The organism is Hyphomicrobiales bacterium (assembly GCA_016125495.1).
GTDB lineage: Bacteria > Pseudomonadota > Alphaproteobacteria > Rhizobiales > RI-29 > RI-29.
This window is the reverse complement of the sequence record WGLQ01000005.1, coordinates 1-57,671: the sequence shown is the minus strand read 5'-3', so window position 1 is coordinate 57,671 and position 57,671 is coordinate 1. Positions and strand designations below refer to the sequence as shown.

Annotated in this window: 49 protein-coding genes, 1 tRNA gene and 2 pseudogenes (1 of these 52 running past the window's edge); 26 read left to right on the top strand and 26 right to left on the bottom strand. The window is 66.3% G+C overall.

All coding sequences use genetic code 11. The features are described 5' to 3' along the window. Positions 1 to 1,729, top strand: a pseudogene (locus tag GC150_04935) (HAD-IC family P-type ATPase) (it extends 983 nt beyond the left edge of the window). 33 nt (positions 1,730 to 1,762) lie between these two features. On the opposite strand, the gene GC150_04930 reads toward GC150_04935, so the two are convergent. Further along, positions 1,763 to 3,997 (bottom strand): CHASE2 domain-containing protein, encoded by a 2,235-nt coding sequence (locus GC150_04930; protein MBI1384234.1) that lies wholly within the window; start codon positions 3,995 to 3,997, stop codon positions 1,763 to 1,765. Positions 3,998 to 4,144: 147 nt separating this feature from the next. Between GC150_04930 and GC150_04925 the strand changes: the two genes are divergently transcribed. Then, entirely contained in the window at positions 4,145 to 4,999 is an 855-nt protein-coding gene (locus GC150_04925) for a hypothetical protein (protein MBI1384233.1), read from the top strand. 266 nt (positions 5,000 to 5,265) lie between these two features. Here the strand turns inward: GC150_04925 and GC150_04920 are convergent, their stop codons facing one another. From GC150_04920 to GC150_04890, 7 genes are all read right to left on the bottom strand, one after another. Further along, complete coding sequence (locus GC150_04920) at positions 5,266 to 6,606, bottom strand: amidase (protein ID MBI1384232.1); 1,341 nt, start codon at positions 6,604 to 6,606, stop codon at positions 5,266 to 5,268. Continuing rightward, entirely contained in the window at positions 6,596 to 8,014 is a 1,419-nt protein-coding gene (locus tag GC150_04915; GenBank protein ID MBI1384231.1) for a TRAP transporter large permease subunit, read from the bottom strand. Before GC150_04915 ends, GC150_04920 begins: the two co-directional genes overlap by 11 nt. After that, a complete protein-coding gene (locus GC150_04910) occupies positions 8,011 to 8,595 on the bottom strand; it encodes a TRAP transporter small permease subunit (GenBank protein ID MBI1384230.1) in 585 nt (194 codons plus the stop codon). The genes GC150_04915 and GC150_04910 overlap by 4 nt, the downstream gene beginning before the upstream one ends. A gap of 82 nt (positions 8,596 to 8,677) precedes the next feature. Then, a complete protein-coding gene (locus tag GC150_04905) occupies positions 8,678 to 9,814 on the bottom strand; it encodes a C4-dicarboxylate ABC transporter (protein ID MBI1384229.1) in 1,137 nt (378 codons plus the stop codon). Between the two features lie 530 nt (positions 9,815 to 10,344). Beyond that, entirely contained in the window at positions 10,345 to 10,914 is a 570-nt protein-coding gene (locus tag GC150_04900) for a TRAP transporter small permease subunit (protein ID MBI1384228.1), read from the bottom strand. A gap of 47 nt (positions 10,915 to 10,961) precedes the next feature. Further along, positions 10,962 to 12,248 carry a TRAP transporter large permease subunit gene (locus GC150_04895; GenBank protein ID MBI1384227.1) on the bottom strand — a complete coding sequence of 429 codons (1,287 nt, stop codon included), beginning with the start codon at positions 12,246 to 12,248 and terminating at the stop codon, positions 10,962 to 10,964. 267 nt (positions 12,249 to 12,515) lie between these two features. Beyond that, positions 12,516 to 13,556: a C4-dicarboxylate ABC transporter substrate-binding protein gene (locus GC150_04890; protein MBI1384226.1), complete on the bottom strand. Its 1,041-nt coding sequence runs from the start codon at positions 13,554 to 13,556 to the stop codon at positions 12,516 to 12,518. A 210-nt stretch (positions 13,557 to 13,766) separates the two neighbouring features. On the opposite strand from GC150_04890, the gene GC150_04885 reads away from it, so the two are divergent. The 3 genes and pseudogenes from GC150_04885 (at position 13,767) to GC150_04875 (ending at position 16,836) form a co-directional block, all read left to right on the top strand. Next, positions 13,767 to 15,248, top strand: coding sequence for an aminotransferase class I/II-fold pyridoxal phosphate-dependent enzyme (locus GC150_04885; GenBank protein MBI1384225.1), 1,482 nt, complete (start codon positions 13,767 to 13,769; stop codon positions 15,246 to 15,248). Positions 15,249 to 15,442: 194 nt separating this feature from the next. Next, a complete protein-coding gene (locus tag GC150_04880) occupies positions 15,443 to 16,597 on the top strand; it encodes an alpha/beta fold hydrolase (GenBank protein MBI1384224.1) in 1,155 nt (384 codons plus the stop codon). Positions 16,598 to 16,709: 112 nt separating this feature from the next. Continuing rightward, positions 16,710 to 16,836: pseudogene (locus GC150_04875) on the top strand (transposase). Between the two features lie 392 nt (positions 16,837 to 17,228). Here the strand turns inward: GC150_04875 and GC150_04870 are convergent. Both GC150_04870 and GC150_04865 read right to left on the bottom strand, forming a co-directional pair. After that, a tRNA-His gene (locus GC150_04870) sits at positions 17,229 to 17,305 on the bottom strand. A gap of 290 nt (positions 17,306 to 17,595) precedes the next feature. Beyond that, on the bottom strand, positions 17,596 to 18,129 hold the full coding sequence (locus GC150_04865) for a hypothetical protein (protein MBI1384223.1): 534 nt from the start codon (positions 18,127 to 18,129) through the stop codon (positions 17,596 to 17,598). A 51-nt stretch (positions 18,130 to 18,180) separates the two neighbouring features. On the opposite strand from GC150_04865, the gene GC150_04860 reads away from it, so the two are divergent. Both GC150_04860 and GC150_04855 read left to right on the top strand, forming a co-directional pair. Continuing rightward, complete coding sequence (locus GC150_04860) at positions 18,181 to 20,436, top strand: hypothetical protein (GenBank protein ID MBI1384222.1); 2,256 nt, start codon at positions 18,181 to 18,183, stop codon at positions 20,434 to 20,436. A 42-nt stretch (positions 20,437 to 20,478) separates the two neighbouring features. Beyond that, positions 20,479 to 21,264, top strand: coding sequence for a TIM barrel protein (locus GC150_04855; GenBank protein ID MBI1384221.1), 786 nt, complete (start codon positions 20,479 to 20,481; stop codon positions 21,262 to 21,264). Between the two features lie 389 nt (positions 21,265 to 21,653). On the opposite strand, the gene GC150_04850 is transcribed toward GC150_04855, so the two are convergent. Then, positions 21,654 to 23,624, bottom strand: a complete 1,971-nt coding sequence (locus tag GC150_04850) for an acetoacetate--CoA ligase (GenBank protein MBI1384220.1) — start codon at positions 23,622 to 23,624, stop codon at positions 21,654 to 21,656. 275 nt (positions 23,625 to 23,899) lie between these two features. On the opposite strand from GC150_04850, the gene GC150_04845 reads away from it, so the two are divergent. Beyond that, positions 23,900 to 25,618: an AsmA family protein gene (locus GC150_04845; protein ID MBI1384219.1), complete on the top strand. Its 1,719-nt coding sequence runs from the start codon at positions 23,900 to 23,902 to the stop codon at positions 25,616 to 25,618. Positions 25,619 to 26,387: 769 nt separating this feature from the next. Continuing rightward, the gene (locus GC150_04840; protein ID MBI1384218.1) at positions 26,388 to 28,346 is read left to right on the top strand and encodes a sodium:solute symporter family protein; all 1,959 of its coding nucleotides are present in this window, start codon (positions 26,388 to 26,390) and stop codon (positions 28,344 to 28,346) included. Between the two features lie 60 nt (positions 28,347 to 28,406). On the opposite strand, the gene GC150_04835 is transcribed toward GC150_04840, so the two are convergent. Both GC150_04835 and GC150_04830 read right to left on the bottom strand, forming a co-directional pair. Further along, positions 28,407 to 29,696 (bottom strand): hypothetical protein, encoded by a 1,290-nt coding sequence (locus GC150_04835; protein MBI1384217.1) that lies wholly within the window; start codon positions 29,694 to 29,696, stop codon positions 28,407 to 28,409. Between the two features lie 100 nt (positions 29,697 to 29,796). Continuing rightward, positions 29,797 to 30,045, bottom strand: a complete 249-nt coding sequence (locus tag GC150_04830) for a zinc-finger domain-containing protein (GenBank protein MBI1384216.1) — start codon at positions 30,043 to 30,045, stop codon at positions 29,797 to 29,799. 129 nt (positions 30,046 to 30,174) lie between these two features. Here GC150_04830 and GC150_04825 point away from each other — a divergent pair, with 129 nt between their 5' ends. Then, complete coding sequence (locus tag GC150_04825; GenBank protein ID MBI1384215.1) at positions 30,175 to 30,978, top strand: alpha/beta fold hydrolase; 804 nt, start codon at positions 30,175 to 30,177, stop codon at positions 30,976 to 30,978. Positions 30,979 to 31,256: 278 nt separating this feature from the next. On the opposite strand, the gene GC150_04820 is transcribed toward GC150_04825, so the two are convergent. After that, positions 31,257 to 31,487 (bottom strand): hypothetical protein, encoded by a 231-nt coding sequence (locus GC150_04820; GenBank protein ID MBI1384214.1) that lies wholly within the window; start codon positions 31,485 to 31,487, stop codon positions 31,257 to 31,259. Positions 31,488 to 31,530: 43 nt separating this feature from the next. Between GC150_04820 and GC150_04815 the strand changes: the two genes are divergently transcribed. Next, entirely contained in the window at positions 31,531 to 32,313 is a 783-nt protein-coding gene (locus tag GC150_04815) for an SUMF1/EgtB/PvdO family nonheme iron enzyme (protein MBI1384213.1), read from the top strand. Between the two features lie 145 nt (positions 32,314 to 32,458). Here the strand turns inward: GC150_04815 and GC150_04810 are convergent, their stop codons facing one another. The 5 genes from GC150_04810 to GC150_04790 all read right to left on the bottom strand — a co-directional run bounded on the left by GC150_04810 (position 32,459) and on the right by GC150_04790 (position 36,297). Then, positions 32,459 to 32,875 carry a hypothetical protein gene (locus tag GC150_04810; protein ID MBI1384212.1) on the bottom strand — a complete coding sequence of 139 codons (417 nt, stop codon included), beginning with the start codon at positions 32,873 to 32,875 and terminating at the stop codon, positions 32,459 to 32,461. Beyond that, positions 32,872 to 33,720: a transporter substrate-binding domain-containing protein gene (locus GC150_04805; GenBank protein MBI1384211.1), complete on the bottom strand. Its 849-nt coding sequence runs from the start codon at positions 33,718 to 33,720 to the stop codon at positions 32,872 to 32,874. The genes GC150_04810 and GC150_04805 overlap by 4 nt, the downstream gene beginning before the upstream one ends. Next, positions 33,721 to 34,668 carry a hypothetical protein gene (locus GC150_04800; GenBank protein ID MBI1384210.1) on the bottom strand — a complete coding sequence of 316 codons (948 nt, stop codon included), beginning with the start codon at positions 34,666 to 34,668 and terminating at the stop codon, positions 33,721 to 33,723. 10 nt (positions 34,669 to 34,678) lie between these two features. Then, entirely contained in the window at positions 34,679 to 35,881 is a 1,203-nt protein-coding gene (locus tag GC150_04795; protein ID MBI1384209.1) for an aminotransferase class I/II-fold pyridoxal phosphate-dependent enzyme, read from the bottom strand. A gap of 98 nt (positions 35,882 to 35,979) precedes the next feature. After that, positions 35,980 to 36,297 carry a hypothetical protein gene (locus tag GC150_04790; protein ID MBI1384208.1) on the bottom strand — a complete coding sequence of 106 codons (318 nt, stop codon included), beginning with the start codon at positions 36,295 to 36,297 and terminating at the stop codon, positions 35,980 to 35,982. A 685-nt stretch (positions 36,298 to 36,982) separates the two neighbouring features. On the opposite strand from GC150_04790, the gene GC150_04785 reads away from it, so the two are divergent. From GC150_04785 to GC150_04775, 3 genes are read left to right on the top strand one after another with little or no spacing between them, the layout of a single operon-like run. Continuing rightward, complete coding sequence (locus GC150_04785; GenBank protein ID MBI1384207.1) at positions 36,983 to 38,461, top strand: ribosome biogenesis GTPase Der; 1,479 nt, start codon at positions 36,983 to 36,985, stop codon at positions 38,459 to 38,461. A 10-nt stretch (positions 38,462 to 38,471) separates the two neighbouring features. Beyond that, positions 38,472 to 38,921, top strand: coding sequence for a DNA polymerase III subunit chi (locus GC150_04780; GenBank protein ID MBI1384206.1), 450 nt, complete (start codon positions 38,472 to 38,474; stop codon positions 38,919 to 38,921). Next, on the top strand, positions 38,918 to 39,622 hold the full coding sequence (locus tag GC150_04775) for a methyltransferase domain-containing protein (GenBank protein MBI1384205.1): 705 nt from the start codon (positions 38,918 to 38,920) through the stop codon (positions 39,620 to 39,622). The genes GC150_04780 and GC150_04775 overlap by 4 nt, the downstream gene beginning before the upstream one ends. Before the next feature lie 12 nt (positions 39,623 to 39,634). Here the strand turns inward: GC150_04775 and GC150_04770 are convergent, their stop codons facing one another. Next, positions 39,635 to 40,228 (bottom strand): hypothetical protein, encoded by a 594-nt coding sequence (locus GC150_04770; protein ID MBI1384204.1) that lies wholly within the window; start codon positions 40,226 to 40,228, stop codon positions 39,635 to 39,637. Between the two features lie 26 nt (positions 40,229 to 40,254). Then, positions 40,255 to 42,177 carry an ATP-binding cassette domain-containing protein gene (locus GC150_04765; protein ID MBI1384203.1) on the bottom strand — a complete coding sequence of 641 codons (1,923 nt, stop codon included), beginning with the start codon at positions 42,175 to 42,177 and terminating at the stop codon, positions 40,255 to 40,257. Between the two features lie 151 nt (positions 42,178 to 42,328). Between GC150_04765 and GC150_04760 the strand changes: the two genes are divergently transcribed. The 3 genes from GC150_04760 to betC all read left to right on the top strand — a co-directional run bounded on the left by GC150_04760 (position 42,329) and on the right by betC (position 44,775). After that, positions 42,329 to 42,751 (top strand): nucleoside-diphosphate kinase, encoded by a 423-nt coding sequence (locus GC150_04760; protein MBI1384202.1) that lies wholly within the window; start codon positions 42,329 to 42,331, stop codon positions 42,749 to 42,751. 89 nt (positions 42,752 to 42,840) lie between these two features. Next, positions 42,841 to 43,233 carry a RidA family protein gene (locus GC150_04755; protein MBI1384201.1) on the top strand — a complete coding sequence of 131 codons (393 nt, stop codon included), beginning with the start codon at positions 42,841 to 42,843 and terminating at the stop codon, positions 43,231 to 43,233. Between the two features lie 60 nt (positions 43,234 to 43,293). Further along, positions 43,294 to 44,775 (top strand): choline-sulfatase, encoded by a 1,482-nt coding sequence (betC, locus tag GC150_04750; GenBank protein MBI1384200.1) that lies wholly within the window; start codon positions 43,294 to 43,296, stop codon positions 44,773 to 44,775. Between the two features lie 24 nt (positions 44,776 to 44,799). Here the strand turns inward: betC and GC150_04745 are convergent, their stop codons facing one another. Then, positions 44,800 to 45,273, bottom strand: coding sequence for a GNAT family N-acetyltransferase (locus GC150_04745; protein MBI1384199.1), 474 nt, complete (start codon positions 45,271 to 45,273; stop codon positions 44,800 to 44,802). 111 nt (positions 45,274 to 45,384) lie between these two features. Between GC150_04745 and GC150_04740 the strand changes: the two genes are divergently transcribed. The 5 genes from GC150_04740 to GC150_04720 all read left to right on the top strand — a co-directional run bounded on the left by GC150_04740 (position 45,385) and on the right by GC150_04720 (position 50,326). Further along, entirely contained in the window at positions 45,385 to 47,535 is a 2,151-nt protein-coding gene (locus tag GC150_04740) for a molybdopterin-dependent oxidoreductase (GenBank protein ID MBI1384198.1), read from the top strand. A 110-nt stretch (positions 47,536 to 47,645) separates the two neighbouring features. Beyond that, on the top strand, positions 47,646 to 48,215 hold the full coding sequence (locus GC150_04735; protein ID MBI1384197.1) for an urease accessory protein: 570 nt from the start codon (positions 47,646 to 47,648) through the stop codon (positions 48,213 to 48,215). A gap of 65 nt (positions 48,216 to 48,280) precedes the next feature. Continuing rightward, positions 48,281 to 48,901: a hypothetical protein gene (locus GC150_04730; protein MBI1384196.1), complete on the top strand. Its 621-nt coding sequence runs from the start codon at positions 48,281 to 48,283 to the stop codon at positions 48,899 to 48,901. A 76-nt stretch (positions 48,902 to 48,977) separates the two neighbouring features. Continuing rightward, positions 48,978 to 49,436: a RidA family protein gene (locus GC150_04725; protein MBI1384195.1), complete on the top strand. Its 459-nt coding sequence runs from the start codon at positions 48,978 to 48,980 to the stop codon at positions 49,434 to 49,436. Next, the gene (locus GC150_04720; GenBank protein MBI1384194.1) at positions 49,433 to 50,326 is read left to right on the top strand and encodes a hypothetical protein; all 894 of its coding nucleotides are present in this window, start codon (positions 49,433 to 49,435) and stop codon (positions 50,324 to 50,326) included. The genes GC150_04725 and GC150_04720 overlap by 4 nt, the downstream gene beginning before the upstream one ends. A 24-nt stretch (positions 50,327 to 50,350) precedes the next feature. On the opposite strand, the gene GC150_04715 is transcribed toward GC150_04720, so the two are convergent. Further along, positions 50,351 to 51,316, bottom strand: a complete 966-nt coding sequence (locus GC150_04715; GenBank protein MBI1384193.1) for a LysR family transcriptional regulator — start codon at positions 51,314 to 51,316, stop codon at positions 50,351 to 50,353. A gap of 2 nt (positions 51,317 to 51,318) precedes the next feature. On the opposite strand from GC150_04715, the gene GC150_04710 reads away from it, so the two are divergent. Genes GC150_04710 through GC150_04695 form a run of 4 tightly spaced genes read left to right on the top strand, consistent with a single transcriptional unit; the run spans position 51,319 to position 54,932 of the window. Next, positions 51,319 to 52,374 (top strand): LLM class flavin-dependent oxidoreductase, encoded by a 1,056-nt coding sequence (locus tag GC150_04710; GenBank protein ID MBI1384192.1) that lies wholly within the window; start codon positions 51,319 to 51,321, stop codon positions 52,372 to 52,374. Beyond that, positions 52,284 to 52,610, top strand: coding sequence for a hypothetical protein (locus GC150_04705; protein ID MBI1384191.1), 327 nt, complete (start codon positions 52,284 to 52,286; stop codon positions 52,608 to 52,610). The genes GC150_04710 and GC150_04705 overlap by 91 nt, the downstream gene beginning before the upstream one ends. Positions 52,611 to 52,624: 14 nt before the next feature. After that, positions 52,625 to 53,398, top strand: coding sequence for an alpha/beta fold hydrolase (locus tag GC150_04700; protein ID MBI1384190.1), 774 nt, complete (start codon positions 52,625 to 52,627; stop codon positions 53,396 to 53,398). A gap of 46 nt (positions 53,399 to 53,444) precedes the next feature. Further along, complete coding sequence (locus GC150_04695; GenBank protein MBI1384189.1) at positions 53,445 to 54,932, top strand: sulfatase-like hydrolase/transferase; 1,488 nt, start codon at positions 53,445 to 53,447, stop codon at positions 54,930 to 54,932. Positions 54,933 to 54,941: 9 nt separating this feature from the next. On the opposite strand, the gene GC150_04690 is transcribed toward GC150_04695, so the two are convergent. The 3 genes from GC150_04690 to GC150_04680 all read right to left on the bottom strand — a co-directional run. Then, the gene (locus GC150_04690) at positions 54,942 to 55,961 is read right to left on the bottom strand and encodes a hypothetical protein (GenBank protein ID MBI1384188.1); all 1,020 of its coding nucleotides are present in this window, start codon (positions 55,959 to 55,961) and stop codon (positions 54,942 to 54,944) included. A gap of 10 nt (positions 55,962 to 55,971) precedes the next feature. After that, positions 55,972 to 57,348, bottom strand: coding sequence for an MBOAT family protein (locus tag GC150_04685; protein ID MBI1384187.1), 1,377 nt, complete (start codon positions 57,346 to 57,348; stop codon positions 55,972 to 55,974). 161 nt (positions 57,349 to 57,509) lie between these two features. After that, positions 57,510 to 57,671, bottom strand: a 162-nt coding sequence (locus GC150_04680) for an arginase (GenBank protein MBI1384186.1), incomplete at its 5' end; no start/stop codon positions are given.

The window sequence follows — 57,671 nt, the reverse complement described above, 5'->3', positions numbered from 1 at the left end:
GACGCGCAACGAAATGATGGTGACCCACGCCGTCTCGTCCGACGCCGTCCATATCATCGATGGGGAGGGCTATGCGCCCCGGGGGCGTGTGACGAGCGATGGCCGGGAAATCGACCCGCTCACCTCACCGGCGCTCGCGGAAATCGGTCGGGCAGCGGTGCTCTGCAACGATGCGGCGCTGCGCAATGCCGGCGAACTCTGGTCGGTCGACGGCGATCCCATGGAGGGCGCGCTCGTCGCGCTCGGTATCAAGCTCGGTCAGGACCGTGAAAAGCTGCTCGAACAGTGGCGGCGCCTCGATGAGATCCCCTTCGATTCCGCCCACCGCTTCATGGCCACGCTCCACAGCGACCGCGATGGCACCGTGACGACCTACGTGAAGGGCGCGCCGGAGCGCCTGCTCGAAATGTGCAGGGTCCAGGCGACCGCATCCGGCAGCGAGCCCCTCGACCGTGCGTATTGGGAGCAGGCGATCGAGGAACTGGCGCGGGGCGGCCAGCGCGTGCTGGCGATCGCCCACCGCGCGATGCCCCCTGGAACGCGCGCCATTACCATGGCCGATGTCGAAGGCACCCTCACCCTCATCGGCATCATCGGCCTCATCGATCCGCCACGCGCCGAGGCGACAAGAGCCGTTCGCGAATGCCGCGAGGCCGGCATCGCCGTGAAGATGATAACCGGTGACCACGCCGCGACAGCGTCCGCGATCGCCGGTCAGCTCGGCCTCGCTCGCGCCGATCGAACGATGACCGGCCACGAAATCGACCGCCTGGAAGCCTCGGCGCTCACCGCCACCATCGCCAGCACGAGCATCTTCGCCAGGACGAGCCCGGAGCACAAGCTGCGCCTCGTCGAGGCCCTCCAGGCGGGTGGCGCGGTCGTTGCCATGACCGGCGACGGCGTCAACGACGCTCCGGCCCTCAAGCGCGCGGACGTCGGCGTCGCCATGGGCCGCAACGGCACCGAGGCCGCCAAGGAAGCCTCCGAGATGGTTCTCGCCGACGACAACTTCGCCTCGATCGTGGCGGCCGTTCGCGAAGGGCGCACCGTCTACGACAATCTGACGAAGGTGATTGCCTGGACGCTGCCGACCAACGGCGGCGAGACGCTGGTCATCGCCGCGGCGATCCTCTTCGGGCTGACCTTGCCGATCACGCCCGTTCAGATTCTCTGGATCAACATGGTGACCGCCGTCGGGCTCGGCCTCGTTCTCGCCTTCGAGCCTGCTGAGCCCGGCATCATGCGCCGCCCACCGCGCGGCGCCGGCGAGCCGCTGCTCTCGCCATTCCTCGTCTGGCGGATCGCCCTGGTCTCGGTGCTTTTCGCCGCGAGCGCCTTTGCCCTCTTTGCATGGGCCGAGGCGCGCGGCCTTTCGCATGAAAGCGCCCGCACCATCGTCGTCAACGCCGTCGTCGTCATGGAGATCTTCTACTTGTTCTCAGTGCGCTACCTGCATGGTGCGTCGGCCACCTGGCAGGGTGTGCTGGGCACACCGGCCGTCCTCCTCGGCGTCGGCGCGATCATCTTGATGCAGCTCGCCTTTACTTATCTTCCCTTCATGCAGACCTTGTTCGACACCAGGCCCGTCGCGTTCTCCGACGGCCTCGTCGTCGTCGCGACCGGGATCGCGCTGTTCGCCATCCTCGAACTGGAAAAATATCTCCGTCGCAGCCTGTTCGCGCGCGACTGGCTCGGCCGGTCGCTGAGACGGGGACGCAAAGGCGGTTGACCGCGAACCGGAGCGAGCGCGCGTTGGCGGAGCTCATTTGCTCTCGGCGCCCCAGACCCCATCCCAGTCCGGCGGCGGCGGCGCCTCTTCGAAGCGGGCACAACGCCGGGCGAAACAGAGGGCGAGCTCATCGAGTTCGAACGCGCCGGATGCCTTGGCGAGTTCCAGGTAGCGGGCGCGGGCGCCGACCCAATCACGGTTGCGGTAAAGCCTGAGCGCCTCGTCGAACCCTTCGACAACGGAGGCAAATCGTGCATCGCGATGCAGCGCCTCGCCACCGACGAGCGTCCAGATCCGAACAGCCTCCGCACGCCCCTTGACCCGCACCACGTCCACTTCCACCACCGCGAGCCCCGCCGCGCCCCGCAAGTGCGTCTCGTCCGAGATCAGCACCCGCACTCCGTATTGCACCGAGAGCGACTCGAGGCGCGAGGCAAGGTTCACCGCATCGCCCAACGCCGAATAATCGAACCGCAATTCCGAGCCCATGTTGCCGACGATGGCCGCGCCCGTCGCCAGGCCGATGCCGAGCCGCAACGGCTCGAGCGCACCTTGCGCCACCTGGCCGGACGCCTCGGCGCGGCGCTCACCATTGAGCATGTCGAGCCGTGCGACCATCTCGAGCGCCGACCGGCAGCCATTGGCTGCGTGCTGCTCGTCGTCGAGCGGGGCATTCCAGAACGCCATGATGGCATCGCCCATGTATTTGTCGATGGTGCCGCCCCGCTCCGTGATCGCATTGGTCAGCGGGGTCAGCAGACGGTTCATGAGCACGATGAGGTCCGCCGGATTTTCCCGATAACCCTCCGCGATGCGGGTGAAGCCGCGCACATCGCTGAAGAGCACAGTCAACTCGCGCGTCTCGCCACCGAGCTTGAGGCGCCCCGGCTCGCGTGTCAGTCGCTCGACGAGGCTCGGCGCCATGTAGTGGCTGAAGGCGCGCCGCACGCGGTTGCGTTCGCGCTCGGTCGTGAAATAGAGGAGCGCGGTTGCGACGAGATAGACGACCGTGGCGCTGAGAATCGGAAAGACGGAGTCAAACAGGAGGCCAAAGGCCTGGTACGCGATCCAGGACGCCGAGAGGACGAACGTGACCGTGATCAAGCCGATCACGGCGGTGGCGAATGCGCCGGTCCGATAGGCGAAAAGCGCGAGCAGCAGGCTCATGACGACCGAGAAGGTCAACTCCATGCCCGTGGCGTAGTCCGGCCTCGAGAGCGCGTGACCGGCAAGGATCTGCTCGATCGCCTGGGCGTGCACCTCCACACCGGGCACGACGCTGTCCATTGGCGTTGCCCGCAGATCGAAGAGACCGGGCGCGCTGGTGCCAACGAGCACGATGCGACCCGCGATGTCATCTGCCGGCACCGTCCCGTCGAGCACCGCCGCCGCCGACCGATAGCGTTCCGGATCGCTTTCGGAAAACGCGATGAGAGCCTGACCATGCCGGTCCGTCGCCACACGATATGGCCCGATCCGCATCGACGTGATGCCGACTTCGAGGCCGAGGCCATCTTCGCCGCTCGCGCTTGAGGAGCGGATCGAGATCGTCGTCTCCCCGCTGGCGAGGCGCAGCGCTTCGGCCGTGAGCGATGGGAACGGCTCACCCGCGATGGCGATGACCAGCGGCACCTTGCGCACGATCTGGTCGTGCTCGGGGATCCAGTTGACCGCTCCGAGACCGGCCGCCGCCTCGGTCAATGACGCCAGGTTCGCCGTGACCGTACCGAAGTGCGGCAAATGACGAACCGGATCACGTCCGAGCAGCGCAAACCCGGACTTGCGAACCGGCGCCCCCGTCGCACGTCCCGCCCGCCCGATCGCCCCGAGCACCACTTTTCGTCCCGCCATCGCCGCGGCGAATGCCGCATCGCCGGATTCCAGTCGCGGCAGTTGTCTCAGCAGCGAGAGCGCTGCCGGATCCGACTTCAGCGATTGTCCGAGCGCCTCGATCGGATCGGCTTCGGCATCCGGGAACACGAAGTCGAATGCGATCACTTTCGCGCCGAGCGCATCGAGCTTCTCGATCAATCGGGCGAGCACGTCGCGCGGCCACGGCCAGCGTCCGATCGCCGCCAGCGACGCCTGATCCACATCGACGATGCGAACGGGATGGTTCGGGTCCGGCGTCCGCGGCGCCAGGTTCTGGAGCAGGTCGAAGGCAATGAACCGCGCCCGCTCGAGCGGCGCAGGATCGGCGAGCCGCAGCAGCGACAAGCCGAGAACGAGGAGAAGCGCAACCACGACATAGATCGCCCGGATGCTCACCGGTCACCCCCGCTGTTGCGGCCGCACGCGCCGGCCGCGTCACGGTGACCGTTCTGGGACGATCGAGCCGTGCGAGCGGCAATCCATGCTACCTTCACATTCCCTGCTCTGATATAATAACTGATCTATCGATTGGGATAAGTGTTCATGAGCGAGCTTGCCTCGAATGCCCCCGGCCACCCCCGTGGTCTTTTCCGCTCCCTGGCGGCAGGGGCACTGGCTGGCGTGCTGCTTGCGGTACCGTTCCATGCCCCGGTCGCAAGGGCTGCCGACGGGGCCGAGATCGGCACCACGGTCGTTGCGGTGCGGCAAGTGACGGGAACGCTCGGCGAGAACCGCCGTCGGTTGCGCGAAGGGGTGCGCGTCCACTTGGCCGAGGTTCTCGAGACGGCGGCCAATGGTCGGGCCGAACTGCAACTCGACGATGACACCAAACTGGCATTGGGCCCGAATGGACGGCTCAGCCTCGACGACTATGTCGTGCAACGTTCGCAAGGCATCGCGAGCGTCACGCTGCGTGTGCTGAAGGGCGCTTTTCGCTTCATCACCGGAGAGAACGACAAGAACGCCTATCGCATCGAAACGCCATCGGCGACGATCGGCGTGCTCGGCACGGTATTCGACCTCTTCGTGGACGAAAATGGCGAGACCGTCGTGCTGCTGCACGAAGGCGAGGTGGAGGTCTGCTCGCGCGCCCGCAATTGCCGGCGCCACAACCTCGTCGGCCAGCTCGTACACTCTCGCCTCGACGGCATCGTCACGGAACCGATCCGCTGGACCAAGGGGCTGCTGCCCGGCGTGGCGGTGGCAACCGCCTTTCCGTTCGTCGGTCGGAGCCTGCGGATCGACCCGATCCGGCGGCTGCGGCACGCGGCGATCCTGAACGGCACGGCTGGACGCGCGACACGCGCGGCGACCCGAGCGACCCGTCAGGGTACGCGCGCGGTACGCCGGGGCGTCAATCGCGCGGGCCGCACCCTGCGCCGGCTGTCACCCTTCTGAGGGCACGCCGGCACGCAGATTAGCCCGCTCGGCACCCCGATCGGCCCGGCCCATCATCCCCCGACCCGCAAGTGAAGCCGTAAATTTCCGCCCGGTCGCCGACCTATGAATCACGGCGGAAGAAATCGTAGGCGGCCAGAGCGAGCGTGAGCAGGGCCACCGCACCGAGGTCCGGGCGCGGCAGCTTCCAAAGCAGCACACCGATGAACGCGGCCAGGACCAGGAATGCGACGGCGGCAAGCGACCTTTCGAGCATTTTTCGATCCTCAATCCCGGGCCGACGTGACGAAGTCCGCCAGCCAGCGCGCCGCGCGCAGCAGCCGGCCGTCGTCACCGCGACGCCCAACCAGTTGCACGCCCATCGGCAGCCCGTTCTCCGCCTCGAACAGCGGTATCGTGACCGCCGGCATCCGGCAGAGCGTCCAGAGCCCATTGAAGACCGGATCGCCGGTGCTCGCGAGCCCTTCGGGAGCCGGCCCCTTTGCCGCGGGCGTCAGAATGAAATCCCAGCGCGAGAACACCTGCTCGAGCGCCGCCACGTAAACGTCGGACCAGTCGAGGGCGGAGATATAATCGCGGGCCGGCAACCGCGCGCCCCGTTCTGCGGCCTCGCGCAGTTCGTCCGATATGAGCCCCTCCCCCTTTGTCAAGTAGCGGTGATAGCACTTGGCGAGTTCGGCGAATTGTATCCGCTTGCGGATTTCATCCGACTCGGCGAAGGCCGCCGGCAGTTCGACCTCGGCGCAATTCTCTCCGAGCAGGTCGACGAGTTCCTCGAGCGCCTCACGCATCTGCGGATCGGCACGCTCCCAGTACGGCGTGCGCACGAAGGCGAAGGTCGGGGCGAGCGGCGCGCCCGCCCGGACGCACTCGAGCAGTCGTGGATGCGGGGCCGGCGCCGTCGACCTGTCGAGCGGATCGTGTCCGAAGAGCGCCTCGGCCAGAAGCGCCACATCCTCGGGGTCCCGGCCCATCACACCGACGGTATCGAGGCTCGGAGATTGGGCGAGTATGCCCCGACGTGAAATCGCACCGAATGTCGGCTTGAAGCCGGTGATGCCGCAGAAGGCCGCCGGCCGGATCACCGAGCCCGCGGTCTGGGTGCCGATGGCCAGCGGTACCATGCCCGCGGCGACCGCCGCGGCCGAGCCGGCCGATGAGCCGCCCGGTGTGTGCCCGGTGTTCGCGGGGTTGGTTGTCTTTGCAGGGTGCAAGAAGGCGAGTTCGGTGGTCGCCGCCTTGCCCATGATGATCGCACCGGCCGCCTTGAGGCGTTCGACGACCGCCGCGTCGTTGGCGGGCACCCTGCCGCTGTCGATGCGCGAGCCGTTCTCCGTCGCGACACCAGCAGTATCGATGATGTCCTTGATCGCGACGGGCAACCCGTGCAGCGGCCCGAGTGGACGCCCGCTCGCCCTGTAGACATCGAGCGCGCGGGCCTGTTGCAGGACATGGTCTCGATCGAGCCACGCCCAGGCCCGCACCTTTTCGTCCACGGCGCCGACACGCGCCAGGCAATCCTCGGCCAGCTCGACTGCCCGAAGCGCTCCACTGGCGAGCCGGTCACGCAGTCCCACCGCGCCTACCATCGTGCGATCAGCGGCCATAGAACGTCTCGGGCAGGTAGAAGACCGTCTGCGGATAGATGTAAATGATCGCCATGGCGACGAAGACCAGCAGCAGGAAGGGCATGACGCCGGAGAAAATCTGCATCAGCTGCACCTGCGGTGGCGCGATCCCCTTGAGGTAGTAGGCCGACATGGCCATGGGCGGAGTGAGGAAGGAGGTCTGCAGGTTGAGCGCCACAAGCACGCCGAAGAACAGCGGGTCGATGTTGAAAAGCGCCAGCAGCGGCAGGAATATCGGAACGAAGATGATGATGATCTCCGACCATTCGAGCGGCCAACCGAGCAGGAAGATGATCAGTTGCGCCAGCAGCAGGAACTGCAGCGGTGTGAGATCGAGGCCGCGCACGAATTCCGAGATCAGCTGCTCGCCCCCGAGATAGGAAAAGACGGACGAGAACGTGTACGACCCGACGAACAGCCAGCACACCATGGCCGTCGTGCGCACGGTCAGATAGACGGACTCGCGCAGGCGCTGGAAGGTCATGGCCCGATAGGCGATGGCGAGCAAAATTCCCCCCAGCGCTCCGATCGAAGCGGCTTCGGTCGGCGTCGCCAGACCGAACAGGATCGAGCCGAGCACCGCGAGAATGAGGAAGGCCAGCGGAAAAAACGAGGTCAGCAGCATGAGGACGAGCTTGCCGATCGGCACGTCCGGCACTTCCTCGTCGGTGGGCCGGGGCGCGACACTCGGCTGCAGGATCGAGCGCCCGATGACATAGAGTAGATAGAGCCCGACCAGCAGGAAGCCCGGCAACAATGCCCCCGCATAGAGTCGAACGATCGAGACACCCGAGGCTGCCGCATAGACGATCAGCATGATCGATGGTGGGATCAGAATCCCCAGCGTGCCGCCCGCGCAAATGATCCCGGAGGCGAAGGAGGTATCGTAGCGGGCCCGCAGCATGGCCGGCAGGGCGAGGAGGCCCATCAGTGTGACGACAGCGCCGACGATGCCCGTCGCGGTCGCGAACAGCGCGCAGGTGATGAGCGCGGCGACCCCCATCGAACCGGGGACGTTCTTCGACGCGATGTTGAGCGAATTGAACAGCCTGTCGACGATGTTTGCCCGCTCGACGAGGTATCCCATGAACAGGAACAGCGGCACCGCTGTCAGCACCTCGTTCGACATGACCGTATAGGTCTGATTGATGAACAGGTCGAAGATGCGGTTGTTGAAGAACCCTTCGATCCAGAGCGAGGTGCTGTCCCACCAGCTCGCGTTCTCATCGAGCCGGTTGTAGGCTCGCCACATGCGCGTCGGATCGTAATAGGCATAGTAGCCGAAGCCGATCCCCATCGCCATCAAGGTGAACGCGATGGGAAATCCCAGAAAGACGACGAAGATGAAAAGCCCCAGCATGAACAGGGCTACCTGGGGTTCGCTCATTTGTGCCCTGTGCTGTTGCCTCGCGCGGCCTCACGCACGAGTTGCTCCTCGGTCTCGCGCACGTCGTCCTCGATCACCGGCCAGCGGTTTTCGCGGATGCAGATGATGCAGCGCATGACCTGCGCGATGCCCTGAATGAAAAGCAGGATGCCGGCCGCGACGATCACCGTCTTGAACTGGAAGATCGGGACACCTGCGGGACTGTTGATGCTGACCTCCGCGAAGCGCCACGAGCGGGCCGCATATTTCCAGCCGGAAAGGATCAGCGCCATGACGCCAGGAAAGAAAAACAGGAGATAGAGGACGAGATCGACCCTGGCCTGCGTCCTGGGCTGCCACAAGCGATAGAGGAAGTCGCCCCGGACATGGCCGCCGCGCGACAGCGTATAGGCTCCACCCATCATGAACAGTGTACCGTACATGATGAACGACACATCGAGCGCCCACGGCGTCGGACTGCCGAGCACATAGCGCACGAAGACCTCGTAGCCCGTGCCGAACGTCATGAGGATGATCAGCCAAGCAAAAGCCTTGCCGAACCCGGCCGACAGGGCATCAGCGAATCTGATGAATGAACGCATGCTGCACTCGAACTGGACGGGATTTCGATCCCCGGCGCCGACAGTGGTCGGGCACCGGGGACCGGACGCGGTCGTTCGAAGCTCAGAGAGCCAGCTTGCCCGGGAAGTAGTGTTGGTAGGCCAGAGCGTAGTCGGGCGCGTTCATCAGTTCGTAGTAGGTGACCCGCTCGATCCAGGCGCGCTGGCTGTCCATGATCTTCTTCATGAACGCATCCTTTTCCAGCTCGGCGATCAGGCCATCCCAGGCCTTGAGCTGGGCATCGAGGATATCCTTGGAGGTGCGGTGCACCTTGACGCCGGATTCCTTTTGCAGCTTGAGGAGGTCGGCTGAATAATTGTCCATCGCCGAAGCGGTGTTTGCCGTCGAAGCGGCTTCGACGGCAAATTTGAGAATCGCCTGCAGGTCTGGCGCCAGATCGTCGAAGAAGTCCTTGTTGAACAGGAACTCGAAGCTCTCCGAGGCCTGGTGGTAAGAGGACAGGTAGTAGTTCTTGGCGACGTCCTGAGCCCCGAAACGACTGTCGGAGGAGGGATTGTTGAACTCGAAGGCGTCGATGACACCGCGCTCCATCGCCGGCACGATCTCACCCCCGGGGAGTTGCGCCACCGACATGCCCATCGCCTGCATGAGATCGGCGGCAAGCCCCACCGTGCGGTACTTGAAGCCCTGGAGTTCGCTCGCCTTGCTCACCTCGTTCTTGAACCAACCGAAGGGCTGCGCGAACATCGGGAAGCCCATGAAGCCGTAAACGTTGAGGCCCATGATGTCCTGGGTGAGCTCTCGATAAAGCTCCGCGCCACCCCCCTGGTAGAACCAGGACAGCATCGTCGTGGCCGACCCGCCCCAGACCGGCCCGGTGCCGAAGAACGAGGCAGCCTTGTTCTTGCCGTACCAGTAGACGGGCACCGTGTGTGCCGCGTCGAGAACGCCATCGTTTACACCGTCCATCACTTGGAACGCGCCGACGACCGCGCCGGCAGGCAGCAGGTCGATCTTGAGGCGATTACCGGACATTTGCTCGACACGCTCGACGTACTGGCGCGCGAAATCCATCCAGATGTCGGATGCCGGCCACGAAGTCTGCATTTTCACGACGATCGGGGCTTGCGCCAGGACGGCCGGTGCCGCGACCACACTGCCCGCGATGGCCCCGCCTGCGAGCGCGCCCTTCCTGAGGAACGAGCGCCGTGAAACCGTTGAGTCCTTTGTACTGCTCATTGCGACTTCCTCCCAAAAATCGACCCTTCGGGGTGCCGTTAGAAGCTTCGAGTATCCGCCGGTCGAGTTGCGCTGACAAGGCAATTTGCGCGCCCGAGGCATTTGGCTAGACCGGGCGCCGTAGCGCCTCGCCAACCCGGCCCACGGACTTGGCGCATGGGCCCCATCGCTCTGCACATGGCGGCCATCACGGGTCCGTCGCGCACAGCGCTGTCCGCCCGGCGCCCGCAACCTCGTAACCTCGCGTGGCGATCCGGTGCGCCGAGCCCGGTCTGCATCATCCAATGACGCCCCCGGAGACCCGAAAAGGCGGCCAGTCGGCTTCTCGCCCGCGGCATCAACCGGCACCCGAAATGTCCCGTGCCGAGGCTGTCGGCCGCACGGGCATTCGGTTCACCACCGCATGCCTCCGCCGAAATTCTTCGGGATCGGCACCGAGGACGCCGGCCGTCACCTGCGTGAACAGTTCCGCAGGTGATCTTCCCGTCCTCGAGGGCGCGAGTTATCCTTGAGATGGAGCGACAGCGTCGTCATTGGTGGGTTTCGCGTGCTTCCTCGCCCGCAAGCCGGAAACGCCCCTTCGAGTAACGGACGCAATCCTCGAGTATGGCCATGAGTGCAGCCATACTGATCAGCACACCGGAAATCGGAAGAATCGTCTGCGCATATTTCTTCGGCATGTAATTGGGCTTGTAGACCAAGCCGCCGTCTTCCCAAGCGAAATACCACATTTCCCAATACCTGCCACCCATCGTCGAAACGACCTGCAGCCCATAGTACAGGATGACCAGACCCAGGAGAAAAATAACCAGCGACCAGAATTGCTGCACGAAAAAAGCCACGCGAAGCGGCAATCGGGTATAAACGAGATCAAGTGCAATGTGGTCGCGATCGCGAACCGTCAACGCGAGGGCAATGAAAACCAGCCAGATGTTGCTGAGTACGGTAAGCAGATCGCCCCAGACGGGTGGACTCTCGAAATAATACCGCATGACCACGGAATAGACGGTGAATGCGACCATGAGGAGCAGCAGGATGCTGCACAGCGTCGTCAACACGTTGTGCACCAGCCGGTCAATGATCTGCAGAAAACGTGGCATCGATTGTCCTCCCAGCCGAAGGCCGCCGGTCCGCCACCGGATCGCAATCAGGAAAAGCCCATGAGGCGTGGCAGGAACATCGTTATATCCGGAACGACCACCAGTATGAAAAGGAGTGCGAACAGGGCCACGAGATACGGAATCATGGCCACGGCCACGCTCTCCAGCCGCGCCTTGGCGAGGGCACTGGCCGTGAAATAGGCGACACCGACGGGCGGCGTGACCGAGCCGATCAGGAAGCCGACGACGACGACGAGTGCGGCCTGTACGTCCGGGTATCCGGCCTTCACCATGACGTCGACCAGCACCGGTCCGACGACGATGATGTTCGCGGCCGAGTCCATCACCATGCCGAGCAAGCAGATGAAGAGCACCAGAACCAGCGCGAACAGCAGCGGATCATCGGCATATCCGAGCAGCCATTGTTCGAGTTGTGTATTGGCACCCAGAGACGTGAGGAGCCAACCGAATGGTCCAGAAGCAGCGATGATGATGAAGACCATCGCCGAGTTGCGGAAGGCGCGAACGAAGGCCCCCTTGCAATTCGACCATGTGATGGTGCGATAGACGAAGAGGCCGACGAGCAATGCGATCGTCGCGGTGAGCGCTCCCGCCTCGACGACGCTCGCGATTCCCCCCACGACCGAACCGACCAGAACGATTGGAATGAGGAGCGCAAAGGACGACTTGCGGCCGTAAGAGGCAACCTCCGAGAGGCTGAATGGCGTTTCGCTCCGCTCGAAATTGTTGCGTACGGCGATCACGTGATTGATCACCATCAACATCATCCCGATCAGGATGCCCGGCACAATTCCGGCGGCAAAGAGCGCCCCCACGGATATGCCACCGGCATTGGCCAGCACGATCATCATGATGCTGGGAGGAATGATGCCGCCGATTGTCGAACTGACGGCCGTGATCGCGGCTGTGAAGGCGGGAGGATAGCCCGAGCGGTTCATCGCCGGCACGAGCAGGGAGCCGACGGTTGCCGTGTCCGCCACGACCGAGCCGTTCATGCCGGCAAAGAACATGCTGACCAGAACGTTGACCTGCGCCATGCTGCCGCGCATCCGCCCGATGATGCGCTTGCTGAGTTCGACCAGCCGGTCGGTTATGGTCGCGCTGGTCATCAGTTCGCCCGTCAGCATGAAGAACGGGATTGCCGTCAGGGGGACCGAATCGATCGCGCTGAACATCTGGCTTGGAATGAGGATGAGCGGCGCCGCGCCCGTGAACAGGATGTAGACGACGGGAATGAGAATGAGCGTGAAACCTATCGGTGCCCCCGCAAGGATCAGGACCAGAAGGACGACCAGGAGGAAAACGATTTCCATGGTGGAGCATACCTTGCTGCGGGGCTCGGGCGCGGGTCGTTGTCTCGCGCCGACAGATCTGCGGACGACCGGTCTTGAAACCCGGGCGATCGGGCGCCGCGGTACGCCGATCAGAGTGTCTTTCCGGCGCACCGAGCGGATGGCTCGGAGCGCCGGACCAAAGGCGGTTGTCGCTGGCCTACCGGCAGGATGACGACGGGGCCACACACGTTGAAGCGCCCCGCCGACCCGTTCAATGCCCTGTATGACCTACGAAATTTCCGCGACTCAGAGCGCGCCCGCTTTCTTGAGCGCCTCGATGAAGCTGTCCATGCCCTGCTCTCTGAGGACCCGCTCGGCGATTTCAGGCTCGAACGTTCCCTTTGCATCGAGCCATGCCGCAATGGCCCCTTCGCGCCATTGGGCGAGCTCCTCTTCCGTGGGCACATACCACTCGGTGATTGAAGCCTTGATGGCGGCTTCTCCGTCAGCGACCCATTGGCGGTCCAGCTCACTGACCTTGTCCGCGAATGCCTGCGCTGCCGCGTGCAGCCACTCCCTTTCCTGCTCGGTCAGGGCATTGTACTGCGTGATGTCCATCGAGAGCTGATTGCCGGACCAGGAACCGCCGATCTCGGTGAAGTACTTGGCAACCTCGTGCAGCTTCGCGATGTGCTGCCACGGCACCGCCACGTACTGCCCCGAGACGACGCCGGTCTGGAGACCTTGATAGAGCTGGGTCCAGTCATAGGGTACAGGCACCGCGCCCCAGGCCTTGATGAGGGTATATTCGATCGGGCTCTTGGTCACTCGCCACTTGATCCCCTCCATGTCCCGAGGAACATGAACCGGCCGCTGGGCGTTGGCGAGCTGGCGGAACCCGCCGCTGGAATAGACGACCAGACAGATGTGCCCGGCACTCTCTGCCGCACGGTCGCACTGCCGCTTGGAAAGCCACTGCCGCGAGATGCGGTCCGCGTCCTCGATGCTCTTGAAGATGTAGGGGAGATCGAAAATCGCGAGGTCGGTGCCGAAGCTGCCGAAGTTGGCGGTGGAACTGGTCCACAATTGCAGGAGCCCTTGATTGGCCTGCTCGCCGCATTTCTGTTCGCCACAAAGTGAGCCGCGGTAGTGCGGTTCGACCTTCAGCATGCCGCCAGAGACCCGTTCCAGGGTCGGGATGAGCGCTTGGTCGATCGCATCGCCGATCGGCATACCCAGCTGCCCCACCGTTCCAAGCTTCAGAACTTTCTGAGCGCTTGCGAACTCCGCGCCGGACATGAGCACCACGGCGGCCACCAGTAACTTCAGTAGCGGGTGTCGTGTCATTCCATTTTCCTCCCAGCTTGCCACCGGACGTGACGACCATCGCATCTTCGGCATCGCGATAGCGCAACGGAAGTGACAGATGGGACGAATGGAGGGGACAGTTGACCGCGGCGGCACTATCCTCGGCATCCTGGTGTTTGCGTTGTCGATCATCGGTTGCAAAGGTCACCGGGATGCGGCGCCGCGGATCGTTCGTGGTGGAGGAGCTTCATGGGCATGATGGCGTTGCCCCCCTTCAAGTTGCCGGAGGGCTCGGAACTGAGCCTCCGCGACCAGATCTGCGAGGCCGTCAGCTCGGCGATCACGTCCCGATCGCTCGCCTGCGACCAACCGTTACCGTCCTGCCGCGTCCTGGCCGCGCAGCTCGATGTCTCGCGCAATACGGTGTTTGCCGCCTACAACCGGCTGATCGATCTGGGGCTCGTCACCTCCCGGGACCGTTCGGGTTATTACATCAGCGCCGACGCACTGTCGCTCCTGGCGTCCCCCGGCAGCAGTGCCGTGACCGGTCGCCACACAGTGGAAGCGCCGTCGCCCATCTCCTTTCCCGCGTCGGGCCTGACCCGGATCGACAATCCGACCGACTGGACCCGTTACCCCTACCCGTTCCTCTATAACCAGATCGACCCGGATCTCTTTCCGGTCGACGCCTGGCGGGAGTGCTCGCGACAGATCCTGGGCCGCAAGGAAATGCCGTTTTGGACAGGCGATTCCATCGAAAGCGACAGCCGACACCTGGTGGAACAACTGTGCCAACGGCTCCTGACCTACCGCGGCATCCATGCCCGCGCCGACGAAATCCTGATCACGCTGGGAGCACAGAACGCCCTGTTCCTGATCAGCCTATTGTTTGCTCGCCGCAAGGAGCCGGTCGCATTCGAGAACCCGAGCTTTCAAGGCGCACGAAACGCCTTCGTCCTCGGCGGTCACAGGCTGGTCGGCGTCCCTGTCGATGAACAGGGCATCATCACTTCGGCCATTCCGCCTGGATGCCAGCTCGTATTCACCACGCCGGGCCATCAATTCCCAACGATGGTGACCATGTCTCAGGAGCGGCGCGAAGCACTCCTGGATGCCGCGAACGCCAATGATTTCATGGTGATAGAGGACGACTACGAAGCCGAGATGAACTTTCTTTCCAAGCCGTCTCCCTCGCTGCGCTCATTGGATCGTCATCAACGGGTCATATACATCGGCAGCCTGTCGAAAATCTTGTCACCAGGCATTCGGCTCGGCTTCATCGTCGCCCATCCGGACATCATCCGCGAATTGCGTGCGATAAGGGGTGCGGTATTGCGCCACCCGCCGACGATCGTTCAGGAGACGGCAGCCCTCTTCTTCCGGCTCGGGTATTTCGACGCACATCTCAGAAACATCCAGAGGCGGTTCCACAAGCGCTGGCATGCGATGCGCGATGCGATCGCCCGCCATCTCCACATGCTCGAGGTGACCGAGAACGAAGGAGGCACCAGCTTCTGGATCACGGGCCCGCCCGATTTCGACGCCACCGAACTCCGTGACCGGCTCAGACCGCGAGGCGTCCTGATCGACAGGGGACAGATATTTTACCTCGAGAACGACGTCCGAAGGAATTTTAGGGTCGGCTTCGCATTCGTTCCGCTCGGAAAACTCGAAGATGGCGTCAAGATCATCGCTGAGGAAGTCGAAGGGCTCATCAGACCGTCGACCTGACGTGCGCGCAGGACTTCGCTCCCTTCCGAACTGTCACCCTGAATTGTGCCAGCTGTCACTCGTCCCGACCTCCGGAATCTGGCCTCCTGCGCTGAATTGAAGCGAGTGCGCTTCTTCGCGCGAACACCCCGGCTGAGAACGGCACGGCAGGAAAGGACGGGAGGACCCGATCATTGGTAGACGCCCGCCGTCAGCTGTTGCGGCCCACGCCGTTTCAGGTTTCCGTTTCGGACGACACGCTGGACCATATTCGCAGACGGGTTGCGCAGTATCCCTGGTCTGCCATGCCGGACTTGGATGGCTGGGAGTGTGGCACCAATCTCCGCTACATGCGGGAACTCTGCGCCTACTGGCTGGAGGAATTCGACTGGAGGGAACAGGAAGCTGCGCTCAACACGTTCCCCCAGTTCATGGCGCCGGTCGAGGGTCTCAACCTGCATTTCATCCACGAGAGAGGCAGTGGCCCCAATCCGCAACCTCTACTGATATCTCACGGGTGGCCCGGTTCCATCGCGGAATTCAGGCATATTGTCGAGCCGCTCGCGCATCCCGAACGCTTCGGTGGTGACATCGGCGATGCCTTCGACGTGATCGCGCCGTCCCTCCCCGGATTCGGGTTTTCCGATAGACCGCCGCGTCCGTGGGGCCCGCGTCGGATGGCGGCAAGCCTGCACACCTTGATGACAGCTGTGCTCGGCTACGACAGCTACATCGCACAGGGCGGCGACTGGGGCGGAGCCATATCGAGCTGGCTCGGCTACGACCACGCGCCGGCGTGCAAGGCCATCCACATCAACATCCTGACGATGCGTCACAGGGACGGTCCGAAGGGTCCGGAAGAGGAGAAATGGGCTGCTCGCTTCGATCGGGATCAGATCATGGAGAACGGCTACCGGACGCAGCAGGCCACCAAGCCACAGACCCTCGGCTACGCAATGATGGACAGCCCCGTGGGAGTTGCGGCCTGGATCCTGGAGAAATTCAGCTCGTGGTCGGATACGAAAGGGAATGATCCCGAAAGCGCACATTCGCGCGACGACCTTCTGACGAACATCATGATTTATCTCGTGACCGGAACATTCAGCACGTCCACGTGGATCTATTTTGGACGCCGCGAGGAAGGGGGGCGCCTTTTGTCTCCCGAGGGAAGGCGTGTGGAAGTGCCGACGGCATGTGCCCTGTTCCCGAAGGAAATGCTGGCTTGGCCCCCTCGCAGCTACGTGGAGCGCATATATAACATCGCGCAGTGGACGGAGATGCCGCGCGGAGGACATTTCGGTGCGATGGAGGAGCCACAGCTCCTCGTGGACGACATTCGCGCTTTCGCCCGCTCCCTGCGCCGAAAATAGGGGGCATGCATGTGGTCTGCTCCCCTGAAGTGCCCCCCGAATCGGGTTGGAGCTTTCCGCATCATTCCCGAGGCTGGGGAGAAGAGGGAAGACCACGATCACATCGAAGTTGATGGAAGCACAGGAGGCGTTCGTCATCCGGCAGTGTGAAGCCGGGCACATGTGTCGAGGAGATCTGCCGGAAGGCGGGGATCAGCCATGCGACGTACTTAAATTGGAAGAAGAAGTGTGCCGGCCTCTCGGGCCAGTGTCTCGAATGAAGCGGTGAACGCGCCTTCCCGCAGAGGCACGAAGCCGGAACTCGCGCGCCAAGCACGATAGGCCGCAAAGAGCGCTGGACTGGTCACCTGCGCCGCCACCGGCCGGGACGACCCGGGAAAGTGCGAAGACCTCGATGGCTCCGAGCCGCTGGCCACTGGCCAAGCCGTGCCCCTCACGCGCCACCAGCGTGAATGACGATGACGCGCAAGAGGACGATCGATCTCACCACCTGTCAATTGGTGGCTTCGGGCGTCCACATGATGGCGTCCGGCACGCTCGGTCAAGAAAATTGACCCCGAAGCATGTTCCCTAGGCGTTACTTGGCGATTTTGCGACGTGCCAGGGCCATCTTCTAAGCTCTTGGTTTTATTGGTACCGCCTCCCCGGCTCGAACGGGGGACCTCTAGATCCACAATCTAGCGCTCTAACCAGCTGAGCTAAGGCGGCACTCGGGTCGGATCACCGACATCATGGCGGCCACGCGTCGCGACGACCGCCAAGTGGCCACCACGACGGCGGCCCGGAGAAGGCGCATATAGCGCGTCACGCGCGCGCCGTCCACGCCTAGGTGCACACTGGTATGACACACAGCGGTTTTGCCCGAACAGCGGCCCGGTGCGCCTTGGCGTACGCAAGCCGGCGCACCGTTGGCAAGACCAGCCGCTTCCCCATCAAACCAGGGCCCGGCCAGAGAACATGCCCCCACGGGCCATGCATTGGCCCGATCCGCAATCGAACTAGCGTCCACCCTGCATCTTGCGGGCGACCTCGAGCATCATCTGCGTCATCTCCCGCGTCTGTTCGGCGCACCGTGCGACCTGCGACTGCGCGAACTGTTGCTGCAATTGCAGCGCACTGTGCATGTCACTTGCCCGCGCCAGCTGCATCGCATGATCGAAACTCTCGCGCATGTTCTCCTCGGCGAACGTCACGGCCCTGTGCTGGACTTCGAGGGCGCCATTGGAGACCGCGTCTTGAGATTGCTGCATGAGCTGCTGGGCCTGGCGCGCGACCTCCATCATCTGATCGTAGGCATTTCGGGCCTGCTCCAGGTTCCGCTCCGCCAGTTCGCGGACCGTGTCGGGGATCTGGAAATGCTCGGGGCTCGGCATCGTCTCACCTCCACGCGTTAAGACTGTCATTTTCGCATCGTTTCCACTAAGCGGAAAGCATGTTCGTGTCGTCGCGCAAGAGGTTGCCCAATGCGGGCGAGGAACGCGACGGCCGACCGGGCGGGCCATACCGGCCCGGGTGAGGCATCGCCGGCGCATCGTCCGGCCGGCCCGGCTGGCAGACAGGTGCACGACGTGGACGGTTCGAGCGTGAGCGAACAACCGCTGGAATTGAGTGAGAACGACATCGAGCGGCTGGCGGCGTCCCCTGCCGCCGCCTTCATCGTCTCGCTCGATCGCGGCGAGTTGGTCTGGGGCAATGCCGCCGCCACCCGCCTTCTGGGCCTGCGGGCGGACGAGCGCTGGCCCGCCGGGATCGACCGCGCGACCCCCGCGCTCGCCGCCCTCGAAGCGGCCGCCGCGACCCGCAGTGGGCTGCGCCTGCCCCAGCGCCTCGTCTTCTGGCGCCCGCGCGGCGCGATCGCTTTCCTGGCCAGTGTTCGTCCCATCCGCCTCGCCGACGCGAGCCGGGCCGTTCTCGTACTCGCCAGCGAGCCGTCGGGGCGGACCATACCGCGACCGCAGCCCGCAGGAGAACCGGCGGACGACGATCCTGCCGCGGCCGGTGTCACCGTCGATCCCGTGGCCGGTACGCTCGCCCTGGATGCGCAGCCAGCGGCCCCGGCACGCCCCCTCGTGCTCATACCCTTTCCGCCTGGAGCCGAGAGCCGCGGTGGCCAAACGGGGCGGCGGTCCGACGACGTCGCCACGCCCCCCCCTGCGACCGGACCGGCCCGCTCATTGGGCTCTGAGGACGGCGCGGGCCAGGAAGACGCCGATGCCGCCGCCATGGCCGCGATCGCGCGCCAGATCCGTGAGGCGGCGAGCAACACCGGAGCCGCACGCAAGGCCGCACCCACCCCCACGCGCGGTTCGCTGGCCCCCTCCGATGCAGCCCCACGCCCCGTTGCGCCGGGCACGGACCCTGTCGGGAACGCCCCTCGCGAAACCCCACGCACTGGCCCCCGCGCCGCCCTTCACCGCCTGTTGCGCAGAGCCGCGCGGCGCAATGCCCGAACCGGCGCCGATCGTGAATCCGAGCCCAGTCCCGAGGCCCCTTGCGATCGCGTCACCGGCGATGCCGCGGACCGGCAATCGCGGAGTGTCTCGCCACCCGCGCGTGTGAACGGCACCTCCGCGAAGACGGTGGCGCGAACCGGCCTGACACGTCCGCGTGCCGGTCTGACGCCCGTCCCCCCGCTCCCGACGGTCCGTCCCGCCCCGATCCGTCGCGCCAGTCCCTGGCGGCCGCCAGCCGGAGCGATCCTCGCTCGCCCGGCGACCCACCGAAACGCCGAGTTGCAGCGTCAGACCGACCGACCGCAACGGGAGGTGTTGCCCGCCCCCCTCGCGGAAGCACCCGCCAATCCGACTGCACGGGGGGAGCACGCGGCGGAGCCGGCAGCGCTTGCGGCAAAGCCGCCCGCAACGCAGCAGATCACCGACGCTTCCGACCTCACCGAATACCTCTTGCCGCTGCCCATTGCCGCGGCGGTCTACGGCGAGGCGGGTTGCGAACTGGCCAACGACGCTTGGCGCGCGCTCTTTTCGAGCGGGCAATCGGATTGGGCGGATGGCTGGTTGCGCGCGCTCGCCGATGCCGCGCGCCAGCTTGCCGGTCGGGCCGCGGTGCGCACCACGGAACTCGGCGGTGAAGGTACGCGCCTGCGTTGCGGCGCGCGCCTCATCCCCGGCGGCAAGGTGATGCTGCTGGCGGAAGAACTGGATGCGGGCGAGCATCGTGGTGCCGCGCCACCCCGTACCCATGCCGTCGCCGACGAACTCGCCCCCGCCACGGGAGGCGCCCCATTCGGCAAAGCGAAGAGACCAGGAATCCTGTCAAGCTTGGCCGACGGGAGCATATCCAACGCCACTGGCCGGCACGTCGCGCAGCCGGCACCGACGCGCTCGCCCGCCACCGGCCGCCAGCCGAGGCATCCCGCCCGCCCGCCCGTCACCAGCACCGCCCCCCAGGCGCAGAGCCTGCGGCGGATCGCCGACGATGCGCTGCGCTGCTCGCGTGGACGCGCCGAACTGCGCCGCGTCCGGCTCGTGCGCGGCGCGATCGCCACCCCCGCCGAGCCGGACATCCTGCCGCTGCTGCTCCGCCAGATCCTGATCGCCTGCATCGATCGCAGCGTCGATGCCGCCGGCCCCGAAGGCCGCGTGACCTTGAGCGCCGGCCCGACCCGCACGAGCGCCGGCGCGATCACCTACGCGGATCTCCGGGTCTCCGCGCAACCGAGCGGCGCCGTGATCGTGTTCGAATCGCCGCGCGCCAGCATTCCCGCAACCTACCGTATCGCCGAGGATCTCGCGGCCCAGTGCGGTGTCCATTTGAAGCTCGAGACCAGCGGCCCGCAGCACCTCGACATCGTCGTGCGCATTCCGATGCGGTCGGCGTGAGGGCAGCGACGAGACACCCTGAGATCATCCGCGAGTGCCGCCGTGCCCCGTCTTGCCGCCAACATCACCATGCTCTTTGAGGAACGCCCGTTCCTCGAGCGTTTCGCGGCGGCGGCCGCCGCTGGCTTTGCGGCCGTCGAATGCCAGTTCCCCTACGCCGAGCCACCCGAGCGGATCGCCGAGGCGATGGCACGCTCGGGGCTGACACTGGCCCTCTTCAATGCCGACCCCGGCGACTGGGCAGCGGGCGAACGCGGTCTCGCCTGCCTGCCCGGAGCAGAACCCCGCTTCGAGCGTTCCATCGACCGCGCCATCACCTATGCCGAGGCGACGAAAGTTGAACGCATCCATGTCATGGCCGGGCTCGGCGATCCGCGCGACCAGCGGGCGTGGGATTGTTATGTGGCGAATGTGCGCTCCGCCGCGCGCCGTCTGGCCGAGCGCGGCATCGAGCTGATGATCGAGCCCATCAACCGCCGCGACATGCCGGGATATTTCCTCAGCGACTTCACCGATGCCCGCGCGCTGATCGCCGAGATCGACGAGCCTTCGGTTCGTCTGCAGTTCGACGTCTACCACCGCCAGATCATCGCCGGCGATATCCTCACCGGGCTCGCCGACTGGCGTGACCTGATCGGCCACGTCCAGATTGCAGCCGTTCCCGATCGCGGCGAGCCCGACCAGGGCGAGGTCGACTATCGCGCCGTCCTCACCGCCCTCGACGACATGGACTATCGGGGTTGGGTCGGCTGCGAATACCGCCCGCGCGGCACGACGCGCGAAGGCTTGGTCTGGCGGGATCGGCTGCTGGGTTGGTCCAACAGCTGAGAACCGTTCGCCCGTCTCTTGATCGGGATCAATGTGCCTTGCGACCGACAGGAAGATGGTCGAGCCGCGGCCGGCTGCCGGGCCGGTCGGCAGGCTCCAGCCAATTCGGAGATGTCCATGGACCTCATCGCCCTCCTCGACACCGATCCGCTCGCGGCCATCGCGCTGTGGGGTCTCGTACTGGTGCTCGTCGTCACACTCGCGATTTTTGTTTTCCTCATCATTAAGATCGCGAGCAGACCCACCGACGCCTCCCATACAAGGGACGCCAAAGGTAGGACGGGAGGGTCCTGACCCCTTGCGCCAGCGGCACGCGGGGGCGAGGCGAGACGGTGCGGGCGCCCCGCGTCTTGCGGCCATGACCGCGGCCGATCGGGTACGCCCTCCGCTCAGGGACGCCCGAGTTCGGGGATGTCACGAAAGAGTTCGAGCGCCTCGGGGTTCGCAAGCGCCTCGCGGTTTTTGATCTCCTTGCCGTGCACGATGTCGCGCACCGCGAGTTCCGTGATCTTGCCCGACTTGGTGCGCGGGATGTCACGGACGGCGACGATCTTGCTCGGCACATGACGCGGCGAAGCGCCGTCCCGGATGCGCTGGCGGATGCGCCGCTCGAGATCGGCATCGAGCGAGACCCCCTCGGCGAGGCGTACGAACAGCACGACCCGGACGTCGCCGTCCCAGTCCTGCCCGATCACGATGGCCTCGACGATCTCTCCGAGCTGCTCGACCTGGCGATAAATCTCCGCCGTTCCGATGCGCACGCCCCCGGGATTGAGAGTCGCGTCCGATCTGCCATGGATGATCATGCCCCCGTGTTCGGTCCACTCGGCGAAATCGCCATGGTGCCAGAGGCCTGGAAATCGCTCGAAATAGGCCGCCCGGTATTTCGCCCCGTCCGGGTCGCCCCAGAATCCGATCGGCATGGACGGAAATGCATTGCGGCAGACGAGTTCGCCCTTGCCGCGTGCCATGTGACGGGCCTCTTCATCGACCACGTCGATGTCCATACCGAGGCCCGGGCCCTGGATCTCGCCGCGCCAGACGGGTTTCAGCGGATTGCCGATGACGAAGCACGAAACGATGTCGGTGCCGCCGGACACCGACGCGAGATGCACGTCGCGTTTGATCGCCTCGTAGACGTAGTCGAAGCTCTCGGCAACGAGCGGCGAGCCGGTCGAGGCGATCGCGCGTACGCTCGAAAGGTCGTGCGTCGCGGCGGGTCGCACCTCGGCCTTCTTGAGGCTGTCGATGTACTTTGCGGACGTGCCGAAGAACGTCATGCGCTCGGCGTCGGCATAATCGAAGAGAATGTTCGGCCCCGGCGCGAAGGGAGAGCCGTCGAAGAGCAGCAGCGTTGCCCCGCTCGCCAGCCCGGAGACGAGCCAGTTCCACATCATCCAGCCGCACGTGGAGAAATAGAACAGCCTGTCGCCCTGCCGCAGGTCGCAATGCAGCACGTGCTCCTTCTTGTGCTGGAGGAGCGTTCCACCCGCGGAGTGGACGATGCATTTCGGAACGCCCGTCGTGCCGGAGGAGAAAAGAATATAGAGGGGGTGCGAGAATTCCAGGCGCCTGAACGTCGGCACCTCCTCGCCGCGCGCATCGACCGCCCGTCCCCAGTGGACCGCCTTGTCGAGCCCCGCCAGTTCGCCATCCCCGCCCGGCACGGCCTCTCCCATGTAGGGCACGATCACCACGAGCTTGAGGCTGGGGAGCGCCGCCACAATCTCGCCGAGCTTGGCCCCCATCGGGAAAATCTTGCCGTTGTAGACGTAGGCATCGCAGGCGACCAGCACCTCGGGCTCGATCTGCCCGAAACGGTCGAGCACGCCCTTGACCCCGAAATCCGGCGAGCACGACGACCAGATGCAGCCGCTCGCCGCCGCCCCGAGCATGGCCGAGACGGCCTCCGGCATGTTCGGCATGATGGCGGCAACGCGAGCCCCCTGGTCGACGGCGTGTTCGGCGAGCAGGCCCTGGAAGCGCGCCGCCTGCCTGTTGAGTTCCCCCCAACCCATGCGGCGCTTGACCTTGTCCTCACCCCAGAAGACCAGCGCATCGGCCTCGCCACCATGCCGAAACAGGTTCTCGGCGAAATTCAGTCTGGCGTTCGGAAAGAAGCGCGCCCCCGGCATCTTCGCGGCATCGACCAGGAATGGCCCGGCCCCCTTGTCGCCGACGACGCCCGTGAAGTCCCAGACCGCTTCCCAGAACGCGGCGGTGTCAGCGACCGACCAGGCATGAAGCGCCTCGCAATCCACGAAGTCGCGCCCGTGCCGATCGCCGGCCCATGCCATGAACCGAGCGAGGTTCGCCTCCTTTTGAGCCCTGTCGGCGGGTTGCCAAAGGGGGTTCGACATGGCATTGCCTCCGCACTCAAACGGTCACAGTTTTGGCTCTATAGACGCCAAATCGCACGGATGGCTACTGGCCAAGCGGGACGCTCACGCAACTGGCATGGCCTGGCGTCGAGCAGGCCTGCTGCATGGACGGCGGATCCTATCGCTGCGATGCGGTTCGCATGCGGCACGCAGTGCGGACATGGGACCGGGGACGGGATGGAACTTGAACCGGTCACGTCGCGACCGACGTGGAGCGCCTTGAGCGCGGGGGTGCGGATGGGAGGCGGCTCGAAGTGCTGAACCCTGTGTCCCTGGCGCGATGGACGACCGGTTTCGCGGCGGCCATCCTGGTCGCATCGGGTGTGCATGCCGCATCTGAGATCATCGAGGCCAGCAGGGTGCCTGCCGCCGCCACTGCGGTTCTCGGCGCCCTCTCCGGCGAGCGCTTGCACCTCGTCTCCCCACGGCTGAGCATTGCGCTGCCCGACGAGCCGGACCTGTCCGCCCTCGAGCCAATGCTGCGGCGACTGCTCGAGGCAGGCGCCGGGCCCGGTTTTCGCTCGGTGCTGATCGAGGATGGCACGGTCGAGATCGTGCGCGGCAACCGCTCGATGACGCTCCAAGGCGTCAACCTCGAGTTTTCGCACGGCTCCGACGACGAGGTCACGGCCCGCGCCACCTTCAATGTCGCAGGCGCCCCCGGGGCCCTCTCCCTCGACGCCCGCCTTCCCCCGGCGAACGATGCGGCCGCCACCCGCCCCGCCAGTGTGACGCTCGAAGGCGGCGGCCTCGGACTGCGCTTTTCGGGCGATGTGCGGCTTGGCGCAGGGCCCAGGGCCGCAGGCCGCCTCAAACTGGAAATCGCCGCCGGCTCGCCCTTTGCGGCTCTGCTGGGAGGCCCGCTTCGCGCCACGCCGTTTCGCGGCCTTTCACTCGCCGGCGATCTGACCTACGGCGGCGGCAAGGCGGCGATCGAGGACACGACGTTGCGCTACGGCCAGAGCATGGCGCAGGGCTTTCTGTCCATCGATCTCTCCGGCCAGCAGCCGAACATCGATGCCACGCTCGCGTTCACGCGCCTCGAGCTGACCGATGCTCTGGTCGCCGCGGACGGCGCGACCCCGGCCCCCTCGGCGTGGACGACGGAGCTTGCCCACCTTCTCGAGCAAGCGATGCACAACCTCGACGCCGATTTGCGCCTCTCGGCCGAGCAGATCGACGCCGGCACACTCGAACTAGGGCGCACGGCCCTGTCCGTGACGCTCCGCCAGGGGCGGCTCCTTGCGGATGCCGCCGAATCGGCTGTCGCGGGCGGGATGCTCAACGGCCAGATCGAGTTGACCCTCGATGCTCCCGGCGCGAACGGCGCACCGCAGACCTTCCACCTGCAATTGCGGAGCGAGGCGACGACGGTCGAGATCGACCGCCTCTTGGCCCCCTTTTCCGACCTCGCCGCTTTGCGCGGGGTGGGTAGCGCCCAGTTGCACCTCAAGTCGAGTGGAGGCTCACCCGGCGAGTTGCTCGAGAACCTCGCTGGCGGCCTGGCGTTGACCATTCCGGACGGCGGCAGTCTTGCGATGGATCTCGCCGGGCTCGCGACCCTGGCCCGTCAGGGCACGCTGCACGGCTGGCCGCCGAGCGCGGGCAACCGGACGGAGTTCGACCAACTCGAGGCCAACTTCACGCTGCGAGGTGGCAACGCCTTCTGCGACCGCGTCCGGCTCGAGACCGGCAGTGGCACACTGATCGTCGATGGTTCGGTCAATCTCGCCCAGCAGCGCCTCTACATGCGCATCGACGTCGACGAACTCGACACGGCAGCGAGCGCCGCAACGCGCGCCGATCCATCGGTCCTGATGCTGAAGGGCCCTTGGACCCAGCCGAGCATCCACTACGAGGATCTGGCGCCGCGCCAGGGCGCGGTGACACCGGATGGCACGAGCGGAAGTTTCACTCCGGGCAACGCCCCGCTGCCACCCTCGACGGGGACAGCCGGAGCAGGTGGCGGCTGACCGGCCGCAGAGCGCCGGTCGCCCCGCAACGCGCAACGAGTCCCCCCCCGCATGCCGGGTCCGCGTCCGAGATATCCAGAGGCGGCCGGGATCCACAAGGCGATATTTTCCGCTTAGCTGTCGCTCATTCGTCACATTGCCACTCGGGACATCCGGCGAACATTCGACACGGCGACCTGGGGACCGTCTCCCGCTCGAAGGCGCATCGACAAGGCCACGCTTGACGAACCGCCGAGGGCCGCGACGGGAACTGTTGGCAATCCATGCCGTTGCGCCCGCAGTCACTCCCCCATGGCCGAAGTCAAGTTCTCAGCGCATCGGATGCCCGGCCCGGGGACGACCGGCATCCCCCGGCAACTCGAACAACACAATTTATTCCTCAATCGTCATCGGCACACCGGCCGCGACTTCCACGTCCCAGGAGATCTGCTAGAACCACCCGGCCAAGAGGGCCTTTGGCATGCATGAGCGGGGTGGAGCCGCCGTCGGGACTGTTCGCCGACGGCGGCTCGTTCGCGTCGGGCCCGGCTCCATCCGGCGTCGTATGGTGGCGGCATCCTTGCCGAGGTGTGCTTCGCGCGGCGCCAAGGTCGGGGCCGACGTGCGACCGGGTTAAGCTTGCGTGCCGTGCGCTATTGACCATTTACGCGCCAGCCGATTGTTTCTAAAGGATTTCGACGTACCGCGAGGCCGCCATGCGTCTGCCGTGGGCTTGGCCGACGCTGGCGCTCGGTGGCTGCGCACGCTCGTTGGAGGCTCGGGCACGACCATGGACGACAAGGTTTTCTGGCTGATCGCTTGCGTCGCCGCGTACTGGCTGTGCTGCGTTGTCCTGGCGTTTCGCGGCGCTCTCTCGGCTCGCTCGGCGACCGACTATCTCATTGCCGGTCGTTCGGTCCCGTTCTGGATCTTCGTGGTCGCGGCGACGGCGACCTCCTTTTCGGGCGCCACCTTCCTCGGCCACCCGGGCCTCATCTACGCCGACGGCTTCCAGTACGCCTACACCTCGTTCTATGCGATCGTCATACCGCTCACCGGCGTCCTTTTCCTCAAGCGTCAGTGGATGATCGGCAAGCGCTTCGGCTTCGTGACGCCGGGCGAGATGTTCGCTTCCTACTTCCGTGGGGACGCTGTGCGGCTCCTGGTCGTGCTCGTTGCGATCATGTTCTCGGTGCCGCTGATCGCGCTTCAGTTCCAGGTCTCGGGCCAACTCGTGCAATACGTGAGCGCGGGCGAGATCCCGGCCGATTTCGCGATCCTCGCCCTCGCGGCCGGCGTTCTCGTCTACGTCGCCATCGGGGGCCTGCGGGCTGTTGCTGCCGTCGCGACCCTCCAGGGGCTGTTGCTGGTCGCCGGCATGATCACCCTCGGCTACATGACTCTCGAGGCGATCGGCGGCTTCGATGCCTTGAAGCGTGGCATCGCCCTCATCGGCGAACTCGACCCCGTGCGCACGCCGGATGGTCACTCCCACTACCTCGCGGTGCCCGGAGTGATCCAGCTCGTCACGAGCGGCCCGGCTGCGGAAGGCGGACCCTGGACCGCCATGATGATTTTCTCGTACATGATCGCGATGCTGGGCATCCAGGCGACCCCGATCTTCACGATGTGGGCATTCGCCAGCCGCGACCCTGCTCCGTTCGCCTCTCAGCAGGTCTGGGCATCGGCCTTCGTGATCGGCATCGTGCTGTTCGTTGCCGCCGCCATCCAGGGCATCGGCGGCCATCTGCTCGGCGCCGATGCCATCATGAACGCGGCGCCAGAGGCCGACGGCCTCGTGTCCAACCGGCTCGATCCGATTGCGCCCGGCGAGCAGGGTCTGCTCGTGCCCTCGCTCATCACCGCGTTCTCCGTCGGCATGCCCTGGCTCGCCGGCCTCCTGGCGCTCGCCGCCATCGCCGCGATGCAATCTACCGGAGCGGTCTACCTCTCGACCCTTTCGGGTTTGCTGACGCGCGACCTCGTCAAGCACTTCGTCGTGCCCTCGGCCAGCCATGGCCTGCAGCGTGGGATCGCACGGCTGATGGTGCTGATCGTACTGGTCGTGGCGACCGCCGCCGCGCTCCTGACCAGCGACGCGCTCGTCTTGCTCGGCGGCATCGCCATCGCGCTCGGTGTCCAGATGTGGCCGGCGCTGATCGCCGTCTGCTATGTTCCATGGCTGACCCGCACCGGCATCACGATGGGGTTGATCGCCGGCATCGTCGCGGTCGTGCTCACCGAAAAGCTCGGCGGTCAGATTGCCGCCGCCTTGGGGTATGCGCTGCCCTGGGGTCGCTGGCCGTTCACCATCCACTCGGCACTCTGGGGCCTCGCGGCCAACCTCCTTGTCGCCGTCGTGTTCTCCGCGCTGACGCAGAGCCGCGAGGCGACCGAGCATCGCATGCGCTTCCACGGCTTCCTGCGCGCGCATGCGAACCTGCCCACCGAGCGCCGGGCGCTGATCCCCGCCGGCTGGGTGCTGACCGTGCTGTGGATGTTTTTCGCGATCGGTCCCGGGCTCGTCACCGGCAATGCGATCCTCGGCGACCCGAACGATGCCTCGACCTGGGTACTGGGTCTGCCGTCGATCTGGGCCTGGCAGATCATCTTCTGGGGCGGCGGCGTGATCGTACTCTGGTTCCTGGCCTACCAGCTCGAAATGTCGACGCCACCTCGTCGCCGCGTCGAGGCACTGATCGACGACATCGGCGACGTCAGCGATACCGGGGAAGCATTGCGCAGCTGACCGCGGTCGCTGCGAACCACGCCGTACCCACCACCACGCCTTGCGGTTGGCCAGACCGGCTCAGCGGACATACCCGTAGATCCAGCCGTAGGGCGCGAGCAGCGCCCTCGCCGGCAGCGCCCGCATGGCGGCATTGCGCACGAGCCGGGCCACGCCCGAAAGATGGTAGATGCGTCCGTTTCGGATCGAGGCCCCCTGCAGGCGCCGCGCCCGCGAAACCCGCCGGGCCTGATAGCGCCGCGCGGCGGCCATGAACCGCTCGGCGTCGAGCCCGCCGCCCCCTTCGGCCTCGTGCGCCAGTTCCTCGGCCAGCACGGAGGCATCCTCGATCGCCAACCCACCGCCTTGGGCAAGGAACGGCAGCACGGGATGCGCCGCGTCCCCCACGAGCACCGCCCCGTCGCGCGCCCAGACGTGCGGCGCGTGCATCACCGCGAGCGGCCAGCAGCGCCAGCCGCGACCGGCCTCGACGAGTTCGCGCAGCGGCCGCGCCGCCCCGCTGAGCGCACCCGCCAGAGCCTCCTCGGCGACATCACGCTCCCAGGGCAGATGATGCGCGGTTCCATCACCCCGCTCGACGATCCCTTCGTCGAGAACGACCACCACGTTGACGGCTCCGCCGGGCGTCACGGGATAGTGGACGACGTGCGCATGCGCCAGCAGCCACAGCCCCACCTCGTCGGCGGCGATCGAACTCGGCAAGTCGGCGGGTGCGATCAGGGCGCGCGACGCGGACTTGCCCGCGAGCCGAGGCGGGCGTGCGTCCCCGCCGAGCACCTCCTTTCGCAGCCGCGACCAGATGCCGTCCGCCACGACCAGCCCGCAACCGGCGCGCTTGGCGATCCACCCCGGCCGACCGCCGTCCGCCGCATCCCCTTCCTCGACCTCGGCCTCGACCTCGTTCCGGCCGACGGCACCGGTCTCACGCAGGCGCCACCCCGTGACGCGCTTGCCGAGTTCGAGGCGGATCATGGGCTCGGCCCCGACGGCATCGACCAGCAGCCCCTGGAGCGCGGCGCGGTGGAGGACGAGATAGGGCGCGCCGAACCGCCGCCGCATCTCACTACCGATCGGAATACGCGAGAGCAGCGCACCCGCGCCATGGCCATCGCGCACCACGATGGCCCTCGGCTCCGCGCTGACGGCCGCCAGCCTCTCGCCGAGGCCCAATTGTCCGAGGATCCGCGTCGCATTGGGTCCGAGCTGGATGCCGGCGCCGGCCTCGCTGAGCTTGGCCGACCGCTCGAGGAGAGACGACACCATGCCGCGCCGGGCGAGCGCGAGGGCCGTCGCGAGCCCCGCGATCCCCGCCCCCGCGATCAAGACCGGTCGCTCACCCGTCCCGCTCATCGCTGACCGTCATCAACCGCCGGCCCGGCGCCCTGGCCTCGAGGTCTACCGACTTCTCCACTGTCCACAGGACACCGATCGGGCGCACCGGCGAGCCGCCTCAGCGGATATGGCCCGTGTGCAGGCAGGTCGGCGGATCGCTTTGATCCGGTGCCAATCTCGCCTCGTGTACGTAGAGGGTCGAACAGTAGGGGCAGATGATCTGGTTGTCGCTGCCCATATCGAGGAAGACGTGCGGGTGATCGTGAGGCGGGCGCGCGCCCATGCACTGGAATTCCCGGACGCCGATCGAGATGCGCTCGACGCCGAGGTCGTTGCAGAAGTGTGGAGTTGTGCCGTGTCCGGCCATCTTGCCGCCTCGTCTCGATCCATTCCGACGCCGGCGACCATATCGACGACCGGCACGAATTGGTAGAGAGACCTTACGCCAGGGGCCGGTCGCAGGGCCGATGACCGCTGGTTCGCCAGGGAGCGTTGCATGAACGGCATCGAAGCGAGCTTTTCTTCGGCCGGCGTCGAAATCGCCTATCTCGACGCCCCGGCGGACCGGGATGCCGCGCCCGAGCGCCTGCCCGTGCTCCTGATCCACGGTTTCGCCTCGAACTACCGGGTCAACTGGGTCGACACCAGCTGGGTCCGTCATCTTCGGCAGGCAGGTCACCGGGTGATCGCCTTCGACGTTCGCGGCCATGGCCGCTCCGACAAGCTCTACGACGAAACACTCTATGGCGCGCCGATCTTCGCGGACGACGCGTTCCGCCTCCTCGAACACCTCGGGATCGAACGGGCCCACGTCCAGGGGTTCTCGATGGGCGCCCGGATCGCCGCGTTCCTCGCCCTCGAGCACCCCGAGCGGGTCGCCTCGGTGGTCTTTTCCGGCCTCGGCGCCAACATGGTCCTCGGACTGCCCGGCGCCCGCGCCATCGCACACGCCTTCCTCGCCGAGGACCCGGCCGAAGTGACCCATCCGACCGCCAGGAGCTTTCGCGACTTCGCGGTCTCGACCGGCAGCGACCTTCGGGCGCTCGCGGCGTGCATTCTCTCGGCGCGCGCGAGGATCACCGCCGAGATGGTCGGCGCGCTGCGCGTTCCAACGCTCGTGGCGGTCGGCACGGACGATCCCATCGGCGGCCCGGCAAAGGGCCTCGCCGACCTCATCCCCGGTGCCGAGCACTTCGATATCGTCGGCCGCGATCACATGAAGTCGGTCGGCGATCGCACCCACAAGCAGGCCGTCACCGCGTTCTTTGCCCGTCACGAACCGCGCGCGTCCGCCGGCTGACGATCTGCACGCTGGAAACCGAATGGTTACCGCCTCGTGCCATCCTGCCCCCCGATGACGACCAAGCCGCCCGGCCAGCCATGGCCGGAGTGGGCAGCCGGGTGGGATGCACGCATGCTGTTCTGGAGCTTTGCCGGGATCGGCTTTTTCGTGATCATGGGAGCCGTCCTACTCGGCCTCGAGACCGGCACCCTGAAGAAATATCCCAAGGCCTCGGTCGGCGTTCTGGGTCTTATGTTCGTCGGCTTCATTGCCGGTCTCATCTTCACCTACGACCCCTATGATTGGACGCCCGTCCAGGTCGCCGCCAACCAGAAGCCGGCCGAGCAGGCCCAGAACGGCGGCGCGGGTGGCGGCGGCGGCGGCGGTGGCCCGGCCAACCAGTCCGGTGGCGGCGGTGGTGGCGGTGGCGGCGCGGGCGGGGGCGCAGGCGGTGGTGGTGGCGGCGGTGCTGCTCCGGCTCCGGCCCCCGGCAACGGTGGCCAGGGCGGCCTCCCGCAGGGCGACACGACCTTCACCTACCGCGACAAGCCGACAGAGATCGACCCGCGCGTGATCGGCCAGCGCCTGACCGATTGCGACGTCTGCCCGGAAATGGTGGTGCTCCCGCCCGGTACCGTCCAGCTCGGCTCTCCCGAGCACGAACCGGCTCGCCAGCCCTATGAGGGCCCGCAGCTCGCGATCACCTTCAAGAAGCCCTTCGCGATCTCGAGAACGGAGATCACGCTCGCTCAGTACCAGGCCTTCATGACCGCGACGGGCTACGTTCCGAGCAAGGAATGCCGTTCGGGCGACGCCTCCATCTCGGCTGTCGACGTGACCGAGCCGGGCTACCTCCAGACCCCGAGCCACCCGGCTGTCTGCCTTTCGCGGCTGGATGCCAAGCACTACGTCGCCTGGCTCAGCGAGCGCACCGGTCGCGCCTACCGACTGCCCTCGGCGTCCGAGTGGGAGTATGCGGCCCGCGCCGGCTCCGAGACCGCCTATGCGCCCGGCCCCGAGCTGTTGAACACTTCGGCCCATTTTGCCTCGCGCGCCGAACTCGGCATCGCCCCCGGCTCGCGCGGCGTCGGCTCCTACGGCCCGAATTCCTTCGACGTCCTCGACATGCACGGCAACGTCGCGGAATGGGTCGAGGACTGCTGGTACGATCCGATGTCGCTCGCCCCGCAGAACGGCAATGCCCTCAGCGTCGGCTACACCTGCCCGACGCGCATCGTGAAGGGCGGCGCCTGGTATTCGGACGCCGCCGACCTGCGCTCCGCCGCCCGCCGCGAAGTCGACGAGAAAACCGCCGACAACGGTATCGGCGTCAGGGTGGTGCGGGACATGTAGGGGGTGGGAACTTTTCCACGTCCTACTCGGAACGCCGGCCACAATTCGCCGCCACACTGGTATTGCGCGATGAAGGCCACACGAAAGCGGGTTGCAAACACCTGCGCCCGGAAAAGCCCGATCGGCTCACCCGTCGCCCCTGGCTTCAGTCCGAACGGCGCAAACTCCCAAACAAATTCCAACTCGTCGACACGAAGCCCGCAACCGATATTGCAACGCTCACAACCCAGGCCAAAATCCCAATCACGACAAGCGGTACTTCCACCCCGAAGCGCAGCTGAAACTGCTCGTAGTATGAAAACATGCGCAGGGATCCCGCAACGCCGCCCACGACCAGCGAAAGCAGAACCACTTTCTGAAGCCGCGCATGACGATCAATCAACTCCCCCCGCGACTCGGACGCGTGCACAGTCAGCCGCAGAGCAACGCCAACAAGGCAACCAACGGCTACAAAGGACGCGACACTAAGCACAAATGCCGGCACGCTCGCTGAGCTGAACACCAGCATTGGCAGCAGAATCGCCACTAACAACAGGCAGTAGTTAACAAAGATCCCGCTCACTTGAGACACCCCTCCCTGTCCAGCCTTTGGACCCCTCTCGACGCGTGGTAATCACTATTTATTTTCTCAAGCGTGCCATTCTTCTGGATGACAGAGAGCCCACTATTGAACAACTCTCTCAACTCGAAACTTCTAAACACAACCTGATAGGGAGTGGGGCAAAATATCGGATCAAATACGAGCTCGCGCGACGGCGGAGCATCAACGGTTCCCGCTACGCTCGCGCCGACCTGCCTGGTGTAAAAATCGAATATCAACTCATCAGCAATGACGACATCAACGAATCCGCTCGCCAACACCACAGAATGGCTCAACTGATCGGCACGTTCAATATACATCGGCGCCCGCTCACTCAGAGGGCCCAGTTCTTTCAACACCGCGGTCGAGCCAGCGAAAGTAACGATCCGACTGAGCTCCAGCGCGCCGATCGGGTTGTTGCCCAGTCCTCCAGGTATTGATGAGCGATCGTAGAACACACCATTCTGGTAGTAGATATAGGGTTCTGATCGAACGCCCTTGAGGGTCACTTCCTTTGGCACAGTGATCACCGCATCTAACCGCTGATCACTTGCGTACGACTTCCAGTGCCGAGTAAAAGGCATGATATGGAACTCGATACGCCGGTTCAGTCCGGCGGCCTCGAATGCGGCTTGTACGATGTCAGCTTCCCGGCCCCGCCCGTCGAGGTCCATCTGGGGCGGCAAGAGCGGAGCGGCAATTCGCAGCGCGACATCATCCTCGGCCCGCGGCAACCCACTCAACAAGGCAAAAAAGAACAATCCCAAACAGAGGGCGCCTAGGACAATGTCTGTAGCCTGCCGATACATGATTTCCGGAACATGCATCTATGTTATCGGCCCCCGATCCTTGCTGGACTCGAGCACATCTTCCCACTCGACATCCTCGAAGAAAACATAAAACCGTCCGGCATTAAGGAGGTCATATGCACTATTCGCAAAGAACACGATGAGAACCCAGTACACCGGAAAATGCGTAGAGGTCATGTCGAGTCTTTCAAGAAACCCAACCAGATCGTAGTATATCGTGGCCATGACCTGTGGTGATGTGGGCAGCGTATCCATGATCGTGAGTGGCCCCCCGATCGATTGCTGGACGCATTCAGTGGCCGACGAGCGGCATGTGCCGACGATCGAGAATGGGGCAAGGGCGATCAACCCGGCCACGAGATTGTTCCGCCACCAGACGTTTCCAGCCGACGGTCCGTTCGCCGCCACCATGTTGTTGACATGCAGCTCAAGTCGCACCTCCTGCCGACGCGCGATCGCAATCCATGCTGCATTCATCAGCAGCAATGCCGCATGCATGACGACATACCCCAGAAAAACCGAAGAACTCAGCGGCAGGTTTGATGACAACGCAAAAGTGACGTACTCAAACTCTGCGCAAATGATATAAAAAAGGGTGCCATGCAGAAATATCACAACCAGATGGAATGCGATGGACGCATTCGACAGATCACCCTTGGCCCGGTCGGCTGCCGGGGCGATCGCATGAGCACGGGCTGCTGCAATAACGAGGCTTTGGAGGTTCCTAGGCACCCAAAAGAATCGCAGGCCCAGAAGCGTGATATTGGCGAAGAGAAAGAACACCAAAATCGACTTCTCGTCGGCTACCGGCGCGGTGCCTGAGAGCAGTTTCGTGAGATAGGCCTGCGATCCGAGGAAGACCTGCGTCAGGCCCAACGCCATGGCAAAGGCATAGACGGTCGAGAGCACGTCAAGACCACGTACCGTGGTCTTGACCTTGACGGAGACGGCCTGATCGGACTTCATGGTGCGCCCCTCACCTCAAATTCCCGCAGAACCGCTGGATGCGCGTGCAAGCTTCTTCGAGCGCGGCAGTCGAGGTGGCATAGGAAATCCGGAAAAACGGCGAGAGGCCGAACGCCGCGCCTTGCACGACGGCAACGCCCTCCTCTTCGAGCAGCGCGGTGACGAACGCCTCGTCGTCGGAAATCACCTTGCCCGAGGCCGATGTCGTGCCGATGCAGCCGGCGCACGAGGGATAGACGTAGAATGCCCCCTCCGGCGTCGGGCAATGCAGTCCCTTGGCCTGGTTCAGCATCGAGACGACGAGGTCGCGCCGCGCCTTGAAGGCCTCGGCCCGCTCGGCGATGAAATCCTGCGGCCCATCGAGCGCCTCGACCGCCGCCCACTGCGCGATCGACGAGGGATTCGAGGTCGACTGAGACTGCAGCTTGCCCATCGCCTTGATGAGCTCGGCCGGTCCGCCCGCATAGCCGATCCGCCAGCCGGTCATCGCATAGGATTTCGACACCCCGTTCATGGTCAGCGTGCGCGACTTGAGCGCGGGCTCGACCTCGACCGGCGTGACGAAACGGAAGCCGTCGTAGGTGAGGTGCTCGTACATGTCGTCCGAGAGCACCCAGACGTGCGGATGGCGCAAGAGAACGTCGGTGAGCGCCTTGAGCTCGGCATGGGAATAGGCCGCCCCCGAGGGGTTCGAGGGCGAGTTGAAGACGAGCCACTTGGTCTTCGGCGTGATCGCGGCCTCGAGGGCGCCCGCCGTCAGCTTGAAGCCGTCCTCCATGCGCGTTTCGACGAACACCGGCGTACCACCACCGAGCAGCACGATGTCCGGGTAGCTGACCCAATAGGGCGCCGGCACGATCACCTCGTCGCCCGGATTGAGCGTGGCGATGAGCGCATTGTAGAGCACCTGCTTGCCGCCGGTGCCGACGGTGATCTCGGCGGCCGTGTAATCGAGCCCGTTCTCACGCTTGAACTTGCGCGCGATCGCCGCCTTCAGTTCCGGTATCCCGTCGACGGCCGTGTACTTGGTCTCGCCGCGCCGGATGGCCGCGATCGCCGCCTCCTTGATGTTGTCGGGCGTGTCGAAATCGGGCTCGCCCGCGCCGAGGCCGATGACGTCCTTGCCTGCCGCCTTGAGGTCGCGCGCCTTCTGCGTGACCGCGATGGTGGCGGACGGCTTGATGCGACCGAGGCTTTCGGCGAGGAAGGGCATGGCGGGACTCCGCTTATTGGATTGGACGCGCGGACCATAGAGCCCGACGCGCCCAACCTGCAAGCGCCAGCACCGCCGATCGAACCCGGCCACCGCGCCTATTGCGAACAGCGCAGGAGAACGCTCCAGCTGATCCGCCCGTCAGGAAGCCGCGTCGTCGAACTCGCGAGGCTCAGTCGCCGGTGCGGGGCACACCCGTTCCGCGCCGCGTACATGTACCGGTCCCTCGCATGGACGGCACCAAAGCCCAGCGGCCGGGTCGTGCCGCTCACACGGCAGTTCCAGGCGGTCGCCGAGACGATTTCGAGGGTCATGCCGCGTGGGCAGCTCGGCAGATCACCGGCGGTCGCACTTGCCGTCGCGGCAACGAGGCCGGCCACGGCGAGCATGGCGGCGCTGATGGGGCTCTTTTGCATTCCCGGGTTCTCCTCTCGAACCGCATCCTCCCCGGTGCCGGCGACGGGCCTGGCCGCTGGCATCCCGTGATCCCCCCGGCAAGTGGAACGCTGAGAACTGTTCGAGCCGACGCCGAGGCCTTCGGCAGTGAGCGATACGCACAGCGCATGGCCGGTGTGCAGCGCAGCAATGCTGCCTTGCACAATTTCCTCTGGCGCCTACATCCGGCCGGCATCGAGCAACTGGAAACCAAGACCCGGAGATCCCCCATGAGCGAGTTCCTCATGAGGGTGGCAACGGTCGCGGCGGCTCTGCCGCTTCTCGGCGCCGTTTCGAGCTTCCTCGGCGGCATCGCGTTCATGATCGTGAGCACCCTCGCCTCGGCCATCTAGTGTTCCGGCTCCGACGTTTGGTACCCTTTGCGGCACGCGATCGACCAAGTGTCGGAGCCAAGTGGAACACTAGCAAGTCTATGATTCTGGTGCAGCTTATGCATCCGACGTTTGGTTCGAAACCGTGCTGCGAGCGGGTACCAAACGTCGGATGCGCTGCACCAGGAGGTCACGGCCGGGCGCCCCCATCCGCGGGCGGCCGGCCGCACGCGACAACCGACCCGAAATCCGCTATCGACAGCGCGACAATGGGCTGCTGTACGTCAGTCGCCCTTTCGGCCGCGCCCGCCGGCCGCCGATCCGGAAACCGACCATGCCCTTCACCGTCACCATCGCCGGCCGACCGAACGTCGGAAAATCGACGCTCTTCAATCGGCTGACAGGACGGCGCATCGCCCTCGTCGACAAGACGCCCGGGTTGACACGTGACCGGCGAATGGCCAACGCCACGATCGCCGGACGCCGCATGACCGTGGTCGATACCGCCGGCCTCGAGGATGCCGATCCCGGCACGATCTCGGCGCGCATGCGTGCCCAGAGCGAACTGGCGATCCGCGAGGCCGATCTCGTCCTCTTCGTCATCGACGCGCGCGCGGGCATCATCGCGGGCGATGAATTGTTCGCCCAGATCGTGCGAGAAAGCGGGCGCCCGGTGCTCCTCCTGGCCAACAAGTGCGAGGGGCGCCAGGGGCTCGACGGCGCCTACGAGGCCTTCTCCCTCGGTCTCGGCGAACCCGTCGCCATCTCCGCCGAACACGGCGAAGGCATGGGGGAACTCTACCGGCTCATCATCGAGCGCTTCGACGATCATGCCATGAGCGCGGCGGAAACCGAGGCTGCGGCGCGGGCGGCGGCGGACAGCGAGAAGGCCGCGGCGTCCGGCCCGGCCCCCGAGGCCGATGCCGGTGCGAAAGGGCCCGCCGACGGGGAGACCGCCGGTGAGGACGCCGGCAGCGAAGGCACCGCCGACGCCGCCCCTCTCCATGCCCTCAAGGTCGCCATCGTCGGGCGCCCGAACGCTGGAAAATCCACCCTCGTCAACAGTCTCCTCGGCGAGGAGCGTATGATCACCGGCCCGGAACCGGGCCTGACCCGCGATTCCATCGCTGTCGATCTGACCTGGACGGGCCGCGCCATCCGCCTCTTCGATACCGCGGGCCTACGGCGCAAGTCGCGCATCCACGAACGCCCCGAACAGCTCTCCGTCGGCGATGCCCTGCGCGCGATCCGCTTCGCCGAGGTGGTCGTCCTTCTCCTCGATGCCGAAAGCCCGTTCGACAAGCAGGACCTCGCCATCGCTGACCTCGTTGCGCGCGAGGGGCGGGCGCTCGTCATCGCGATCAACAAGTGGGATCTGGTGGAGGATAAACCGACGCGTCTGCGCGCGCTGCGCGAGGAGGCCGAGCGCCTCCTGCCGCAGATCCGTGGCGTCCCACTCGTCACCCTCTCGGCGCTCTCTGGCTCCGGCCTCGAGCGCCTGCGTAAGGCGGTTCTGGCGATGGAGGAGGCATGGAACCGCCGCATTTCGACGGCCGCGCTCAACCGCTACCTCGCCGAGGCGACCGGACGCCATGCCCCGCCCGCCGTCTCCGGCCGCCGCGTGCGCTTGCGCTACATGACGCAGCCGAACGCCCGCCCCCCCACCTTCATCGTTTTCACCTCCCGCCCCGAGGCACTGCCCGAGGCCTACCAGCGCTATCTGGTCAACGGCTTGCGTGAGGCATTCGACTTGCCCGGCGTTCCCATCCGCCTGCACTGGCGCAAGGGGAAGAATCCCTTCGCCGAGGGCTGAGGAGGCATCGATGGCCGAGGTCTGGTTCTATCACCTCGAGAGCCGCCCGCTGGAGCGTGTCCTGCCGATGCTCCTCGAACGCACGCTGGCTCGCGGCTGGAAGGCGGTCGTCCAGGCGGGCTCGCCCGAACGCGTTGCCGCGCTCGATTCCCACCTCTGGACCTACGAGAATTCCAGTTTCCTTCCCCATGGCCGGAGCGGCGAACCCAACGCAGGACACCAGCCGATCCTGCTGACCGCAGAGGACGGGAATGAGAACAGCTCTACCGTGCGCTTTCTGGTGGATGGCGCCTGGACCGGTGGCCTCGATTGCTACGAGCGCGTGATCGTCATCTTCGACGGCGGCGACGCGGACCAGCTCGCGGCCGCCCGTACCCACTGGAAGGAGGCCAAGGCCGCCGGCCATGCTCTTTCCTACCACCAGGAGACCCCGGACGGGAGATGGGAGAAAAAGGCATGAGCGGCACCGACGACGATCGCGAGCAACGTTTGCGCGCCGAGGGCCGGGCCAACGCCTACGCCCTCCAGCAGGAAGCCGAGGCCGCCGGCACGCCCTTTTCCTGGTTCGATGCTCTCTATCGCAAGGCGGACGGCGAACCCGGCCTCATCCCCTGGGAAAAGGCCGCCCCGCGTTTTCGCCTCGCCGCCTGGCTCGCGGACAACCCGGGCGCCGGCCGGCGCGCCATCGACGTCGGCTGCGGCCTCGGCGACAATGCACGCATGATCGCCGAGGCCGGCTGGCAGGTCACCGCCTTCGACATTGCAGAGACCGCGGTCGCCTGGGCCGCCCGGCGCCATGCGGGCATCGCCCGCCTCTCCTTCGTTGCCGCCGACCTTCTTTCCCCTCCCGCCGATTGGCGCGGCGCCTTCGACCTCGTGCACGAAACCTACAATCTTCAGGCGATGCCGCGCCATCTCCTCGCTCGGGCCGTCGCGGCGCTGCCCGCCCTCGTTGCCCCGGGCGGCCGCCTCCTCCTCATGACCCGTTTCGCCGATCCGGACCGGGAGGCTCCGCCCCCGGGCCCACCCTGGCCCTTGACCGAGGCCGACCTCGCCCCCCTCGAGCGTGCCGGCTTGGTACGCGTTGAAGCCGAGCGTTTCGACGACCGCCGCGATCCCCCGATCCCCCACTTGCTCGCGCTCTACGAACGGGCGAAGTGAAGCGGCTGGCGGTCAAAGCCCGTCCACGCGCGGCGAGAGCCAGGGTGTGAAGAGCGCACGCAATCGCTCGACTTCGCCCTCGCCCTCGAGGATCACGTCGAAGCCCCCGTCATAGGGCGCAAAGACCCGGCCCGCGTCCGGGGAGACGAAAACGACGTTGGCGATGCGATCGTCCGCGATGTCGGCGAGAAGATCGGCCCAGCACCCGGGCTGCCAGCGAAGCGAGCGCGCATAGGCGAGCCAGCGCGCTCCGGGCTCGCCCTCCCCGCCACTGTCGCCATCGGCCTCGCGCCAGTTCATGGTCGGTCGCACACCAGCGGGCAGGCCGATGCTTCGCTTGACCCGTTTCTTGTACTTGCGCCCACTCCCATCGACGAAGCTGCCAACGACCCAAGCCTCGGCGTCGGCCCCACCGAGGACGAACGCCGCGATCGCCTCGGCGCGCGCCGCGATCTCGGCCTGCTCGCCTGCCGTCGTGGCGTAGCGCTTGCCGCCTGGCAGGCCGTAGGCGCGCGCCCAGCTTCCGGCGCGCTCTTGACGCAGGTCATGTCCGAGGGGCGGAACATCGCCGTAGCGATCACGCCAGAGCCTTGCAAAGCCGACCATTCTCTTGCGCTCCCGTTGCCGCTCGACTATTTCCCCCCGCCACTCTCCAGCAACTCGCTCGCCTCCAGCCAGGCGGCTTCCGTCTCCTCGAGGTCACGGGCGAGTTCGGCGCGCTTTTGCGCATAGCGCGCGACCTTGTCCGGCTCGCGCTGATAGAGATCGACGTCCGAGAGGGCGGCATCGAGCCGGGCGATCTTGGAGGAAAGGTCCTCCATGCGCCGCTCGTGGCCCGCGATCTCCTTGCGCAACGGTGCGAGATCGGCCCGCCGGAGCGCCGACGTCCGCCGGTCGCCCGAGCGCAATTCGCTTCCTCGCGGGTCACCATCGCCGCCCGCCCTGGCCGCCGCCCCGCTGTTCTGACCTCCCCGCCGCCCCCGTCCGCCCCGCTCGGCGAGGCATTCCATCCGATAGCTCTCGATGTCGCCGTCGTAGGGCCGGACCGAGCCATCCCTCACGACCCAGAGCCGGTCGGCCGTCGCCTCGATCAGATGCCGGTCGTGGCTGATGAGGATGACCGCCCCTTCGTACTCGTTGAGCGCCATGACGAGCGCCTCGCGGCTGTCGACGTCGAGATGGTTGGTCGGCTCGTCGAGGATGAGGATGTGAGGGCCCTCGAACGTGGCGATCGCGAACAGCAGCCTGGCCTTCTCGCCGCCCGAGAGATGCGCGCATTTCGTGTCCGCCTTGTCGGCGCCGAAGCCGAGGGCGCCGAGCTTTGCCCGCTTCTGGGCTTCCGTCGCCTCGGGCATCAGGGCGGCGATATGCGTATAGGGCGAGCCGGCGGGGTCGAGTTCGTCGAGCTGATGCTGCGCGAAATAGCCGAACGTGAGCTTCTTGGAGCAGCGGCGCAGCCCCTCGCGCGGCTCGAGCCGGCCCGAGATCAGCTTGGCGAAGGTCGACTTGCCATTGCCGTTCGCCCCGAGCAGGCCGATGCGATCGTCCTCGTCGATCCTGAGCGAGAGGCCGGCGAGCACGGGTGGGCCCTCGCCGTAGCCGACGCTCGCCCCCTCGAGCCGAAGGAGCGGATCGCCGAGCTTCTTGGCCGGGCTCGGAAAGATGAAAGGCGCGACGCGACGCTCGATGACCTCGGCGATGGGTTGCATGCGCTCGAGCGCCTTCAAGCGGCTCTGTGCCTGACGCGCCTTGGTGGCCTTGGCCCGAAAGCGCTCGACGAACGCCTCCATGTGGCGGCGCTGGTCGTCCTGCTTGGCCTTGAGTTTGAGGTCGAGGCGCTGGCGCTCGCGGCGCTGACGCTCGAAGTCATCGTAGCCCCCCGAATAGAGGGTGAGCTTGCCGCGATCGAGATGCAGGATGCTGCCGACCGCCTTGTTGAGGAGATCGCGGTCGTGACTGACGATGAGGACCGTGTGCGGATAGCGCGCGATGAAGGTCTCGAGCCAGAGCGCACCCTCGAGGTCGAGGTAGTTGGTCGGCTCGTCGAGCAGCAGCACCTCGGGACTCGCAAAGAGCGCGGCCGCGAGCGCTACGCGCATCCGCCAGCCACCCGAAAAGGAGCCGCAGGGCCGCGCCTGTGCCGCCTCGTCGAAACCGAGGCCCGAGAGGATGGTGGCGGCCCGCGCCGGTGCCGCGTGGGCGTCGATGTCGGCGAGGCGCTGGTGAATCTCGGCGATGCGGTGCCCATCACTCGCCGTCTCGGCCTCCGCGAGCAGGGCCGCGCGCTCGAGGTCCGCCTGGAGCACCCACTCGACGAGGCTTTCCGGCCCGCCCGGTGCCTCCTGCGCGACGATGCCGATGCGTGCGGCCTTGGCCGTCGAGATGCTTCCCCCGTCGAGCGCGAGTTCTCCGGTGACGAGCCTGAGCAGCGTCGTCTTGCCGGCCCCGTTGCGCCCGACGAGGCCGACCTTGTGACCGGTCGGGATGCCCGCCGTCGCGCTCTCGAAGATCGGCTTTCCGTCGATGCGGAAGGTGATGTCGTTGATGTGCAGCATGGCCGTGCACATAGCGCCATGGCCGGCCCGCGTCACCTGCCGGCACGCGTCCGCCGCACCGCGACGCCCAATGCTTGCTGGCGGCGGGCGGCAAGGCTATAGCTCCGCCCGATCAGAGCCCAACCCCGACACCGAGACGAAAGGCCCCCCGATGGCTGTCCAGCGCACGTTCTCCATCATCAAACCCGATGCCACCGCCCGCAACCTCACCGGCAAGATCAACGCCGTGATCGAGGAGGCAGGTCTTCGCATCGTCGCCCAGAAGCGGGTCCGCTGGACGCGGGCGCAGGCCGAGAAGTTCTACGAGGAGCACGCCGGGCGCGGCTTCTACGGCGAACTGGTCGAGTTCATGACCTCCGGCCCGATCGTCGTCCAGGTGCTGGAGGGCGAGGATGCGATCGCCAAGTACCGCACCGTGATGGGCAAGACCAACCCGGCAGACGCCGACCCGGGCACCATCCGCAAGCTCTTTGCCAAGTCGGTCGGCGAGAACTCGGTGCACGGCTCCGACAAACCGGAATCGGCGGCCCGCGAGATCGAGCTCAACTTCCGTCTCGACGAAATCGTCGGCTGAGGCGGTTCGGCACGCGCGCACCGGGCGGCGGGGCCACTCGACCAACCGCCCGGTATGCCCACCCACCGTTGCCAGGAGGACAATCCGCCATGCGCCAGCACATTTCGTCGGGCTCACGCTTCGAGAGCCTCGTCGGCTATTCGCGTGCCGTCGTCGACGGCGAATGGATTTTCGTCTCCGGCACCACCGGTTTCGACTACAAGACGATGACGCTGGCGGATGGCGTCGTCGCCCAATGCCGCCAGACCCTCGACAACATTTCGGCCGCGCTCACCGCCGCCGGTTCCTCGTTGGACGATGTCGTGCGCGTCACCTACATCCTGCCCGACCGCACCGAGTTCGAGCCCTGCTTCCCGCTCCTTTCCGAGGCCTTCGCCAAGGCGCGTCCCGCCGCCACGATGTTCGTTGCGGAATTGATCGACCCCGCGATCCGGATCGAGATCGAGGTCACGGCGCGCCGGCGCATGAGCGCGCCGGGCTGACGGCGCTCCCCGCTGCCACGACCGAGGACGTCAGCCGTGCGCCCCAACATACTCGTCGTCATGGTCGATCAGCTCGCCGGGACCTTCTTTCCCGACGGTCCAGCCGAATTCCTGCGCACGCCGCACCTTGCCGCGCTCGCCACCCGCTCGGTGCGCTTCGCCAACGCCTATACGGCCTCCCCGCTCTGCGCCCCGGGCCGCGCGAGCTTCATGTCTGGCCAGCTCCCCTCGCGCACCCGCGTCTACGACAATGCCGCCGAATTCGCCTCCGCGATCCCGACCTATGCCCATCACCTGCGCCGGGCCGGCTACCAGACCTGCCTTTCCGGCAAGATGCACTTCGTCGGACCGGATCAATTGCACGGCTTCGAGGAGCGACTGACCACGGATATTTATCCCGCCGACTTCGGCTGGACCCCCGACTACCGCAAGCCCGGCGAGCGCATCGACTGGTGGTATCACAACATGGCCTCGGTCACCGGCGCCGGCGTCGCCGAAATCACGAACCAGCTCGAATACGATGACGAGGTCGCCTACCACGCCGTGCGCAAGGTCTACGATCTCGCCCGCGGCGCCGACGAGCGGCCCTGGATGCTGACGGTGAGCTTCACCCATCCGCACGACCCCTTCGTCGCCCGTCGCCGCTACTGGGATCTGTACGCGGACTGCGGCCACCTGTTGCCCGTCGTCCCCGCCATGCCCTACGAGGCGCACGACGCCCACGCCCGCCGCATCTTCGATGCCAACGACTGGTGCAGCTACGACATCCGCGACGAGCACATCCGCCGGGCCCGCCGCGCCTATTTCGCCAACATCTCCTACCTCGACGACAAGATCGGCGAGATTTTCTCTGCCCTCGAGGCGACCCGCCAGGAGGCGATCGTCGTTTTCGTCTCCGACCACGGCGACATGCTTGGCGAGCGCGGCCTCTGGTACAAGATGAACTTCTTCGAGGGCTCGGCCCGCGTGCCGCTGATGATCGCCGCCCCTGGTCTGGCCCCGCGCCTCGTCACCGCTCCCGTCTCGACCATGGACGTGACGCCGACCCTCGCCGATCTCGCCGGCATCGACCTTGCCGACGTCTTGACCTGGACGGACGGCGAGAGCCTGCTGCCGCTCGCCCGCGGCATACCCCGAACCTCGCCCGTGCTCATGGAGTACGCCGCCGAGGCCTCGATCGCCCCGCTGGTGGGCATCCGCGATGGAAAGTGGAAATATATCCACTGCGAGGCCGACGCCCCGATGCTCTTCGACCTCGAGGCCGACCCGCACGAGCTTTCCAACCTCGCGGGCGACCCCGCCCACGCCGGGGCAACAGCCCGCATGGCCGCCGCCGTCGCCGCCCGCTGGGACATGGCCCGCTTCGATGCCGAGGTGCGCGAGAGCCAGGCGCGCCGATGGGTGGTCTATGAAGCACTGCGCAACGGCAATTACTTCCCCTGGGACTTCCAGCCCCTGCAGAAGGCGTCCGAGCGCTACATGCGCAATCACATGGACCTCAACATCCTCGAGACGTCGAAGCGCTTTCCCCGGAGCGAGTGACGCGCGCGCCTGCCGCGTTCCGGTTCACGCCCCCGTCGGCACCGAATAGAGAATGAAATCCGACTTCGGCGCGAAAGTGTCGTAGAGGGTCCGCGCCGGGTAATTGAACTCCTGCGTCAGCCAGCGCACGTTCGCGATGCCGCGCGCCCGCGCGAACGCGATGACGTGCTCGATCAGCGCCCGCCCCGTGCCGCCGCCCCGGATGCCCGGCTCGACGTAGAGATCGCTGAGATAGACGACGTGCCCGCCGCCGAGTGAACGGTGCATGAGCTGGTATTGCACGAGCCCGACGAGCCGCCCGTCCGCTGCCTCGGCGACGTCGCACCAGAAGGGCTCGCCCGCATCCGCGATCCAGCCCCAGACGGTCCCGGCTGCGCCCTCGGGCAGCGTCACCCGGTAGAATGCCGCATAGGCCTCGAACATCTCGAGCCAGCGCGCATGCTCGCCCGGCACCACCGGCCTGATCCGCGGTCGATTTTCCTTTCCAGGTTCCGTCATCGCATCCTCCACCGGTTGCGCGCGATATGCGCTGCGCCCCCCAATTCGCCTTGCCGCTGGTCCGCGTCAGGCCGTAAAACGGTTGCGATCGCCAGGAAGGGACGGCCGCCCATGACCAAGCCACTCCGCATCGGCCACTCGGCCTGCCCGCACGATTGTCCCTCGACCTGCGCCCTCGACATCGACGTGATGCCCGACGGCTTGATCGGCCGCGTGCGCGGCGCGCGCGACAACACCTACACGGACGGCGTCATCTGCGCCAAGGTCGCGCGCTATGCCGAGCGCGCGAACCATCCGGACCGCCTCCTCCATCCGCTGCGCAGGGTCGGCCCGAAGGGCGCCGGCCAGTTCGAGCGCTGCTCGTGGGACGAGGCCCTCGACCGTGTCGCCGAAGGCCTCATCGAGGCCGAGCGCCGACATGGGTCCGAAGCCGTCTGGCCCTACTTCTATGCAGGCACGATGGGCCTGCTGCAGCGCGACGGCATCCACCGGCTCCGCCACGCCAAGCGCTATTCCCGGCAGGGCGAGACGATCTGCATCGCGCTGCCCGTCGCCGGCTGGGTCGTCGGCCACGGCAAGCGTCGGGGGGTCGATCCGCGCGAGATGGCCAAGTCCGACGTCATCGTGCTCTGGGGAACCAACGCGGTGCACACCCAGGTCAACGTGATGGCGCATGCAACGCGCGCCAGGAAGGAACGGGGCGCCCGCATCGTCGCCGTCGACATCTACCGCAATGCCACCCTCGAGCAGGCCGAACTCCCCCTCGTCATCCGCCCGGGAACGGATGCCGCGCTGGCCTGTGGCGTGCTCCATATCCTCTTTCGCGACGGCCATGCCGACCGCGAATACCTCTGGCGCTATGCCAGCGGCACTGACGAACTCGAGGACCACGTGCGCAGCCGCACACCGGAGTGGGCTGCCGCGATCACCGGCCTTTCCGTCGACGAGATCGAGGCCTTCGCCCGTCTCGTCGGCGAGCACCCGCGCACGCTGCTGCGCCTCGGCTATGGTTTTTCGCGCAGTCGCAACGGCGCCATGAGCATGCACGCCGCCTGCTGTATACCGGTCGTCACCGGCGCCTGGCAGCACGAGGGCGGCGGCGCCTTGCAGAGCAACTCGGCGATTTACGACATCGACAAGAGCCTCATCGTCGGTCGCGAACTGCTCGACCGCACGACGCGCATCATCGACATGAGTTGCATCGGCCCGGCGCTGACCGGCGATGCCATCGCCCTCGATGGCGGCGGACCCGTCTCCGCGCTCTTCATCCAGAACACCAACCCGGTCTCGGTCGCCCCGGATCAGCGGCTCGTCAAGCGCGGCATCTCGCGCGATGACCTCTTCGTCGCCGTCCACGAGCAGTTCATGACCGAGACGGCACGCTATGCGGACGTCGTGCTGCCCGCCGCGATGTTCACCGAGTACGAAGACATTTACATCTCGTCCGGCCAGACCCACCTCCTCGCCGGACCGAAACTGGTGGATCCGCCCGCCGAGTGCCGCTCGAACCATTGGGTCATCCGCGAACTCGCCGCCCGCCTCGGGATCGCCGACGCGCACGAAGGCTTCCGCCTCGAGGCGCCCGAGATTCTCGATCGAACGCTGCGCGCTTCCGGCTTTCCAGGCTGGTCCGAACTCGTTGAACGGCGCTGGATCGACTGCGCACTCCCATTCGAGAAGGCTCATTTCCTCGACGGTTTCGAGACCAGCGATGGCCGCTTCCAGTTCGCGGCCGACTGGGCGGGGCTGCAAGCACGCAGCGAGCGTCCGGTGGGCGATGCGAGCACCATGCCGCGCTTGCCCGACTATTGGCGCATCACAGAGGCGGCCGACGCCCGGCATCCCTTCCGGCTTGCCACCAGTCCCGCCCGCAACTTCCTGAATTCGACCTTCACCGAGACCCCGACGAGCCGTGCGCGCGAAGGCGGTCCGAAGGTGCTGGTCCACCCAAGCGACCTTGCGAGCCTCGGGGCCCATGATGGCCAGCGCCTGCGCCTCGGCAACGCCCGTGGCGAGGTGATCGTCACCGCGAAGGCCTTCGATGGCGTCCTGCCCGGCGTGCTGATCGTCGAGAGCATCACGCCGAACGACCATTTCGAGGCGGGCGAGGGCATCAACACCCTGACCGGTGCGGACCCCGCGCCACCTGTCGGTGGCGCCGCGTTCCACGATAATGCCGTCTGGGCTCGCCCGGTACAGTCGGAAGACGAGGCGACCCCTCGACGAGACGAGAGTGAAAGCGCGGGCCACGTTGTCGCATGACCGACATCGACCTCTGATCGACTGGCGCGCGAAACTGGCTGAGAGGAGATTGTGATATGAGGCACTCGGAGCATGGCCCGGCGATCCAACGACTGCGCTGCGGGCTGGCAATGCTGGCTCTCGTGGCCGTCGCATGCATGGGCTGGCCGGGCGATGCCGCCGCGCACGTCGCCGGCGAGGCGGGCGGGTTCCTGAGCGGCCTCCAGCATCCGATTGCCGGCCCCGACCACCTCCTCGCCATGCTCGCCGTCGGCATCTGGGGCGCCCAGATCGGCGGCCGTTCCGTCTGGTCGCTGCCCATCACGTTTCCCCTGGTGATGGCACTTGGTGGCGTGCTCGGCATGCAAGGCGTTCCGGTCGGACCGGTCGAGATCGCCATCGCTCTCTCGGTCATCGTTCTCGGCCTCGCCATCCTGGCCGCCTGGCGGGCGCCCGAATCCATCGCCCTCGTCATCGTCGGCGCCTTCGCCATCTATCACGGATGGGCGCATGGTGCGGAACTGCCGACCGCCGTCGACCCGGTCGCCTACGGCTTCGGCTTCGTCGTTGCCACTGGCGCGATCCACATCCTCGGCATCGCCTTCGGCCTGCTCCTCGGCCGGCTGGTCGACGGCTGGGTGAGCCGTATCGCCGGCGGCTTGATTGGTGGCATGGGCGTCTGGTTCCTGGTGGGGGCCTGATGTTCGAGCCGTCCGTCGCGCCGGCACCGCCATCTGTCCATCGAGGTCGCCGCCGCGCCGCGCCGATGGCGATCACTGCATTCCTGGCACTCGCGGGGGCATCGCATCCGGCCGCCGCGCACGGCATCCACGAGAACTCGACCTATCTCGAGTCCGGCATGGTGCACGCGGTCATGACCCCGAGCATCCTCCTCGGCGTACTCGCCATCGCACTCTATTACGGGCTCGAGACCTCTCGGCGTCGCGACGGCACAGGCCCCCGAACCGTTCACATCGCCCTTCTGGCCCTCGCCGTCGGGCTCGTTGCCGGCCTTCTCGTTCCCGAGCGCCACGGCCTCGAGGTCTACGCCTTCATCCCCCTCGCCGGCTTCGCGGCGGCCGGCGCCACCTATGCCGCCTCGGGCTTTGCCATGCCATGGCTCGCCTGGCCCGGCGGCCTCCTCATCGGAGCCTCGATGGGGCTTTCCGGCTATCTCGACGGGCCGGCCGACGACCAGTGGTGGTGGTTCGTGCTCGGGATCGTGGCGGCCGTCGCCATTCTCGTCGTCGTTTTGGTCACCCTGGTGCGCTGGCTGACGAAACGAGGGTGGATGACCTGGAGCGGCATCGCCACGCGGATTGCCGCGAGCTGGTGCGCCGCCATTACCGTGTTGCTCGCCAGCCTGCTCGCCATGCCGCCGCGATAGCCGGACCGCCCACCGCTTGCCAAGTGCCACACGAACGCCGATTCTGTGGGTGATCGCCTGCCGACTCACGCCCCGAATGGAGCCTCGGAGGTTAGCCATGCCCGCTTCCCCTGCCGTCCGCTACGAGAACCCGCCCGGCGCCGTCGCCCCACAGAGCGCCTACAGCCAGCTCGCCCGCGTCGCCCCGGGCGGCGAATTGCTGTTCGTATCGGGCCAGGTGGCGGTCGATGCCAAGGGTGCGATCGTCGGCAAGGGTGACTTCAAGGCCCAGTTCGCCCAGGTGCTCGCCAATATCGCCGGCGTGCTCGAGGGGGCGGGAGCGTCCTGCAACGACGTCGCCATGGTCACGTCCTACCTCGTCGATCCCGCCCATGTTCAACCGTTCCGCGAGGCCCGCGCCGAACTCTTCCCGCGCTATTTCGCGGGTCCCGGCTATCCGCCCCACACGATGCTCATCATCTCAGGTCTCGCCCATCCCGATTTCCTGCTCGAGATCGACGTGATCGCGCGAGTCGAGCCGGGAGCCCGCTCGTGAGCGCGCCGCCCCGCTTCCTTCCTTCGATTCTGCTCGCGGGCGCGCTCGTTGCGCTTCTGTCGCCTCCCTCGTCCCTCGCGAGTGAGCCCGGGCAGTCCCCGAGCTATCGCGGCAGTCTCGGCGCCCTTTGGTCCTTCATCGGGCGTGAAAGCCGGCCGGCGCCGGCAGGCTCCGAAACGCAGGTCCGCCCGTCGACCGAGCCCGCGGTCCCCGATACCGGGGAACTCGCCCCCCGGCTCGGTGCGGTCGACGCCTCCCACCTGCCTCAAACGACCGGCGCCTATGTCTCTGCCGGGGTGGATGGCAGCTGGAGCCTGGGCGGCACGGGCCTCGTCAGCCTCGTTTCCACCGACGGCCAGGGCCTCGCCACACCGCCCGCCGCCGACTGCTCGCCGGAGGCCATCACCCACTACGCGAGCGAAGCACCCAATGCCTTCGATGCCGGCAAGAACGGCCTCCTCTACGGTGTTCGCACGCACACCGCCGCGACCCGTGTCGACGACATGCCGGGCTACAATTCCTGCGCCCTCGTCGTCTACGCCATCCTGAAGCAGGCTGGCTGCAAGTGGGCCAAGTCCACCGCCGACGCCAAGGCGATCTATGACATGGCCTGGAAAGCAGGCTGGCGGCCGTCGGACACCCAGCGAGCCGGTTGCCTCGTCGCCTGGAATTCGCACTACGAGGGCCCCCTACCGCGCATCGGCCGCGGCGTCCACGTCGATCGGGAAAAGAAGGGCGGCGTTCTTTTCCGCCACGTCGGCGTCACCATCGGCGAGTGGATGGCGGTCGACAACTCCTCGGCCTGGAGCAAGCCGGAGGCCTTCATCACCGTGCGCCCGTTCCGCTACGAACCACCGATTTTCCTCTGCCAACCCGAGGAAAAGAAATAGTCACCGGCCGTCGTGCCCGGCGCCTCAGCCACCGGGCTCCGGATTGCAATCGCCGATCCAGGGGTGAGCCTGCAGGCTCGCTTCGCGCCAAACGAGGTGGACCGGCCGCGAGAACTCTGGCGCTCCCTCGACCGGATGGAGCCGGCCGGCCGCCACCTGCGGGCCGGCGAGGCCCCAAGGAAGGTATGCCGACCCGCCCCGCGACAGGAGAAAGTCGAGCGCCCACCGACTCGCGCCGAATGTCATGTAGGCGGTCTCATCGACCGGCCAGGCCAGTGAATGCTGGCGCCGGAACTCGGGGCCGAGATCGACATAGATGTACGCCGGGTCCCAGCGCTGGACGCGCCGGGCAACGCTCGCCACCTGCACCAGCCGCTCGCGCGTGATCTCGCGCGAGGCGACACCGGGACCGGCGATCGGCTCGGTCGTCAGCGCGGCATCGGTCAGCCCGCTCGAGAGCCAGAGTTCGATCTCACGCAGCGTCCCGGGCCAGGCCTCGAATGCGAGTTCCGGCTGCGCCCGCCGCGCCCGCTCCAGCCAGGCCGCCCCAGCGCTTTCCCAGAGGTCCGGATGGCTGGCGAAACTGAACAGCCCGGAGAACCCGCGCGGCAGGCCGACCGCCTTTCGCGCCTGCTCCCAGGCCTGCACCATGAGTTCAGCATGGCGCTGGAAAGCAAAGCCCGCGCGCGTCAGTTGCGCGCCACGCCGTGAGCGCACCAGCAGTGGCTGGCCCAGCGTCTCCTCGAGCGCATCGAGGCGCGCCGTCACCGTCGATTGGGTGACGTTGAGGTGCTCGGCCGCCTTGTTGAGGTTGCCCGCCTCGACCACGGCCAGAAAGGTGCGCAGTGCGGCAAGGTTCATCCGAGTTCGCGATCCCTGGTTCGAAACTATCGAACTATCAGTGCATAAGTTTTCATTTTCAAGATCGAGCGTTCTGCGCGATGGTGCTGGCAGGTCGCATCGACGGCCGGCAAGGGGGAGGGTTCGCATCGATGGAATTCAGCATCCAGCTATCGGCCTACTATCCCGACAAGAGCGTCGGTGGTGACAACCTCTATGCCGCCATGGTCGAGCAGGCCGTCCTCGCCGACCGCCTCGGCTTCGACGCCGTCTCGCTCACCGAGCATCACCTCATCAACATCCTGATGCTGCCGGCCCCGCTCCAACTCGCCGTGCAGATCGCCGAACGCACGCGGAGCATCAAGATCCTGACCTCCGTCGTCGTGCTCCCGCTGCACGACATGCGCATTTACGCCGGCGAGGTGATCGTCGCCGACATCCTGACGGGTGGCCGCCTCCATCTCGGCGTCGGCCGCGGCGCCTTCGGTTTCGAGATGGACCGCCTCGGCGTGCCGCTCGCCGTCAGCCGCGAGAAATTCGACGAGAGCCTCGATGTCCTCCAGGCGCTGCTGACCCGCGAGGAGGTATCCTGGAAGGGGAAATACTACGACTTCGAGCCCTTGACGGTGATGCCGCGCCCGGTTCGTCCCATCAAGTTGATGATGGCGGTGATGGTGCCTGAGGGGATTTATGCCTGCACCAAGCGCGGCTTCCACATCCAGACGACACCGCTTTCGGGCGACCACCAAATGATGTTGGATCAGGTCGGCGCCTTCACCCGAGCCAAGGAGGAGATGGGTGAGGCAGGTGCGCACCTGACGCTTTCGCTCTCGCGCGTCGCCTTCATCGCCACGGGCGAGGCCGACCGGCGCGCCAAGATCGAGGCCGCGAACGACTACTACAGCCGCTTCGACAACGTCTACACCGGTCCCGGCATCGTCGAACACGGGATGATAAAGCCGCTGCCGCGCCGCCAGACCATCGAGCAGCTCGCCGAAAGCCTCCTCATCTGCACGCCCCAGGAGATGATCGACAAGCTCGCCCCCTACGCCGAGGCCGGTGTCGACCGTATGATCCTCAGCGTGAATTTCGGCGCGAGCCAGGCCGAGACCCTCGAATGCCTCCATCGCTTCGCCGAGGAGGTGATGCCACATTTCACCGGACGTCGCTCGGCGACCAACCGACCCGCCAGCGCTGCGGCCGAGTAGTTCTCATTCATCGAACGGAGAATGTCATGCCTATCATCAGGGTGGAAATGTTCCCGGGGCGCAGCACCGATCAGAAGCGCGCGCTGGTGCGCGAGCTGACCGACGCCTTCGTGCGCACCTGCGGTGGCAAGCCGGAGGCCGTCCAGATCGTCATCACCGACGTCGCCAAGGGCGACTGGGGCTCCGGAGGCGTACTCTGCTCGGATAAATATCCCGACACGCCCGAGAAGTCCTGATGGGAGCCCCGGCCATGGAAGCGACCCCGATCGACTGCGCCATGACCGTCGAGGGCGCGGGACCACCGCTGGTCCTGGTGCATGGCATCGGCGCGGCGCGCGACGCCTGGCGCCTCGTTGCCCCACTGCTCACCAACCGGTTCACGCTCGTCTCCTATGATCTTCGCGGCCATGGCGCCTCACCGGTCCCCGATGCCCCGTTCGGCCTCGACGAGCTCGTTGCCGATCTCGATCGGGTGCGCGAGCGTTCGGGCTTTTCCCGCGTCCACATCGCCGGCCATTCCCTCGGCGGCATGATCGGTCCCGCCTACGCCCGCCGGTTTCCCGATCGTGTTCTTTCCCTCGGCCTTCTCTCTACGGCTGCCTTCCGCACCGCGGACGACAGCACCAAGGTGTGGGGCGTCGTCAACGCCATGGAGGAAAAGGGCATTCCCCGGGTCCTCGAAACGCTCACCGCCCGCTGGTTCACCGACCCCTTCATTGCCGCCAACCCGGACATCGTGCGTCGCCGCCTCGACCAGGTCGTCGCGACCGACGCTAATGTCTTCATGAACGTCTTTCGCATCTACGCCGGCACCGAGATGGGTCCCTGGCTGCACGAAATCTCCCACCGTGCGCTCGTTCTCACCGGCGAGAACGACGGCGGCTGCAACCCCCGCCTCAACCGTCTCATCGCCGAGGCGATGCCCGCTGCCGAACTCGTCGTGCTGCCCGAGGTCAAGCACGCCATCCTCCTCGAGGCCGCCGCCGACGTCGCTCGCCATCTGACGCGTTTCATGCTGAAGTGAGGCTAGCGGCCCACCTGGCCGTTTACCCAGAGGCGGAGCGAACCTCATGGCTGACAGCGGGAAGCCGAAGAACCTCCTGATCATCATTTCCGACGAACACCGCAAGGATGCGATGGGGTGCGCTGGCCACGCCATCGTGCGCACGCCCAACATCGACGCGCTCGCCGCTCGCGGCAGCATGTTCACCAATGCCTATACGCCCTCGCCGATGTGCGTGCCGACGCGCGCCGCCATCGCGTGTGGCGATCATGTCCACCGCATCGGCTATTGGGACAGCGCCACCCCCTACGACGGCCGGCGCCGGACCTGGATGCACCATCTGCGCGATGCCGGTCGCGAGGTGGTCTCCATCGGCAAGCTGCATTTCCGCTCCGGCGCCGACGACAACGGCTTTTCCGAGGAGATCCTCCCGATGCACGTCGTCGGCGGTGTCGGCTGGGCGATCGGCCTTCTGCGGCAGGACCCGCCACCTTATACCTCCGCGGCCGAGCTGGCTGACGACGTCGGGGCCGGCCCCTCGAGCTACACCGACTACGACCGCGCCATAACCGATGCCGCCGAGCACTGGCTCGCCTCGCGGGCGCGGGGTGCCGAGCCGTGGGCCGCATTCGTCTCCCTCGTAAGCCCCCACTATCCCCTGCGCGCGCCGCGCGAGTTCTTCGATCTCTACGATCCCGCAACCGTCGACCTGCCGATCGGCTTTGGCGAGCGCCGCCCGCCGAGCCATCCCGAACTGCGCAACATCGCCTCGTTCTACGATTACGATCGCTATTTCGACGAGCAGCGCATGCGCGAGGCCCGCGTCGCCTACTATGGGCTCGTCAGCTTCATGGACCATTGCGTCGGTCGCATTCTGACTGCGCTCGATTCCAGCGGCGCGCGCGATGACACGATGGTCCTCTACACCTCCGACCACGGCGAGATGCTCGGCGACCAGGGCTATTGGACCAAGCAGCTCATGTACGAGGCCTCGGCCGGCGTCCCCCTCATCGTTGCCGGCCCCGGAATTCCCGCCGGCCGCAAGGTGGCGACCGCGGCGAGCCTCCTCGACCTCGCCCCGACCGCGGTCTCCGTCACCGGCAGCCCCGACGACGACTGGAGCCGCGCCCTGCCGGGCCGCTCCCTCGCCGCACTCGCATGCGAACCCGACGACCTCGAGCGCACCGCCTTCAGCGAATATCACGACGGCGGCTCCAAGACCGGAACCTTCATGGTTCGCTGGCAGTCGTGGAAATACATCGCCTACGTCGGCCAGCCGCCGCAACTCTTCGACCTGTCGGCCGATCCGCACGAACTCGAGGATCTCGCTCCCGAAAGCAGGTGGCGGCCGGAGGTTGCGGCGGCCCTCACGGAAGGTGCCCGGCGCCTTACCGCCGTCTGCGATCCCGAGGAGGTCAACGCCCGCTGTTTCGCGGACCAGGGCGCCCGCATCGCGGCACTCGGCGGAAGGCAAGCCTGCGAAAGCGCCTACCTGTTCAACCACACCCCGACACCCGATGAGCAGGAGAGGATGAAGACGGGACCCGCGCTCTGAGAAACTCCGTCAGAACCTCTTGGCCTCGACCACACCAGGTCGCGCCAGGAGCCGCCATTCCGGCCCCGATTTTCCCTCCACCGCCGCAAGCGCGCCCTCGATGATCCGCTGGCCGATCGGCAACCGCCAGTGCAGCGCATCCCAGTAGTTGCCGTCCTCGCGGGTCAGCGGAGAGGGGTACCGAAAATCCACGACCGTCGCGCCATGGCGCGCCCCGATCTCCGCGATCCGCCGCTTGCATTCGGCTTCGTGCGCCTCGGCGGGCGATCCGGGGACGGGTTGCGCTCTGACGTGCACGGGGATCACGATGGCGAGCTTCAGCATTTCGCGCGGCGCAACCGCGAGCACGTCCTCGAGCCAGACCAGCGCCGGCAGTTCGCGTCGCGGCGCCGCCGAGACCTCGCCATACTCCGCGATCCGCACCTTGGCCTTCAGGGGATCGTAGGTCGCCTCATCGTGGATGGAAACGCCGAAGCCCGCGCGGGGAATGCGCGGCTCCTCGAGCCCGAGCCTTGCCCCGAGCTGGCGTCCCGCGATCTCGACCGACTTCGCATTGAGGAGATAAAGCCAGTCGTTCCAGGGGTTGTCGTCGTAGATCCAGGGCGGAAAGCCACGATGGGTCGTGCGCTCGACATCCGCATCCGCTGCGCACCAGGCATGGTCGATCCCGATCACGAGCGCATGCGGCCGCGCGACTTCGCGTAGGAAGAGCTTCATCAGTTGTGACTGCTCGAAGGCCGTACTCGCATTCATGCCGAGATTGGCGAAGCGCCCGCCGAAGGCCGCTTCGAGGCGGGTAGGCTCGAGGAGCCGCGCCGTCGATGTGCCGATGACGAGCGAATCGAACTCGCCGCTGAAAATGATGGAGGGGAATTGATAGCGCTGGTTGAGGTCCATTGCGACGTGGGGACCGGCGAGCCTGTGGCGGAGGTTCCCATAGGGGTCCATGAGCGCGACGAATGCGAGGATGGCCACCAGGACCGCCGCGATACCGAAGAGGCTCGCCCTGAGGAATCGGCTCCAGTCCATCCCGCCCTCCTCAGAACTGGAAATAGATGAACGTCTCGGGCTGGCCCTTGCCGACCTCGAGAATGCCCGCGACGGCCGCCACGACGACCGCCGCCACCATCCAGCGCCTCGGCCTCTGCCAGCCGTCGACGAGGCTCAGCATCGGCCGCGGGGCGAGCGCGATGGCGAGCGCGATGGCGAGCAGCACGAGCGTGCCGCCGCGAGGCATCTGCCCCCACTCGGCCGGAAAGAAAAAACCGCCGTAGATGTGACCAGCCGTCGCGAGGTCCGGCGCCCGGAAGATCGCAAAGAGCAGAACCGCGAAGGAAAACGTCGCCAGCCAGCCGAGCGGAGCCGGCATCGAAAGCCGCCCGAGCTGCCAGGCCCGACAGACGACGAGCCCCACCCCATGCGCCAGCCCCCAGATGATGAACGTCCAGCCCGCCCCGTGCCAGAGACCGCAGAGCCCCATCGTCACGAGGCTCGCCATCACGTAGCGCCACCAGCCCGCGCGGCTGCCACCGAGCGGAATATAAAGATAGTCCCTGAGGAAGCGCGAGAGCGTCATGTGCCAGCGCCGCCAGAAATCCCTGAGGTTCTGAGCGCGGTACGGCTGGTTGAAATTCATCGGAAGCGTCAGGCCGAGCATCAGTGCGATGCCGATCGCCATCTCCGAATAGGCCGCGAAATCGAGGAAGATTTGCAGCGCGAACCCGAGGATGGCAAGGCCCGCCTCGGCGAAGGTGACCGGCCCCACGCCCGCCGCCGCATAGATCGGATCGACGACCTCGGCCAACCGGTCGGCGAGATGCACCTTGGCAACCAGCCCCGCCACCAGCAGCACCAGCCCCTTTGCGATGCGCTCCGCCACACCTTCGCGCATCGGATCGAGGTCGAACTGCGGCACGATCTCGTTGTGCCGCACGATCGGCCCGGCGATGAGCTGGGGGAATAGAACGACGAAGAGGGAAAACCGCCGGATGCCGTAGCGCGGCGCCTCTCCCCGGAGCACGTCCGCCAGATACGAGATGATCTGGAAGGTGTAGAAGCTGATGCCGATCGGAAGGATGAGGTCCGCGCGAGGCAACGGCGATCCGATGGCGTCTTCGGCGATGGAAACGAAGAAATCGAGGTACTTGTAGAGCCCGAGCACGGCGAGGTTCGCCGCGATCGCCGCCCCGAGCAGCCAGCGCGCCCCGAACCGGAAGGCCCCCTCCGCCGCCAGCCAGCTGACCAGTGTCTGCGCCAGCAGCAGCGGCAGGAAGCGCACGTCCCACCAGGAATAAAAGAACAGCGACGCCGCGATCAGCAACCACTCACGCACCCGTGGCGACCGAGCCGAGGCATAATAGAGCGCAACCGTCACCGGCAGGAACGCCAGGATGAAAAGCTGGCTGTGAAAGAGCATGCGATCCCGCCCCGGCCGCGTCCGATCCCCCCGATCTCCATGGAATCGCTAGCAGACGCGCCGACCGCCCGATAGTCGTTGCGGTCGGCGCCGGCAACGCGCTTGTTGACGTGTGTCACTTCGATCCAGGACGCGCGGCGCGCGCCCCGGTCGGCACCCCCTCAGTCCGCGCCCGTGACGAAGCCGAGGAACGTCGCCGCCGTCACCGCGCCGAGATAGCTCGTCGCCCCCGTGCCGACATCGAGCAGCGGATTGACCTCGACGAAATCGAAGCCGATCACATTACAGCGCCTGGCGATCGCCGCCAGCATCGCGCGCACATC

What these genes read in the sequence shown, in the direction of transcription:
- GC150_04925 (MBI1384233.1), top strand. Translation starts at nt 4,145, where the DNA reads ATGAGCGAGCTTGCCTCGAATGCCCCCGGCCACCCCCGTGGTCTTTTC.
- GC150_04895 (MBI1384227.1), bottom strand. Translation starts at nt 12,248, where the DNA reads ATGGAAATCGTTTTCCTCCTGGTCGTCCTTCTGGTCCTGATCCTTGCG.
- GC150_04745 (MBI1384199.1), bottom strand. Translation starts at nt 45,273, where the DNA reads ATGACGGAACCTGGAAAGGAAAATCGACCGCGGATCAGGCCGGTGGTG.
- GC150_04690 (MBI1384188.1), bottom strand. Translation starts at nt 55,961, where the DNA reads ATGGACTGGAGCCGATTCCTCAGGGCGAGCCTCTTCGGTATCGCGGCG.
- GC150_04705 (MBI1384191.1), top strand. Translation starts at nt 52,284, where the DNA reads ATGCCTCCATCGCTTCGCCGAGGAGGTGATGCCACATTTCACCGGACG.
- GC150_04785 (MBI1384207.1), top strand. Translation starts at nt 36,983, where the DNA reads ATGCCCTTCACCGTCACCATCGCCGGCCGACCGAACGTCGGAAAATCG.
- GC150_04700 (MBI1384190.1), top strand. Translation starts at nt 52,625, where the DNA reads ATGGAAGCGACCCCGATCGACTGCGCCATGACCGTCGAGGGCGCGGGA.
- GC150_04800 (MBI1384210.1), bottom strand. Translation starts at nt 34,668, where the DNA reads ATGAAGTCCGATCAGGCCGTCTCCGTCAAGGTCAAGACCACGGTACGT.
- GC150_04755 (MBI1384201.1), top strand. Translation starts at nt 42,841, where the DNA reads ATGCGCCAGCACATTTCGTCGGGCTCACGCTTCGAGAGCCTCGTCGGC.
- GC150_04770 (MBI1384204.1), bottom strand. Translation starts at nt 40,228, where the DNA reads ATGGTCGGCTTTGCAAGGCTCTGGCGTGATCGCTACGGCGATGTTCCG.
- GC150_04735 (MBI1384197.1), top strand. Translation starts at nt 47,646, where the DNA reads ATGCTGGCTCTCGTGGCCGTCGCATGCATGGGCTGGCCGGGCGATGCC.
- GC150_04835 (MBI1384217.1), bottom strand. Translation starts at nt 29,696, where the DNA reads ATGAGCGGGACGGGTGAGCGACCGGTCTTGATCGCGGGGGCGGGGATC.
- GC150_04715 (MBI1384193.1), bottom strand. Translation starts at nt 51,316, where the DNA reads ATGCGAACCCTCCCCCTTGCCGGCCGTCGATGCGACCTGCCAGCACCA.
- GC150_04840 (MBI1384218.1), top strand. Translation starts at nt 26,388, where the DNA reads ATGGACGACAAGGTTTTCTGGCTGATCGCTTGCGTCGCCGCGTACTGG.
- GC150_04710 (MBI1384192.1), top strand. Translation starts at nt 51,319, where the DNA reads ATGGAATTCAGCATCCAGCTATCGGCCTACTATCCCGACAAGAGCGTC.
- GC150_04790 (MBI1384208.1), bottom strand. Translation starts at nt 36,297, where the DNA reads ATGCAAAAGAGCCCCATCAGCGCCGCCATGCTCGCCGTGGCCGGCCTC.
- GC150_04825 (MBI1384215.1), top strand. Translation starts at nt 30,175, where the DNA reads ATGAACGGCATCGAAGCGAGCTTTTCTTCGGCCGGCGTCGAAATCGCC.
- GC150_04725 (MBI1384195.1), top strand. Translation starts at nt 48,978, where the DNA reads ATGGAGCCTCGGAGGTTAGCCATGCCCGCTTCCCCTGCCGTCCGCTAC.
- GC150_04805 (MBI1384211.1), bottom strand. Translation starts at nt 33,720, where the DNA reads ATGCATGTTCCGGAAATCATGTATCGGCAGGCTACAGACATTGTCCTA.
- GC150_04775 (MBI1384205.1), top strand. Translation starts at nt 38,918, where the DNA reads ATGAGCGGCACCGACGACGATCGCGAGCAACGTTTGCGCGCCGAGGGC.
- GC150_04905 (MBI1384229.1), bottom strand. Translation starts at nt 9,814, where the DNA reads ATGAGCAGTACAAAGGACTCAACGGTTTCACGGCGCTCGTTCCTCAGG.
- GC150_04695 (MBI1384189.1), top strand. Translation starts at nt 53,445, where the DNA reads ATGGCTGACAGCGGGAAGCCGAAGAACCTCCTGATCATCATTTCCGAC.
- GC150_04915 (MBI1384231.1), bottom strand. Translation starts at nt 8,014, where the DNA reads ATGAGCGAACCCCAGGTAGCCCTGTTCATGCTGGGGCTTTTCATCTTC.
- GC150_04890 (MBI1384226.1), bottom strand. Translation starts at nt 13,556, where the DNA reads ATGACACGACACCCGCTACTGAAGTTACTGGTGGCCGCCGTGGTGCTC.
- GC150_04740 (MBI1384198.1), top strand. Translation starts at nt 45,385, where the DNA reads ATGACCAAGCCACTCCGCATCGGCCACTCGGCCTGCCCGCACGATTGT.
- GC150_04760 (MBI1384202.1), top strand. Translation starts at nt 42,329, where the DNA reads ATGGCTGTCCAGCGCACGTTCTCCATCATCAAACCCGATGCCACCGCC.
- GC150_04900 (MBI1384228.1), bottom strand. Translation starts at nt 10,914, where the DNA reads ATGCCACGTTTTCTGCAGATCATTGACCGGCTGGTGCACAACGTGTTG.
- GC150_04910 (MBI1384230.1), bottom strand. Translation starts at nt 8,595, where the DNA reads ATGCGTTCATTCATCAGATTCGCTGATGCCCTGTCGGCCGGGTTCGGC.
- GC150_04830 (MBI1384216.1), bottom strand. Translation starts at nt 30,045, where the DNA reads ATGGCCGGACACGGCACAACTCCACACTTCTGCAACGACCTCGGCGTC.
- GC150_04765 (MBI1384203.1), bottom strand. Translation starts at nt 42,177, where the DNA reads ATGCTGCACATCAACGACATCACCTTCCGCATCGACGGAAAGCCGATC.
- GC150_04730 (MBI1384196.1), top strand. Translation starts at nt 48,281, where the DNA reads ATGGCGATCACTGCATTCCTGGCACTCGCGGGGGCATCGCATCCGGCC.
- GC150_04780 (MBI1384206.1), top strand. Translation starts at nt 38,472, where the DNA reads ATGGCCGAGGTCTGGTTCTATCACCTCGAGAGCCGCCCGCTGGAGCGT.
- GC150_04885 (MBI1384225.1), top strand. Translation starts at nt 13,767, where the DNA reads ATGGGCATGATGGCGTTGCCCCCCTTCAAGTTGCCGGAGGGCTCGGAA.
- GC150_04850 (MBI1384220.1), bottom strand. Translation starts at nt 23,624, where the DNA reads ATGTCGAACCCCCTTTGGCAACCCGCCGACAGGGCTCAAAAGGAGGCG.
- GC150_04795 (MBI1384209.1), bottom strand. Translation starts at nt 35,881, where the DNA reads ATGCCCTTCCTCGCCGAAAGCCTCGGTCGCATCAAGCCGTCCGCCACC.
- GC150_04685 (MBI1384187.1), bottom strand. Translation starts at nt 57,348, where the DNA reads ATGCTCTTTCACAGCCAGCTTTTCATCCTGGCGTTCCTGCCGGTGACG.
- GC150_04920 (MBI1384232.1), bottom strand. Translation starts at nt 6,606, where the DNA reads ATGGCCGCTGATCGCACGATGGTAGGCGCGGTGGGACTGCGTGACCGG.
- GC150_04865 (MBI1384223.1), bottom strand. Translation starts at nt 18,129, where the DNA reads ATGCGCCGGCGATGCCTCACCCGGGCCGGTATGGCCCGCCCGGTCGGC.
- betC (MBI1384200.1), top strand. Translation starts at nt 43,294, where the DNA reads ATGGTCGATCAGCTCGCCGGGACCTTCTTTCCCGACGGTCCAGCCGAA.